The 57,671-nt window shown below is 36.7% G+C and carries 43 protein-coding genes, 1 tRNA gene, 1 pseudogene and 1 riboswitch (1 of these 46 running past the window's edge); of the genes and pseudogenes, 19 read left to right on the top strand and 26 right to left on the bottom strand.

Annotation, left to right across the window (positions count from 1 at the left end; genetic code table 11):
- From H344_RS0105885 to H344_RS0105875, 3 genes are all read right to left on the bottom strand, one after another.
- On the bottom strand, positions 1-737 hold the 5' portion of the coding sequence (locus H344_RS0105885) for a TIGR01777 family oxidoreductase (protein ID WP_026809465.1). 223 nt of this gene lie to the left of the window's left edge; 737 of the gene's 960 nt are visible here — the first part of the coding sequence; the start codon lies at positions 735-737; its stop codon lies off the left edge, out of view.
- A 120-nt stretch (positions 738-857) separates the two neighbouring features.
- On the bottom strand, positions 858-1,523 hold the full coding sequence (gene mnmD / locus H344_RS0105880; protein WP_026809464.1) for a tRNA (5-methylaminomethyl-2-thiouridine)(34)-methyltransferase MnmD: 666 nt from the start codon (positions 1,521-1,523) through the stop codon (positions 858-860).
- Between the two features lies 1 nt (position 1,524).
- On the bottom strand, positions 1,525-2,028 hold the full coding sequence (locus tag H344_RS0105875) for a DUF4920 domain-containing protein (protein WP_026809463.1): 504 nt from the start codon (positions 2,026-2,028) through the stop codon (positions 1,525-1,527).
- A 107-nt stretch (positions 2,029-2,135) separates the two neighbouring features.
- Here H344_RS0105875 and H344_RS0105870 point away from each other — a divergent pair, with 107 nt between their 5' ends.
- Complete coding sequence (locus H344_RS0105870; RefSeq protein WP_026809462.1) at positions 2,136-3,206, top strand: branched-chain amino acid aminotransferase; 1,071 nt, start codon at positions 2,136-2,138, stop codon at positions 3,204-3,206.
- Positions 3,207-3,327: 121 nt separating this feature from the next.
- Here the strand turns inward: H344_RS0105870 and H344_RS0105865 are convergent, their stop codons facing one another.
- Entirely contained in the window at positions 3,328-3,729 is a 402-nt protein-coding gene (locus H344_RS0105865) for a pyrophosphohydrolase domain-containing protein (protein WP_026809461.1), read from the bottom strand.
- A 700-nt stretch (positions 3,730-4,429) separates the two neighbouring features.
- On the opposite strand from H344_RS0105865, the gene crcB reads away from it, so the two are divergent.
- The 4 genes from crcB (at position 4,430) to H344_RS0105840 (ending at position 8,123) form a co-directional block, all read left to right on the top strand.
- Positions 4,430-4,801 (top strand): fluoride efflux transporter CrcB, encoded by a 372-nt coding sequence (gene crcB, locus H344_RS0105855; RefSeq protein WP_026809459.1) that lies wholly within the window; start codon positions 4,430-4,432, stop codon positions 4,799-4,801.
- 523 nt (positions 4,802-5,324) lie between these two features.
- Positions 5,325-5,663: a P-II family nitrogen regulator gene (locus H344_RS0105850; protein WP_026809458.1), complete on the top strand. Its 339-nt coding sequence runs from the start codon at positions 5,325-5,327 to the stop codon at positions 5,661-5,663.
- 32 nt (positions 5,664-5,695) lie between these two features.
- Entirely contained in the window at positions 5,696-6,946 is a 1,251-nt protein-coding gene (locus tag H344_RS0105845; RefSeq protein WP_026809457.1) for an ammonium transporter, read from the top strand.
- Positions 6,947-7,055: 109 nt separating this feature from the next.
- The gene (locus H344_RS0105840) at positions 7,056-8,123 is read left to right on the top strand and encodes an outer membrane beta-barrel protein (protein WP_026809456.1); all 1,068 of its coding nucleotides are present in this window, start codon (positions 7,056-7,058) and stop codon (positions 8,121-8,123) included.
- Positions 8,124-8,192: 69 nt separating this feature from the next.
- Here the strand turns inward: H344_RS0105840 and H344_RS0105835 are convergent, their stop codons facing one another.
- From H344_RS0105835 to H344_RS0105825, 3 genes are all read right to left on the bottom strand, one after another.
- Complete coding sequence (locus tag H344_RS0105835) at positions 8,193-8,840, bottom strand: DUF1684 domain-containing protein (RefSeq protein ID WP_034256211.1); 648 nt, start codon at positions 8,838-8,840, stop codon at positions 8,193-8,195.
- Positions 8,841-8,984: 144 nt separating this feature from the next.
- Positions 8,985-10,397, bottom strand: a complete 1,413-nt coding sequence (locus H344_RS0105830) for an alpha/beta hydrolase (protein ID WP_026809454.1) — start codon at positions 10,395-10,397, stop codon at positions 8,985-8,987.
- A gap of 323 nt (positions 10,398-10,720) precedes the next feature.
- Positions 10,721-11,173, bottom strand: coding sequence for an Lrp/AsnC family transcriptional regulator (locus H344_RS0105825; protein ID WP_034256210.1), 453 nt, complete (start codon positions 11,171-11,173; stop codon positions 10,721-10,723).
- 179 nt (positions 11,174-11,352) lie between these two features.
- On the opposite strand from H344_RS0105825, the gene H344_RS0105820 reads away from it, so the two are divergent.
- Positions 11,353-11,685: a hypothetical protein gene (locus tag H344_RS0105820; protein WP_240484951.1), complete on the top strand. Its 333-nt coding sequence runs from the start codon at positions 11,353-11,355 to the stop codon at positions 11,683-11,685.
- Positions 11,686-12,114: 429 nt separating this feature from the next.
- Here H344_RS0105820 and H344_RS0105815 read toward each other — a convergent pair whose 3' ends face one another.
- Positions 12,115-15,573, bottom strand: coding sequence for a methylmalonyl-CoA mutase family protein (locus tag H344_RS0105815; protein ID WP_026809451.1), 3,459 nt, complete (start codon positions 15,571-15,573; stop codon positions 12,115-12,117).
- 246 nt (positions 15,574-15,819) lie between these two features.
- Between H344_RS0105815 and purU the strand changes: the two genes are divergently transcribed.
- From purU to H344_RS0105780, 7 genes are all read left to right on the top strand, one after another.
- On the top strand, positions 15,820-16,671 hold the full coding sequence (gene purU / locus H344_RS0105810; protein ID WP_026809450.1) for a formyltetrahydrofolate deformylase: 852 nt from the start codon (positions 15,820-15,822) through the stop codon (positions 16,669-16,671).
- Positions 16,672-16,801: 130 nt separating this feature from the next.
- Positions 16,802-17,515, top strand: a complete 714-nt coding sequence (locus tag H344_RS0105805; RefSeq protein ID WP_026809449.1) for a DUF4197 domain-containing protein — start codon at positions 16,802-16,804, stop codon at positions 17,513-17,515.
- A 399-nt stretch (positions 17,516-17,914) separates the two neighbouring features.
- Entirely contained in the window at positions 17,915-19,468 is a 1,554-nt protein-coding gene (locus H344_RS20960) for a helix-turn-helix domain-containing protein (protein ID WP_084148741.1), read from the top strand.
- A gap of 671 nt (positions 19,469-20,139) precedes the next feature.
- Complete coding sequence (locus tag H344_RS0105795; RefSeq protein ID WP_026809447.1) at positions 20,140-23,253, top strand: SusC/RagA family TonB-linked outer membrane protein; 3,114 nt, start codon at positions 20,140-20,142, stop codon at positions 23,251-23,253.
- A gap of 11 nt (positions 23,254-23,264) precedes the next feature.
- Positions 23,265-24,737, top strand: coding sequence for a hypothetical protein (locus tag H344_RS0105790; RefSeq protein ID WP_026809446.1), 1,473 nt, complete (start codon positions 23,265-23,267; stop codon positions 24,735-24,737).
- 846 nt (positions 24,738-25,583) lie between these two features.
- Entirely contained in the window at positions 25,584-28,793 is a 3,210-nt protein-coding gene (locus H344_RS0105785) for a SusC/RagA family TonB-linked outer membrane protein (RefSeq protein WP_026809445.1), read from the top strand.
- Between the two features lie 21 nt (positions 28,794-28,814).
- Positions 28,815-30,293 (top strand): RagB/SusD family nutrient uptake outer membrane protein, encoded by a 1,479-nt coding sequence (locus H344_RS0105780; protein ID WP_026809444.1) that lies wholly within the window; start codon positions 28,815-28,817, stop codon positions 30,291-30,293.
- A gap of 224 nt (positions 30,294-30,517) precedes the next feature.
- Here the strand turns inward: H344_RS0105780 and H344_RS0105775 are convergent, their stop codons facing one another.
- Positions 30,518-31,297 carry an alpha/beta fold hydrolase gene (locus H344_RS0105775; RefSeq protein WP_026809443.1) on the bottom strand — a complete coding sequence of 260 codons (780 nt, stop codon included), beginning with the start codon at positions 31,295-31,297 and terminating at the stop codon, positions 30,518-30,520.
- Positions 31,298-31,503: 206 nt separating this feature from the next.
- Here H344_RS0105775 and H344_RS0105770 point away from each other — a divergent pair, with 206 nt between their 5' ends.
- Positions 31,504-31,701, top strand: coding sequence for a hypothetical protein (locus tag H344_RS0105770; protein ID WP_026809442.1), 198 nt, complete (start codon positions 31,504-31,506; stop codon positions 31,699-31,701).
- A gap of 5 nt (positions 31,702-31,706) precedes the next feature.
- Here H344_RS0105770 and pyrF read toward each other — a convergent pair whose 3' ends face one another.
- The 5 genes from pyrF to H344_RS0105745 all read right to left on the bottom strand — a co-directional run bounded on the left by pyrF (position 31,707) and on the right by H344_RS0105745 (position 38,852).
- Positions 31,707-32,525 (bottom strand): orotidine-5'-phosphate decarboxylase, encoded by an 819-nt coding sequence (gene pyrF / locus H344_RS0105765; protein ID WP_026809441.1) that lies wholly within the window; start codon positions 32,523-32,525, stop codon positions 31,707-31,709.
- Between the two features lie 5 nt (positions 32,526-32,530).
- Positions 32,531-33,607, bottom strand: a complete 1,077-nt coding sequence (prfA, locus tag H344_RS0105760; protein WP_026809440.1) for a peptide chain release factor 1 — start codon at positions 33,605-33,607, stop codon at positions 32,531-32,533.
- A 424-nt stretch (positions 33,608-34,031) separates the two neighbouring features.
- Positions 34,032-35,018, bottom strand: a complete 987-nt coding sequence (locus tag H344_RS0105755) for an FAD:protein FMN transferase (RefSeq protein ID WP_026809439.1) — start codon at positions 35,016-35,018, stop codon at positions 34,032-34,034.
- A gap of 379 nt (positions 35,019-35,397) precedes the next feature.
- Positions 35,398-36,576 (bottom strand): AIR synthase related protein, encoded by a 1,179-nt coding sequence (locus H344_RS0105750; RefSeq protein WP_026809438.1) that lies wholly within the window; start codon positions 36,574-36,576, stop codon positions 35,398-35,400.
- An 89-nt stretch (positions 36,577-36,665) separates the two neighbouring features.
- Entirely contained in the window at positions 36,666-38,852 is a 2,187-nt protein-coding gene (locus H344_RS0105745) for a glutamine synthetase III family protein (protein WP_026809437.1), read from the bottom strand.
- 193 nt (positions 38,853-39,045) lie between these two features.
- Between H344_RS0105745 and H344_RS0105740 the strand changes: the two genes are divergently transcribed.
- Positions 39,046-40,074, top strand: coding sequence for a glutamine synthetase beta-grasp domain-containing protein (locus tag H344_RS0105740; RefSeq protein WP_026809436.1), 1,029 nt, complete (start codon positions 39,046-39,048; stop codon positions 40,072-40,074).
- A gap of 98 nt (positions 40,075-40,172) precedes the next feature.
- Here the strand turns inward: H344_RS0105740 and H344_RS0105735 are convergent, their stop codons facing one another.
- Complete coding sequence (locus H344_RS0105735; RefSeq protein ID WP_026809435.1) at positions 40,173-41,111, bottom strand: calcium/sodium antiporter; 939 nt, start codon at positions 41,109-41,111, stop codon at positions 40,173-40,175.
- Positions 41,112-41,408: 297 nt separating this feature from the next.
- On the opposite strand from H344_RS0105735, the gene H344_RS21345 reads away from it, so the two are divergent.
- Positions 41,409-41,561, top strand: a complete 153-nt coding sequence (locus H344_RS21345; RefSeq protein WP_084148740.1) for an SsrA-binding protein — start codon at positions 41,409-41,411, stop codon at positions 41,559-41,561.
- 18 nt (positions 41,562-41,579) lie between these two features.
- Here the strand turns inward: H344_RS21345 and H344_RS0105730 are convergent, their stop codons facing one another.
- Complete coding sequence (locus H344_RS0105730; protein ID WP_026809434.1) at positions 41,580-42,092, bottom strand: adenine phosphoribosyltransferase; 513 nt, start codon at positions 42,090-42,092, stop codon at positions 41,580-41,582.
- Between the two features lie 84 nt (positions 42,093-42,176).
- Here H344_RS0105730 and H344_RS0105725 point away from each other — a divergent pair.
- Positions 42,177-42,250 (top strand) — tRNA-Arg (locus H344_RS0105725).
- Positions 42,251-42,849: 599 nt separating this feature from the next.
- Positions 42,850-43,629 carry a hypothetical protein gene (locus tag H344_RS0105720; RefSeq protein ID WP_026809433.1) on the top strand — a complete coding sequence of 260 codons (780 nt, stop codon included), beginning with the start codon at positions 42,850-42,852 and terminating at the stop codon, positions 43,627-43,629.
- A gap of 241 nt (positions 43,630-43,870) precedes the next feature.
- Here the strand turns inward: H344_RS0105720 and H344_RS0105715 are convergent, their stop codons facing one another.
- From H344_RS0105715 to H344_RS0105705, 3 genes are all read right to left on the bottom strand, one after another.
- Positions 43,871-44,734 (bottom strand): sugar phosphate isomerase/epimerase family protein, encoded by an 864-nt coding sequence (locus H344_RS0105715; protein ID WP_026809432.1) that lies wholly within the window; start codon positions 44,732-44,734, stop codon positions 43,871-43,873.
- 191 nt (positions 44,735-44,925) lie between these two features.
- Positions 44,926-46,713 carry a ribonucleoside-diphosphate reductase subunit alpha gene (locus tag H344_RS0105710; RefSeq protein WP_026809431.1) on the bottom strand — a complete coding sequence of 596 codons (1,788 nt, stop codon included), beginning with the start codon at positions 46,711-46,713 and terminating at the stop codon, positions 44,926-44,928.
- A 1-nt stretch (position 46,714) separates the two neighbouring features.
- On the bottom strand, positions 46,715-47,989 hold the full coding sequence (locus H344_RS0105705; protein ID WP_026809430.1) for a ribonucleotide-diphosphate reductase subunit beta: 1,275 nt from the start codon (positions 47,987-47,989) through the stop codon (positions 46,715-46,717).
- Positions 47,990-48,537: 548 nt separating this feature from the next.
- Positions 48,538-48,722, bottom strand: a riboswitch (cobalamin riboswitch).
- Positions 48,723-48,989: 267 nt separating this feature from the next.
- On the opposite strand from H344_RS0105705, the gene H344_RS0105700 reads away from it, so the two are divergent.
- Entirely contained in the window at positions 48,990-49,433 is a 444-nt protein-coding gene (locus H344_RS0105700; RefSeq protein ID WP_026809429.1) for a hypothetical protein, read from the top strand.
- A gap of 72 nt (positions 49,434-49,505) precedes the next feature.
- Here H344_RS0105700 and H344_RS0105695 read toward each other — a convergent pair whose 3' ends face one another.
- The 7 genes and pseudogenes from H344_RS0105695 to H344_RS22055 all read right to left on the bottom strand — a co-directional run bounded on the left by H344_RS0105695 (position 49,506) and on the right by H344_RS22055 (position 56,941).
- Complete coding sequence (locus H344_RS0105695) at positions 49,506-50,378, bottom strand: SdiA-regulated domain-containing protein (RefSeq protein ID WP_026809428.1); 873 nt, start codon at positions 50,376-50,378, stop codon at positions 49,506-49,508.
- A gap of 230 nt (positions 50,379-50,608) precedes the next feature.
- Positions 50,609-52,198, bottom strand: a complete 1,590-nt coding sequence (locus H344_RS0105690) for an FMN-binding glutamate synthase family protein (protein WP_026809427.1) — start codon at positions 52,196-52,198, stop codon at positions 50,609-50,611.
- A gap of 409 nt (positions 52,199-52,607) precedes the next feature.
- Positions 52,608-53,486, bottom strand: a complete 879-nt coding sequence (locus tag H344_RS0105685) for an SMP-30/gluconolactonase/LRE family protein (RefSeq protein ID WP_026809426.1) — start codon at positions 53,484-53,486, stop codon at positions 52,608-52,610.
- 20 nt (positions 53,487-53,506) lie between these two features.
- The gene (locus H344_RS0105680) at positions 53,507-54,268 is read right to left on the bottom strand and encodes an SDR family NAD(P)-dependent oxidoreductase (RefSeq protein WP_026809425.1); all 762 of its coding nucleotides are present in this window, start codon (positions 54,266-54,268) and stop codon (positions 53,507-53,509) included.
- A gap of 133 nt (positions 54,269-54,401) precedes the next feature.
- The gene (locus tag H344_RS0105675) at positions 54,402-56,246 is read right to left on the bottom strand and encodes an IlvD/Edd family dehydratase (RefSeq protein WP_240484950.1); all 1,845 of its coding nucleotides are present in this window, start codon (positions 56,244-56,246) and stop codon (positions 54,402-54,404) included.
- A gap of 263 nt (positions 56,247-56,509) precedes the next feature.
- Positions 56,510-56,737 (bottom strand): annotated as a pseudogene (locus tag H344_RS22060) (phytanoyl-CoA dioxygenase family protein); the annotation flags it as partial.
- A 12-nt stretch (positions 56,738-56,749) separates the two neighbouring features.
- Complete coding sequence (locus tag H344_RS22055) at positions 56,750-56,941, bottom strand: hypothetical protein (RefSeq protein WP_240484948.1); 192 nt, start codon at positions 56,939-56,941, stop codon at positions 56,750-56,752.
- Positions 56,942-57,671 lie beyond the last annotated feature (730 nt).

The following is a 57,671-nucleotide window of genomic DNA, read 5'->3' as shown; positions in this document are numbered from 1 at the left end:
TTTAAGACTTTAGCCACCTCCCTAGTGAGCTTAGCATTACTTACGGGATTGGGTCCAACCCCATTATAAGTACCAGTAAGGCCAGATTCTAGTAGGTGTAAAAATATGGAGGCAAGGTCCTGAACATGAATCCAAGATTGCCATTGTTTTCCAGAACCCAGTGGAGCTCCTAAATAATATTGTATTGGTTTTGCTATTTTTGGCAAAGCACCTCCATTAGCAGACAGAACCAACCCTGTCCTTACTTTAGCTACTCCAATATTTAATTTTTTAAATTTATCAGCTTCCTGCTCCCATTGGCTTACTACTTCCCCAAGGAAGCTATCATCTACTTTTGTCTCTTCTTCTGTATAGTAATTAGATGGGGAGTCTGGGTATATCCCCATAGCCGATGCTGATACAATTAGATTAATCGCATGATCATCCATAGTCTCCAAAGCAGTTGCCAGTGTTCTTAAGGAGTCTATCCTACTAGATAGGATTATTTCTTTATTACTTTTGGTCCACCGTTGAGCTATGCTTGCTCCCGCAAGATTTATAATAGCGCTCACTCCGGTAAAGCAATCAGAATCTATCTCGTTCTTAGACGGATTCCAATAAAACCCTTTATACCCGTCTTCAGAAACAATTTTCTGTTTGCTCGTGGTAAGATAGTTAACAGCAATACCCTGCTTCTTGCACAGTTTTGTGATCTCTGTTCCTACTAAACCAGTTGCACCCGTAATTAGAATTCTCATAGCCTATTTCTAAACTTTCGATAAAGGTATAGGTTTTTGTTCTTGAAAATGCCCTATTTAGTGTAGGTTTAACAGTCTACACCCCGTATTTGTTAAGGTTTCCCTAATGCAAAACCAAAATTATTCTTCTTTTTTAGCGCGTAACATCTCTCGTTTCCCTGGTGGACCTGGTAATCTTTCTACGGTAAATCCTACAGTTTGCATGGCACGCCTAACAGAACCTTTTGCGGCATAGGTAACTAATACTCCATTTATCTTTAATGTATTATACATAGCACGGAAAATGTCCTCCGTCCAAAGTTCTGGTTGCACTCTTGAGCCAAAAGCATCAAAATAAATTAGATTGTACTTCTCCGATTCTGCGATATCTCTAAAGTCCATTTTCTGCTTTAAAAGGCAAAAATTATCAGTTATATCGTGTGGTGCCTCCCAAGGAATCTGGTGCATTTTTAAAAATTGTTGTTCAAATTGATCGGCTTTTAAGGCCTTACTATAATCTAACTGCGTAAGCTCTTTCTTTTGCACAGGAAAAGCCTCTACTCCATTATAGTAAATTTTAAGACCGTATTTATCTGCCTCTAAAAAGGTGATAAAAGAATTTAGCCCGGTTCCAAATCCAATTTCTAAAATTGATAAATCTTGATTTTTAAAAAGGGAAAGTCCATTTTTTATAAATACGTGATAAGCCTCCTGAATGGCCCCATGGGTGGAATGATACTGTTCGTTCCAATCCTCTATCTGAATGGTTTTTGATCCATCCGCTGTGGTTATTATTCTTCTTTTCACCTTATTTTCTTAATAATACTCCGTCTGCAACAAAGGAATAGGTTTTCTTGGGATGGATAATTTTGGCAATTTCTTCTTTGGTCTTTCCTCCATCCTCAGCAAAATGCCTTTGATCTGCAACACTCATCTCCTCTACAAAAGCTAAACCATTAACAACAACTTCTTCCCCCTCAATATCCTTAGGCATAAAAAAGCCATAATCTTTAAACTTTACCATCACTTCTTTTTCCTGTCCCAATTGCAATTTCATCCAGCAACCTTTGGACTTGCAAACATCGGTAACTATGGCCATAAACTTAGTAGAAACAGTATCAGAAGGCTGCATTTTTTCATATTCCCCCAACATTAATTCGGCGTCTTTAACCTCTATGGGATCAATTTCAGCTCCAAATTGCACAAATTTCTGCTCCGCTAAGGTTTCCGCTTGTGGTTTTAAAGTTTTCTCTCCTTGCTTACAACTCACAAAGACCACAAAAAACACTATTAAAATGTTAAAATATTTCATTATTATCAGTTTTTAAAACCACTTTACAAAATTGGTTATTTTTAATTAAAAAACGAAGCTCCAATGCTGTTTATTGTTTAATTTTATTCCTTTAAATATAAAGTGCTATGCAAACTATTTCAGACTCTATAAAAGTTGAGAAGGTGAAGACTTCCAACATAGATAAAGTAGATTTTAACAATTTAGCGTTCGGGAAAGTTCTCGCAGACCATATGATGGTATGTGATTACAAGAATGGGGCATGGGAGATACCTAAAATTATCCCCTACCAACCTATTACCCTAGACCCATCTGCCAAAATATTTCATTATGGGCAATCTGTTTTCGAAGGAATGAAAGCTTATAAGGATGCAGATAACAAGGTATGGTTATTCCGTCCATTAGAAAACCAAAAGCGTATCAACATCTCCTCTAAACGACTTGCTATCCCAGAAATTCCAGAGGAGTATTTCATGGAAGGATTAAAAGCTCTTTTAAGAGTAGATCATAAATGGATTCCTACCACGGAAGGGAGCTCATTATATATTAGACCATTTGTTTTTGCGTCGGGCAATGGATTTCATGCTTCCCCTGCCGATGAATATAAATTTATCATCGCCTGCGCTCCTTCCGGTTCTTATTTTGCTGGAAAAGTAAAGGTATTAATCGAAGAAAAGTATTCTAGATCTGCTAACGGAGGAGTTGGCTTCGCTAAAGCTGGTGGTAATTACGCTGGTCAATTCTACCCTACACAATTAGCAGTAGAAAAAGGGTATAACCAAGTAATTTGGACTGATGACAATACTCACGAATATATAGAAGAAGCGGGTGCTATGAATATCTTTATTAGGATTAACGACACTTTGCTTACTAGTCCTACTAGTGATCGTATTTTGGATGGGATTACTAGAAAAAGCTTAATTGAAATAGCAAAAGACGAAAATATCAAGGTAGAAGTTAGACCTATTACCGTAAAAGAAGTTATAGAAGCCTCCAGAAATGGAAACTTAAAGGAAATGTTTGGTGCTGGGACAGCTGCTGTTATCTCTCCGATCGCTACATTTGGATATAAAGATCAGGATTACGATTTACCTGAATTAGAACATAGCTATGCTTCTATATTGAAAAAAAGAATTACAGACATTCAGTATAACAAGGCCGAAGATAAATTTGGTTGGAGATATGAAGTTAGCATATAAGCTTCTTGCATTTTCATCTAAAGTCAAGTTGCTTTATCATAACAAATACTGTTAGAAATAAATTTAAAAAGCCATCCTTAACTGTTAAGGGTGGCTTTTTAAAAATAGAAGCGCCATCTAATTAGTAGGCGTCTCCGTTACTATTTAGAATGCTGGATATTTTTGGCTCAACAAAATTAGGACCCTTCAAGACTTTCCCATCTTCCCTATAAAGTGGCTTACCATCTTCCCCCAACTTACTCATATTACTCTTTTGAATCTCCTCAAAAACCGCTTCAATCTTATGTTGCATTCCGTGTTCTAGTATGGTTCCACATAAAATATAAAGCATATCTCCGAGTGCATCTGCCACTTCAACCATATCATTATTATTGGCAGCCTCCAAATATTCCCTATTTTCCTCCGCCATTAAGTTAAAGCGAAGTTTATTCTTTTCAGAACCAAGGTCTGCCTTCATTTCTTTGGATACACCTAATCCAAAAGATTTATGAAACAATTCTACAGCATTTAGTTTACGTTGCATTGGTATGAGTTTTTTAGATTAGCTTTGCATAAAAATATAAATATGTTCAGTACGGGACAACTCATTTTTGCAGCCCTTTTCTTCATATCGTTTGTCATTATCATTGTATATTCTTATCAAAAGGACAAAATGCTTCACCTTAAGTATTACAAGGGAGTTAAATGGGTTGGACTTTTTTTCTTACTATTCGTTTTAGTGCTATTTATCATTAAGTTTTATAATAAGAATTAGTACTCCCCATAGTTTTCTTTAAAAATAAATTAAAATACCACACGCTAAACTTTTCTACTCCTACATATAATAATTAGGGTAAGTTTGCGTTAATTATGTAAATATCAGTTCAATGGTCGCTTTTATTAGTATATTTTCTATTCTGGTTGTCATAAACGTCTTATTATTTCTAGCGAGCTTTAACCGGAACTCCAAGAAAACTAAAAATACTACAGTAGATATTTCTCAGTCTAGGACTATAGTTTCCCCCTTAAATTTAATAGAAGTAAAATACAATAGAGCGGTATAATTTCTTTTACACCTTAACACTTATCACCTCCCACCTTCTTTATAGATAAATACCCTATTCTTAAGACCTAACAATATTAGAAGTACAATTATAAACTTTAAGCGCCTTTTTCATCCTTTGGACGACTATGGTACGCCATTTTTTTAGTTACTTTGACAGGTAACTGAAATAATAAACCGAATGAAACAACTTATACTTGTATTCTTAGGGGGTGGCACGGGAAGTATATTAAGATATCTCACGAGTAAAGCGTTAAATGGTACTTTCCAAAATTTTTATCTAGGAACCTTTCTTGTAAACATCATTGGTTGTTTATTAATTGGATTTATCCTTGGCCTTTCTGCAAAAAACAATTTACTAACAGAAAACCAGGCATTACTACTTACTACTGGTTTTTGCGGCGGCTTCACTACTTTTTCCACTTTTGCTTTAGAACAACAGACCTTCTTAAAAAACGGAGATGTCTTAAATTTTACCATTTATACAGTTGCAAGTATTTTATTAGGAATTTTAGCCGTAATGTCGGGCTTATGGTTGTCTAAGGCATTTTAAATTATCTTAACTTAAAAAATAATCTTCACCTCCTTACAACATAAGAAAGCGAGAAGCCCCTTTTCTCTTCACCACATCCTATCCCGTTAAGTCCTTACCACAAAATTTGGTTTAAGCCATTCTAACACAAGGTTGATAATAACAAAAGATAATTGTGCCCCTTATAAACATCGAAGAACTAGCTATAAGCAACTACTCCTCTATTAGATAAACAAAACATAGCCAAGCACATTGCACAATTCCTATTAACCTGCCGCTTTCAGGAGATTATCCCATTAAAACATCACCTACACAGTGTTTTATATTGCAAAAGACACACTTCATCAATATTCTTGCAAAAAACGCTATCAATACACCCCCAACTTTAAAGCCACATGGCAAAATTAAGTTTATTTTTATACACACACCCTAATTTAATAGGGGTCATATTCCTAATGTCATATAAATAATCAGTTACACCCCATTTTTTAATGGGGTTATTTAGTTTTAATATACTTTTAAGGCAGCAATCAATAAATCTATCATGAAGAAAATCGAAGCAATTATTCGGAAATCAAAATTTGATGATGTCAAAAAAGCATTGCATCAAATTGAAGTCAATTTTTTTAGCTACTGGGATGTTACAGGAGTTGGAAACGAAAAACAAGGTCATGTCTATAGGGGAATTTCTTATAGCACCTCAGACATTCAGCGCAGATATCTATCCATTGTAGTGTCGGACGAATTTATGGAAAGGACCGTCAATACAATCTTAGAAACCGCCTATTCAGGAAACGTGGGAGATGGGAAGGTATTCGTTTCAGAGATTCAGGAAGCTTATCGAATTAGAACAAAGGAGCGCGGATCTGCGGGAATCAACTAAACATAATCACAAACCAATAAAACAAGCACAATATGGACACAGGATTATTTACAGCAAACAATGTATGGATGATGATCTGCACAGCACTTGTATTTTTTATGCATTTAGGATTTTCATTATTAGAAATTGGTTTAACAAGACAAAAAAATACTATCAATATTCTATTTAAAAACATATTTATAATATGTACTGGACTAATACTTTTTTACTTTATAGGATTCAACCTAATGTACCCAGGCAGTTTTAATGGGTTTCTTGGCTTTGCAGGTTTTGGACTAGATGCTCCCTTATTAGCAAATGGAAGCTTAGATTTAAGTTACAACGAGGGATATACTTATTGGACAGACTTCCTCTTTCAAGGAATGTTTGCTGCCACAGCTGCTACCATTGTTTCTGGAGCCGTTGCCGAAAGGATCAAGCTAGGGCAATTTATGCTATTCACCGTAATATATATTGCTTTTATTTACCCAATTGTTGGATCGTGGCAGTGGGGAGGTGGATTCCTATCTACCCTTGGTGGTGAAAATGCTGGTTTTCATGACTTTGCAGGATCTACTTTGGTGCATTCTGTGGGAGGATGGGCTGCTTTGATGGCTATTTACATATTAGGTCCTAGAATAGGTAAGTTCAAAGAAGATGGAACACCTAATGCTATTCCTGGCCACAATATCCCCTTAGCTACTGCTGGCGTACTCATTTTATGGTTAGGCTGGTTTGGATTTAATGGAGGTTCCGTTTTATCAGCAGATCCTGCCACTACCTCCATTGTACTAGTCACAACATGTCTTGCCGGTGCCGCAGGCGGAATAGGGTCGTTTATATTTTACTATCTACGGTACAAGAATTTTGATCTGACTATGATGCTAAATGGAATTTTAGGCGGATTAGTAGGCATTACCGCAGGAGCAGATTTAATGTCTCCTTCAGAAGCAATTCTTATTGGAATAATAGCAGGATTTGTAATTATATTGGGCGTTGCTCTAATAGACCGTCTAAGACTAGACGATCCCGTAGGAGCTGTAGCAGTCCATCTAATATGCGGGATTTGGGGAACCCTTGCCGTAGGTATTTTTGGAGCCAAGGCCGGAATTACACAGTTCCTATATCAACTTTCAGGTGTTGCTATAATTGGCCTTTTCTGTTCTCTTATGGCTTATATAATCCTTACCACCATTAAAAAAACTTCTGGCATAAGAGTTTCTACTAAAGAAGAAGAGGAAGGTTTAGACATACACGAACATGGAATGGACGCTTATGCAGATTTCAGAATGAATCAACATTAACTAAAGAAAATGATAACGGAGCGTTTTGCAGAACGCTCCGTTACTAACCATTCTCTTTTAACCAATCAACTTAATTAAACATCCATACCAGGATATAAACAATTGAATTATGAAAATGATTGTAGACACAAATTACGTAAAATATTTACTAGCTTTATTATTTACCCTGCTATATACAGCAATATTTTCACAAGAAAAAAATCCGGAATCCAATAAAATATCCCTAACCGGGAGTATAGACGCTTACTACCGAGTTAACCTCAATGGCGATAATAATTTTAATGACGCTTCCGGACTCCCTAATTCAGCCCCAGGCAGCTCTTTTGCCAATTTACCTGGTTTTGCTTTAGGGATGGCCAATGCTATAATAAGTTATGAGGGAGAAAAAACAGGCTTTGTAGGCGATCTGGTATTTGGACCCCGTGGCACCGACGCCATTTTTTCTTCTCCCATTTATTCTGAAACAGGCAATATAGTGAACCAACTATATGTGTATTGGAAAGTACATAAGTCTATAAAATTGACCTTTGGGAATTTCAATACTTTCTTAGGTTATGAGGTAATTTCACCAACCGAAAATTTTAATTACAGTACTTCTTACTTATTTTCATATGGCCCATTTTCTCATACTGGATTTAAGATTGATTTTGACTTATCGGACAAATTTAGTCTTATGTTGGCCGCAATGAATCCCACCGATCAAACAGAATTAAATCCCACTGGTAAATATGCCTTTGGCGCTCAACTAGGTTATAATGGGCAATATTTAAATCTATTAACCGATGACGGAGCCTATGAAATAGATTTTACTGGGGGCTTTAATTTATCTAACCAAATATATCTAGGTATAAACGCTGCTCTATATGATAATGACGAAATAGGCTTTGCCGGAGTGGCAATCTACCCACAATACACCACTTCAGACACTATTTCTTTTGGAATAAGAGCGGAATACTTCTCGGAAATAGGCAACTATGGAGCCATAGGCAGCAGCACAGAAGACACTGATGTTTTTGCAGTAACACTAACGGGAAATATAAAAATAGGAGACTTAACAATTAAACCAGAATTGAGGCTAGATAGCGCCTCTGATAAGTCTTTTAATTTCTTAAATAAGGAATTACAACCCCAAAATAGCTTATCCTCCTTTGTTCTTGCTGCCGTTTATGCTTTTTAGAGCGAGGATAGACTAATTACCAATATAAAAAAGGTCCGATCAGCTCGCTGATCGGACCTTAAAATATTTTTAATTATCAAAGGCCTTTACTCCCGCCCTAATATGAGTATCCAATCTATTTTGCTTAGGCACCACTGGACAAGAATATTTAGGGTTATAGGCACAATATGGATTATAAGACATATTAAAATCCAACAATATGGTATCTCCTTTCGGAATAGCCAAGTCTAAATACCGACCACCTTCATAAGTTTCTTCCCCGTTTGTAAGGTCGGAAAAAGGCAAGAAAAGATAATCCTTAAAATTAGCTTGTTGCATTAATTCTGTATTCTGATACACTTCCAACTCATGCTCTTTCCCATTAAGCGTAAAGCTAAGTTTTGCATAAACCACCTCTTCGGTTCTACCACCTGTAGTTGTAGGCATTAAAAATGGTAAAGCTTCTGGAGTTCTAGTAACTTTCGCCATGACTTGATAGCTACTATCTGGCGCAAAGAAATCCAAACTACTAAAGTTTTTCCTATATCGATCTGGTAATGGCGAAGTTTCTGGGTTTTTAAACTCCGCATTCAACTTTGCCTGAAATTGATACACATCAGATAGTTCCCCAGCATTAGCAATTAGTTCAGCTGTAGGTTCTTCGTCATGATATCTTTTCGTTTCCTTACAACTTAATACCGATAGCAATACCAATAGAACTACACTAAATCTCCACATAATTCGTTTTTTATGCAAAAATACACTTCTTTCTCGCTTTATTAAATTCCTAGTTCATTATCCCATCTCAACTCTAATCCACCGTTCCACTAGGACAACCTTCTATAGGATACATTACAATCTATTTTCCAAAGTAATTATAAATTACTTTTCAATGATTTCATAACGAGCCGACTTTAGGTATTTTTCCACAATTTGGTTGAATTCTGGCATAATTCTCAAGAGCGCTGTATTTTCCAGCTGATACAGTTTTTCTTTATTGGTATAACCATTTTTCAATAATTCCTCTAAGTAAAATAAGGAGGTGCCAAAGTCCTCAATTTTTGAACTATTCGAAATGATTTTTAGATAATAACCATACTCCTTGGGTTGTGTAACCGTTTTTAGCATCCACAAAAGACTTAAAGCATCATAATCAATTTCTGGATCAGCTTGCAAAATATCAATATTGTCTTCTATAAGGGCGTTTATATAACCTAGGAGTCGCTTTCCCATTTGTTGCTCCGCAGGGTTTTTAGAATTTTCATATTTCTCAAGCTCCTCCATTTGGTAAATCCACCAACCAATATTCTTATAATTGTAGGTTTCAATATCCTCTTCCAAGTAGTATATATAATCGTCCTTTATAAAGGATTCTTTTAGCATGGCATTGCTTTCATTGCGCTTCATGCTCTTAAAGCCTTTATTTTTTTTCAGTCGCTTTTTTATTGTTTTCAGCGTATCCGTTTCCACATGTGGTTCAAACACTGTCTCCATCCCCTCTAAGAATTCAAAGGCTTCCAATAATTTATACGAATTAATTAAACTATTAAGCTCGGAAAGGTTCTTATTATAGGTATTATGAATGTACAAACTATCCTTATCCGTATGTCCTTTTGCCATAGCAGACAGCGTCCACCTTTCCATTGCATTTATAAAGTATTTTTTTTCTGGCCATTCATGCCCACCATCAAAGGCCATTAAATGATTAGGGATTTTCAATTTATCAAACCGTGCTTTAGTAGCTAGCATATTTTCATATGCAAAATCTTCCCTACCAACTATCCCAATAAAATAAAACGAATGATTACCGTCTAACACTTCCAAATTAGGGAAGACTGCACCACTAGAAACTACACCTGTTATCCCTTTAATAAAAAGAGGCATCATACTAGCAAATTGTCCACCATCTGAAAACCCACCAACATAAGTTCTATATTTATGAATTGGCAATAGCTTTATAACCGCATTGAACATTCTACCGGCAACCATAAGATTTTGAGACGCAGATAAGGTATCACTTAAATAATTAGGAGAAGCTAAAATATAGCCTTGGTCCTCGGCTGCCTCCCTAAACATACTTAATGCTTGTTTCCCCCTACCTTTCATATCAAACACAAAGAGCACGGGCCAATTCTTATCCATACTAAAAGAGGTAGGAACAAACAGGGAAAAACTCTCGGAAATGGTATCATTAATCGCAATAGAATCCATAACCACCCCCTTCTTTAAAGAGAATTTTTGCGCATTAGCACTAAAAGCAACCCCTAAGAATATTAATATCGTAAATTTCCTCATAGATGAAATGGCATCAAATACCTAGCCAAATTATTAATTATTACTAAATAAGACCAACACAGTAACACTACTTATCCTCTACTCCACCTTACAAAAGAATTTACCCGCACTGTCTCCTACATTAAAGAAAACAATAAATACCGCAGTATCAAAACCTAACAAGAGAATAGTTTGTTATCTATTGAAATTTACAACTACTACAATTTATTTAGGCGAGTATTGAAGCTAAAGACTCTTCTAAATAACCACTCCCTCCTATTAGCAATACAAAAGATAAGCCTTTTATACGGCTGTATAATTAAGATGCTTAACAAATTTATCTTCTAACTATCACTTCTTCTAATGGGGGCATTAGAAACCACATCAGACAACACAATATGGGTTCTTGTCTCCCCGTACTGAATAAGCTTATCAATAAATTTCTCTAAATGAAATTGATCTTTTAGCACCACCATCATTATAATATTTTCATTTCCAGTAATTCGGTAACAGTTCACCACCTCTTCAAACGAATTGACTGCTTCTAGAAATGGCTTTAATTTACCCATAAAGGCACGCAAGGTGATAATCGCTTTTAGTTGGTATCCCGTATGGGAATGAGACACTACCGCTTTATATCCAGAGATAACTCCAAGGTCTTCCATCTTCTTTACACGTTCCCCTACCGCTGGAGCAGTTAAGCCCACTTTCCTACCAATATTAGCGAAAGATTCACGCGCATTTTCTTGAAGTGATTTCAAAATTTTCCAATTAAGGGCATCTATTTTTGCTTTCAAAATAAAAGTGATTAATAATTTTTGTTTTCAATAGCTAAAGTACACTTTTACCATGTAAACCAAAGCTATTATCTATAAATTCAGTGTAACTTTATATTATAAAAGCTATTGTAATAAAAATGCCATACAAAAATCTTAGTTCGATTCCGATTTATCGTAAATCCCTGGAACTCTTACATATGAGTAGGGAAATTGCGTCTTATGTTTCGCACAATAAGGATTTAATGAAATTATATCAATCCAATAGTTTACGAGACAATATTGCCGACTCCCTACTTACCGATTCTATTCTTATACCTCAACAGATTGCTGCAGCAGAACAATCAGAATCTTATGCAGTGAGAATGAGAAGCGCCACCTTTATTAATATCATTATAAAGAATATTAATTCTTATTGCATTGGCTTGGAAAAAGACGGAGTTAAAGAAAAAGAGTATCTAAACCTTCTTAGAAAGGAAGTCAAGAGCTTTAGAAGGATGTACAAAGTTTGGCGCCGCGCTATGAGAAAGTAATCTTCTTACTTTTAGATTTTTACATATTCACATATATAGAAGGAAGTTAATTATATAAGGACTAGTCCTTTAATTACAGAAGATTAAAACACCTAATAAATTTACACCCGCCTGAAAAATTCGGGCAGGCCCGCCTATACAGTTCTGGCATGCTCGTCTGAACGGAACTGACAGAACAGCGGTGGGTTATATTGGTCATATTTTAATAGCAAACCACTTAAGTTTAGCAACATACATCACCCATAGACATATATTTTATAATTTACCAATGACAGGAGCACAAATACCATTTAAGCTAAACCCATAGCTAAACACTACCACCTCTCTATACCTAGACCCAACTACTCCCCTCACAACCTAGTGCTAACCATAAGGGATCCATAAAATTTAAAAGTTGACCCATTCCGCGAATTGAACAATACATTGCCCCTACATATTACGTCTGTATTGCCCACCTACCTCAAACAAGGCTTGAGTTATTTGTCCCAAAGAGCAATATTTAGTAACCTCCATTAAGCTTTCAAAAATATTTTCGTTTTTTACAGCCACTTGCTGCAAGGATTCTAATTTAGTTTGAACAAACTCCTGATTCACTTCGTGCAAATTATTTAGCGTTTGGATTTGATTTTGTTTCTCCTTTTCCGTAGCCCTAATCACTTCTGCAGGAAGCACCGTTGGAGAACCTTTAGAACTTAGATAGGTATTTACTCCTATGATAGGATATTCGCCATTATGCTTTAAAGTTTCATAATACAAGCTCTCTTCCTGAATTTTAGAACGCTGGTACATTGTTTCCATTGCACCGAGAACGCCACCACGCTCAGTAATTCGGTCAAACTCCATCAACACTGCCGCCTCCACTAAGTCTGTTAACTCCTCTATAATGAAAGACCCTTGCAGAGGATTTTCATTTTTAGCAAGGCCCAATTCTTTATTAATGATCAACTGTATTGCCATAGCTCTTCTAACAGATTCCTCTGTAGGTGTTGTTATTGCTTCATCATAGGCGTTAGTATGTAGAGAATTACAATTATCGTAAATCGCGTACAAGGCTTGTAAGGTGGTCCTTATATCATTAAAATCTATTTCTTGGGCATGCAGGCTCCTACCAGAAGTCTGGATATGATATTTTAACATCTGTGCCCTAGGGTCTGCTCCATATTTTATCTTCAGGGCCTTAGACCAAATCTTCCTAGCCACCCTCCCGATAACGGCATATTCAGGATCTATACCATTAGAAAAGAAAAAGGAAAGATTAGGACCAAACTTATTAATATCCATTCTCCTACTTAAATAATATTCCACATAGGTAAACCCGTTAGCTAGGGTAAATGCTAGCTGGGTGATAGGATTAGCACCTGCTTCAGCAATATGATATCCAGATATGGAAACCGAATAAAAATTACGTACTTTATTTTTTATAAAATATTCTTGAACATCCCCCATTAATCTCAGTGCAAACTCCGTAGAAAAGATACAGGTATTCTGCGCCTGATCTTCTTTTAAAATATCGGCTTGCACCGTTCCCCTCACTTGCTGTATGGTCTTATTTTTTATTTCATTGTACACATTTTCAGGTAGCACCTGATCCCCTGTAACCCCCAACAACATTAATCCTAGACCATTATTTCCCTCAGGTAAAGCTCCATGATATTTAGGCCTCAATTTTTCCTTTCCGCTATATAAAACTTCTATTTTCTTTTCAACCTCATCCTGCAGTCCATTTTCTTTAATATATTTCTCACAGTTTTGGTCAATAGCCGCATTTAAAAAATACCCCAATAACATGGGAGCCGGACCATTAATCGTCATGCTTACTGAAGTCATAGCATCACTTAAGTCGAATCCCGAATACAGCTTTTTCGCATCATCTAAACAGCATACAGAAACACCAGCATTCCCAATTTTACCATAGATATCTGGTCTACTATCGGGATCACTACCGTAGAGGGTAACAGAATCGAAAGCGGTAGACAATCTTTTTGCAGGCAAGCCAAAGCTAACATAATGGAAACGCCTATTGGTACGCTCGGGACTGCCTTCCCCAGCAAACATTCTTGTAGGATCTTCCCCAGCGCGTTTAAAAGGATACAATCCGGCTGTATAGGGAAATTGCCCAGGTACATTTTCCTGTAGCATCCATAGTAAAAGATCTCCCCAGGCTTTATATTTAGGAAGTGCAATTTTTGGTATTTGGGATCGCGAAAGCGAGGTGGTATGCGTGGCCATTTTAATCTCTTTTCCTCTCACCTTAAAACTGTATTCCGGATTCTTATACTGTGATACCGTATATTCCCAATCCAGAATCATTTTCCAATTATGCGAATCAAAATTCATTTTCAGGGATTCAAATTGGGCACATAACAAACTAATCAATTGCTTTTCATTCTCATCTTTGGTCAATTGAAGCACTTTTTCCAACGCTATTCCCGAACCAGAAAGAATCTCTTTTATATCTTCAGGCGCATCCGAATCTAAAACAGCGATTATAGTAGTGAAAATACCATATAATTGTTGCGCTAATTTAGATTGTTCCTTGGCACTGTTATCATACTGTCTATTGCTTTCTGCTATTTCCGACAAATACCTAGTCCTAGCCGGCGGGATTACAAAACGTTTCTCCTCATCCCCTTCTGTTAATACGAAAGAAGATTTTAAAGGTGTTTCAGTCCTTCCCTTAAGGATAGTCATTATGGATTGATACAACCTATTCATTCCAGGGTCATTAAATTGCGAAGCGATAGTACCAAAAACTGGGAGATCCTCGTGTTTCGCCTCCCATAGACCATGGTTGCGAACAAATTGTTTCCTCACATCTCTTATAGCATCCAAAGCTCCTCTCTTATCGAACTTATTTATAGCCACCAAATCGGCAAAATCTAACATATCTATTTTCTCCAGTTGAGTTGCCGCTCCAAATTCAGGAGTCATTACATAAAGGGAAACATCACTGTACGATGTAATTGCTGTATCGGACTGCCCAATACCCGATGTTTCTAAAATAATAAGGTCGAATCCCGCACCCTTTAGCACCCTTACAGCTTCATCTATGTGCTTAGATAGGGATAAGTTAGATTCTCTTGTAGCCAAAGAACGCATATACACCCTAGGATCATTAATAGCATTCATCCGGATTCGATCTCCTAATAGCGCACCTCCCGTCTTCCGTTTTGATGGATCCACTGATATTATCCCAATTGTCCCTTCTGAGAAATCCATTAAAAATCGTCTTACCAATTCATCTACCAAGCTAGATTTCCCAGCGCCACCTGTTCCGGTAACCCCCAAAACAGGAATCTGTTTATTACTCCCGTTCAAAATAGCCGCATGCTTTTTAAATTCGGCATTTCTATTTTCTGCTAGACTAATTAGCCTTGCTATAGTTGAAACATCTTTCTCTTTAATAAGCTGTTTTAATTCACCTGGGTCCTGGGTCTTTAAATCTGGAGTAGGAAAATCACTTTGTTCCACTAAATCATTTATCATCCCCTGAAGCCCCATATTTCTGCCATCGTCAGGAGCATAGATTCTCGTAATCCCATACGCCATTAAATCCTTTATCTCTTCAGGCAGAATAACACCTCCTCCTCCACCAAAAATTTTAATATGGCCTGCGCCACGCTCCACCAATAAATCGCGCATAAACTTAAAATACTCATTATGTCCACCTTGGTAGGAAGTAATTGCAATAGCGTTTACATCTTCTTGAATAGCGCAGTCCACAACTTCAGAAACACTCCTATCATGCCCTAAATGAATAACCTCTACCCCCGTGGATTGAATTATTCTACGCATCATATTTATTGCAGCATCATGCCCATCAAACAGGGAGGCAGCAGTAACAATACGAACTTTATTTACCGGTTTATAGGTAGCTTCTCTTTTCATTTTCAACTTTTTATATACTAAACTATAAGTACTTCTAATTATGTCGACTAAGACAACCATCTTACGAAGTAACCAAATAGGGTTAGCCTCACTATTAATTAATTCGCAATATGACAGCGTCTAATCTTTTGCAATTTAATGAAATCGCAAAAACTAAGGGGTCCATTTTCGAATATTATAAAAAACTCAATAATGCAAGTCTTTTCCTTTTCAAAATCCTAATTTTACTACTTAAAAACTACATTTTTGAAGACAACCATCCTTATTCACTGCCCCGATCAGTCGGGTATCATTAGTAACGTCACCGGTTTTATCCATAAAAATGGAGGAAATATTATTTACATCGATCAGCATGTAGATAAGGAAGCCGGAGTGTTTTTCATGAGATTAGAAAGCGATTTTGAAAAAAACATACCCGTAGTCAAGAGTTTAAAACAGCAATTTGAGCAAAATATAGCCATTCCCTACCAAATGGAATGGAGCCTACATCTTGGGTCTACAAAACCTAAAATGGCCCTGTACGTTTCAAAGTACAATCATTGCCTCTACGATCTTTTAAGTAGATTTCATTCAGGAGAATTAGCAGTAGAGATTCCTTTTATACTTAGCAACCATCCGGATCTATCCTATATTGCAGATCAGTTTAATATTCCATTTCATCACATCCCAATCTCAAAAGAAAACAAACTAGCTGCAGAAGAAAAGCATATTTCACTTTTGGAAGAATACAAAGTAGACTTTATTGTCTTAGCTAGGTATATGCAAATAATAACCCCAAAGATAATAGATCGGTTTCCTAATAAAATAATCAATATTCACCATTCCTTTCTTCCTGCCTTTGCCGGTGCCAAACCTTACCATGCTGCGTTTCAAAGAGGTGTTAAGATCATAGGTGCTACTAGTCATTATGTTACAGAGGAATTAGATGCCGGACCAATAATAGAACAAGATGTAACCCGCGTGACCCATGCCCATAGTATAAAAGACTTTATCTCTAAAGGTCGAGACTTAGAAAAAATTGTACTTTCGCGTGCAGTAAAGCTACATATTGCTAGAAAAACAATGGTTTATAATAATAAAACGGTAATTTTCTCCTAGGCAGGGCATAGCTAGAATAGTATTTATATCATATTTTGAAATTCAACCTAAAGCCCCACCTCACTTAGAAAATAGTAGCCACACATAGAAAACCAAGGAGTAGATAAGAAATTTTAATTAAAACATAGAAATGAAAAGAGCATTATTACTATTAGTAGTATTTCAATTTTTAGGATGCGCAGAATTACAACAAGTAGTAAATCAGTTACCACAAGCAGGCGGCACTATTGGAAATAATGAGATTGCCCTTGGATTGAGAGAAGCCTTGGATATGGGAATCCAAAAACAGGTAAGCAAGCTCACCCAAACAGATGGTTTTTACAAAAATGAATTGGTGAAGATTATGCTTCCCCAAGAGTTGCAAAAAGTAGATAAAACACTAAGAGATATTGGACTTTCTAATTTAGCAGATGAAGGTCTAAAAATATTGAATAGGGCAGCTGAAGATGCCGTTAAAGAGGCGACCCCAATATTTGTAGATGCGGTAAAAGGAATTACCTTCAATGATGCCAGAAACATCTTATTAGGCTCAGATGATGCAGCCACACTATATCTTACACAGGCCACCCAAAGCCAACTTTACGATAAGTTTAATCCAGTAATAAAACAATCTTTTGAAAAAGTAGGTGCAGACCAAATTTGGAGCAATCTAATTAATAGGTATAATGCCATCCCTTTTACCAGTTCTGTTAACCCAGACTTAACGGATTACGTTACCCAAGAAGCCCTAAAAGGTGTATATTCCATGATTGCTTTGGAAGAAAAAGAGATTAGAACCAAAACCGCCTCCAGAACTACTGCTATTCTAAAGCGTGTTTTTGCTTTACAAGACCACAGAAATTAGATTTAGCTAGTGGATTTGTATTTGAATAACTAACCGTTAACCCTATTCTTACAGATTAAGAACAATTCCTTATATAAAAAAATCAAATTAAAAACAGGAATTTTTATTACTAAGATAAAAGCAGCCTCTAGAGAAGACCTATATATAAGGGAGCAATAACACAAAGTACATTTCAAAATCAGCAACTTACATCCCGTAAAGCATCCCTTACTAACTCTACTAGGATTTTGATAATTCTTAAAAAAGGAGCAGACACCACTCCACACCATTTAAAAATACTAATTCACTTGGTAAGTTACCTTTTTCCTTGACCTCTCTATTTTAACGTTCCTTTAAAGGCACTACAAGTTTAATTCTATACTATATATGTAATTTTATGTGTTTCTTTGCACTCAATTTATGGCATTGAAGAACTTTATAAGATATTTTATCATATGGATGCACCTATTATTAGCTCCATCCACATGGGCAACTATGCCCAGTACAGAAACTTCATCTGATTGCGTCCCCCTATCCCAAGAACAAATTACATTAGAATTTATAGAGCAACTAACGGCAGAGGAATGTTTTGAATTAGGAAAATGCGAATACTTACATAAAAATTTTAGTTCCGCATATACCTTCTTCCTTTCCGCCAATTTGAAGGGCCATAAGAACACCCCTAGCTTTAACGAGTATTTTGAAGCGAGTAAATCTTCTCTCGATTCGCTGCAAACCAGTGAATCAATAGACACCGAGTATTTACTGTCACAAAGTATAATTAACGAACGAAAGCTGACAAACAATTTAGAACCAGAAGGACAAGACGTCAACAACTACGCCCTGTTACTACACCAATTAGTCAATTACTTATTCCTATTTATTGCTATCGCTGGTTTCCTCATAGCTACAAAAATATTATTCAAATACAGAAAGCAAGGAACACACACTATATATTTAGCCATATATTTATTTGGAGTCTCCACGATGGTACTGGAGCATGCCGTTTACTGGATACAAGATTTCCACTATAATCCTAGAGTATATTTTTTTAAGATTCATTATTTCCTTTGGCCCCCATCTCTCTATTTATATATCCGCAAAAAACTTAATCTTGAACCAAAGACTGGAATAAATGAAATTTTAAAACATTACGGCATATTTTTTATTTTTTGCATCTTACTACTAATTGCTGTAAATACAGAAACGGATATTAACACCACCAACTTCAGACCGATAATTAATAAACTTTTAGAAAGTCAGTTTATAAAATCGATTCATTGTACAATTTACCTAATCTTATTAGTTCGACTTTATTACCAATATAAAAACCTTTTTAGCTCTTTCAACAAAAAATGGCTGATACTTGCTATCACTTTTTTAGGAGTATTAATGATAATTATATTTTCTAGAGCGCTATATAGCAATTCAGATGACTTTAATTACATCTCCATATATTTCGCCACAATAACACTTTCCTTCTTTATTTGCCTTTATAGTTTTATGCTTTACCTACAGCCAGACATTATAAGGAAGGCCGAGGTCTTAACGGAAGCCGAAACTGAGGAGGGAACCGACATTAAATACAAAAATTCTGGTCTAACCGATGCAATGACAAATACATTAAAAGCTCAGTTAACCAACCTAATAGAAACCAAAAAAGTTTATCTAGACAATGGAATCACTTTAGAGAAATTGGCTAACGAGTTAAATACTGACCGATACAGTCTCTCACAAGTAATTAACCAAGAATTTGAAAAAAACTTCTACGAATTTATAAACGATTACAGAGTACAGGAAGCAGTCAACATCATTGAAAATAATAATGGTAAAATAAAACTAGTAACCGACCTTATTTATGAATCTGGATTTAACAACAAAGTGTCATTTTACAAAGCTTTTAAAAAACGTAAAAAAATGACCCCTACCCAATACATCAAAACGAAGTACAAGGACGAACAATCCGCTTCATAGTTAAGGCAACAATACCCTACACCTATTTAAGTACAACCGCTAGGCTATAAGAACAATATTCCTAATCTTTATCAATCTTAATCTCTTTTATCTTAGACAAGACCTGAATTTTATTTATTCGATTTAAGCTAATGAATTAAACCTATTCTGTGTCTAGGCCACCCCACCAGAATCACTCCATAATTCAACAACAAAAAACCACTAAAAACACACCACTTAGGATCATTTTGTTACAGGTAACACACTCAGACAATACTAACATAGGATAAACCAAATTCATTAACGCATCTAATTTATCCCCTATTTAAAACACAAATTAGGACTCCATTTAAAGGATAAAAAGAACTAAAAATCGATAAAAATTAAAAAAGTTAATGTTTTCCTAAAAAGCATCGGACATCGATTATAATTTATATTACACTTATTTACAATACATTACAATGTATGTTAATGTGTATTTGCATCGGAATGAAATAACTTTAGGTCGGGATTAATTAATATTCATATTCACTATAGTTAATTTGGGCATTGGCAATAAAAGTCAGAACTGAAACAATATCAATAGTATAAGAAAATTGTTTCATTTTTTTATGGGTTAACTTTTCATAAAATCACTCAGATCTTAAAAACCAATGCAGAATTCAAATTTTAACTAACTCAAATTAATTTCTATGAAAATTAAGTATGTTTTATTCTTAAAACTTTTCTTAGTGTCATTAGCAATGATGGCGCAGGAGAAATCAATTACCGGAACGGTAACTGATAAGGATGATTTACCACTTCCTGGAGTATCTATTGTTATTTCAGGCACCACTAGTGGTACACAAACCGACTTTGATGGTAATTTTGTCATCAATGCCAAACAAGGTGATGTATTAAAGTTCAGTTACATTGGACAAAAAACAGTTAATGTTACGGTTGGCACCTCTAACACTATCAACGTAAAAATGGAGGAAGACGCACAAGCGTTGGAAGAGGTAGTAGTAACAGGTGTTGCAGGAGCAACCGACAAGAGAAAACTTTCCGTAACCGTTGCTTCCGTATCAGCAGAAGACCTTGAAAAAGTACCCGCTAGCTCTGCTGCAAGTGCATTACAAGGGAAAGTTGCCGGTGTATCGGTTAGTAACCTTGGTCGCCCAGGTGAAGGTGCTACCATAATTATGAGAGGTGCCGCCAACCTATATGGTTCACAAGCCCCTTTAGTTATCATGGACGGTGTTTTTATTGAAGGCGGACTTGCGGACATCAACGTGGACGACATCGCCTCCTTCGAATTGGTAAAGGGAGCCTCCGCTTCTTCTTTATACGGATCGCGTGCAGGTAACGGGGTAATCGTAATCACCTCAAAAAGAGGTAAAATTGGAAAGACCTCTGTAACTGTAAGAGCAGAAACAGGAATTTCTAAAGTAACAAATTTCGTAAAGACCAACCAATCGCATAACTTTAAAATGGCATCAGATTGGGAAGATTATAAAGGCCAATACACTAAGTATGAAGGCGTAACTTATCCTGCTGGATACCAGAGCGTATTCGCAAATTCCGGTCCAACAGCTGTTCAAGGAACAAGGATATTAGAAGATAATGGATATTCGGACAACCCTTTTGGAGTGTATTACGATTTTCAAGACATATTCTTTAAAACAGGTGTAAATAGAACATTATACTCTTCTATTTCTTCTGGTGGAGAAAATGTAAGAACCTTCTTCTCTGCTGAGAATACCGATATAGAAGGAGTACTTGCAGAAACAAAAGGTTACGAAAGAAGCAGTATCCGAGCTAATATAGATTACGACATCTTTGATTGGTTAACTTTTAAGGCTAGTAATAACTTTGTAAGAGTTGTAGACAATAGCCCAGGAGGAGGATTTGGTATTTACCGATCTATGACAAGGTTAAATCCAGATTCCAACGTACAAGCGAATAACCCAGACGGTCAGCCTTACTATTACCTGCCAGACCCTTGGGAATCAGAAATCACCAACCCTATGTACGAACTGTACAATAGAGACGCAAGATCACAGCAGCAGCGGTTTTTGGGAGGATATTTGTTAAACGCCAAATTCACTAATTGGCTGAATATGGATGTTGAATATTCTTTTGAGAATAATGCTTACCGCTTCTCTAGCAATAACAAATACGAAACTTACACTACTACTGGAGACGCAACTGGATTCGGCTATAGCAAAGGTTCTTTAAACAAAAGTAATTACCTTGAAGTTTCACAAAAGGTACAAGCAACCCTTAACTTTAAGAAAGAGTTTGGAGAGTTAGATTTTATGGCTAAACTTAGCTACTTGGCCGAGGATAGATCCTACGATTACAATTCCTTAACTGGAAATGACTATAAATTTAAAGATCTTCCATCTATAGACAATTTTGATACTAAGGATGTTTACGGTACTTCTGACTATGAAAGCGAAAGAGCCCAGAATATGTTTGCAATTGGTGGTCTTGTTTATAAAGACAGGTATATTTTAGATGGACTAGTAAGAAGAGATGGATCTTCCTTATTTGGTTCCGAAAATAGATGGAACAACTACTATAGACTTTCCGCAGCCTATAGGATTTCTGAAGACATTAATATCCCTGGAGTACAAGAATTAAAAATTAATGCAGCCACAGGTACTTCCGGACAACGTCCAGGATTCAACTGGCAGTATGAGCAGACCAATATTAGCACTGGATCTCTTTCCTCAGTTAGAAGAAAAGGAAACCCTTTCTTAAAGCCTTCCTTAACTAAAGAAACGGAGTTTGGATTAAACGCTAGATTCTTAGACATATTCGATTTACAGTTTGCTTACTCTAATCAAGTAGTATCAGATCAGTTTATGATCGTTAACTTATTTTCTCCTGCAAATGCAGGAAAAGCTACTCAATGGCAGAATGTAGGTGATTTAGAATCTGACACTTACGAACTTTCCTTAAATTCTAGAATCATTAATAATTCTGATTTAAAATGGAGAGTTGGAGCAAATTTCTCTACAACAGAAACCATGATCACCAAATTAAATGCACCAGAACAGCTTGTTGGACCAACAGATGGAGCTAACGATGAAGGAATTATGTTCTTAATTCGTGAAGGTGTGGAATTCGGAAGTATGTTCGGAAGAAGTTTTGTAACTGACCTTGCTACAATGGAACAGCAATTGCCTGCAGGCGCTTCAATATCAGACTATGAAGTAAATGCTGACGGAGTTGTTGTTGAAAGTGCTACCGTAGGTACCACTACCGAAAAAGCAATCATCAAAGTAGATGAAGATGGAATTCCTGTATTTGATAAAATTGGTAATCAAAACGAGAACTTTAGAGTAGGTATAACTTCAAATTTAACTTATAAGAATTTTGATTTTTACATGCTTTGGGATTGGAAAAGCGGTGGCGATATCTACAACAAAAATGCGCAATGGAATACTATTGCAAAAAGAAATGTGATGGTTGACCAAGCAGGAAAGCCAGCAGATCAAAAGAAGGCAGTAACGTACTACGAATCTCTGTATGACGTTAACCAAAACAATAAGTTTTGGGTAGAAGACGGTTCATTTGTTAAACTTAGAGAAGTATCTTTAGCTTACACCATCCCTGAGAAGCATATGAGCAGAATAGGATTCTTTGAAGAAATAAAATTAAGTTTAATCGGTAGAAATATATTAACCATCTCCGATTACTTAGGATGGGATCCAGAAGTTTCTAGATATGACAGTAACACGCAACAGTATTTTTCTCTAGATTATGGTGTATATCCAAATCAATCTTCTTACTCCATGTCTATCCAGTTTAAATTTTAATAAATAAACACATGAAACATATTAATAAAATTCTATACATAATGTTGCCAATCTTATTATTGGCAAGCTCATGTCAAGATTTCGAAACCGACTTGGAAGTCTTAAACCAAGAGAATCCAAATGATGAGATTTTAGCATCAGATCCAGTAGCATTGGAATCGACTGCTGGCAACCTTTTAAATAGCTGGTATATGACAACCCACAGCACCGAAGGGCCTGGCGCTGCATTATCCACTATGGCAGATGCCTCTACGGTATCTTGGGGTAACTTTGGGATGAGAGATCTATCTAGCGAACCTAGAGTTGCTTTCAATAACACCTCCGGTTACAGCAATGACATTACAGTAACCTATTTTAACTCCCTATATTCTATGCTAACCGATGCCAATACCATAGTGGCTGCGGTAGAATCTGGTACTGAGTTTGACGACCCAGCCATGGTTGAAATGATGGGGAAATTAGGTCAAGCGCTATCTGTAGGATACCTATCATTGGTTTTTGATAGAGTATGGCTTTACAATGCTGAAGGACCTATTGGCGAACACGAGACAGGTGAAACTGACTATAACACCGCCATGACATACGCATTGGAAAAATTGGATGAAGCTATCGCTATTGCAAATGCCAACACCTTTACCTTACCGGAAGGCTGGTTACCTGGAGTAAATGCTTCTAGTGAAAACATGTCTAAAATTATGAACAGTATGGGAGCTCGTATGCTGGTAGGAAACATCAGGAATAGCGCTCAAAAGAGTTCAGTAGATTGGAACAAAGTACTACAATATGCTGATAACGGCATAACTAGCGACTTTGATATTCTTATGGATGACATTAACTGGTATGCGCTTATACCACAAACCTACCTTGTATACCCTGGTTGGGGAAGAGTAGACATGAGAGTTATTAATATGATGGACCCTAACACTCCTGCATATTGGACAGATGATATTAACACGCTACCAGAGTCTACTTCTGCTGACAAAAGATTGGAAACCGACTATGAATATCTTGCTTCTAATAGCTTCAGCCCTGATAGAGGTAAATATCACTTCAGTACCTATAGATACGCTAGGCTTAACCCATACATTGATCAGTGGACCATTCCGTTGACGGAGATATCTAAATCAGAAAACGATTTATATAAAGCTGAAGCTCTATTAAATATCGGAGGCGGAGACCCAGCAGCTGCAGCGGCTATTGTGAATGAAGGAACAAGAACCACTAGAGGTGAACTTCCTCCAGTATCTGCAGACGCCCAAGAAGTTTATGATGCAATTCACTATGAAAGAATGGTAGAATTTGCCTATACAGGTATGGGCTTACCTTTCTTTGAAATGAGAAAAGAAGACCTATTACAAAAAGGAACTTTATTACACTTCCCTGTTCCTGGAAAAGCATTAGACGCTATTCCTGAAGCTTATTACACCTTTGGTGGAACTAGCGGGGTTGCAGGAGAAGATTATTCTAATGGAGGTTGGAGATAGATCCAAGCATTCCACATTAAACCAAAGGCCGTCCAAAATTATTTTGGACGGCCTTTTTTTGTTAGTTAATAAAATCAAATCACTACAGTTTACCTATAACGAGTAAAACCATCAATAAAGTTATTGGATCGCAAAAAATTCTAGTTTAGAAATTAAGCCTAATCAACAAAACACCCTTCAGCATGATTGAGCTACCTAAAATTTACACAATAGGCAGATATATTCTAAAAACCACTCCATACAACTACATCTTAAAAATAGTTTTCAGAGTAAGAAATACCCTACCAACAAAACAAATTACCGGAACCGAAGAATAAAATTCCAGTGCATTTTAATAACAATAAATTAACCTATTTAAGACCGATTTTCAACAAGGTATTTAGTCATAATATTTGCATAAAAATAACAATTACCCATGCAGCTATTTAACAAATTCTTAATAAAAACGAAGAGGCATAAAGCCCTTACATTATATCTCCAACCAAGCAATATCACTATATTTTTTACCACTTAGGTCCTGAATTGCGTTTATTTAACTATTAATCTCCCCCTTCAGAACTAATCATACACTTATTCACTTTACACTGTTTTACAACATCTTACCAAGTTGGTTAACGTTAATTATAATCGGACTGACTTTACTTTAGGTCGGGATTGATGATTATTATATTCTACTATGGTTAATTTGCCAATTGGCTTTATTGCTTAGGCGCAGGAAAATCACAAATTTGTTAAAATTTGAAATGTTTTTTAGAACGATTAGCAGCCGTTAAAACCCAGCCTCTAAGCCTGAATAAACCCAATTACAACTCAAATTTAATCTTTAACTAACTCAAATTAATTTCTATGAAAATTAAGTATGTTTTATTCTTAAAACTTTTCTTAGTGTCATTGGCAATGATGGCGCAAGAAAAAACAATTACCGGTACGGTAACTGACAAGGATGAATTACCTCTCCCTGGAGTATCTATCGTTGTATCGGGAACAACTAACGGTACACAAACCGATTTTGACGGGAACTACACCATCAACGCTAAGCAAGGTGATGTATTAAGGTTCAGCTATATCGGACAAAAGACTCAAGTAATAACTATAGGCGCATCAAACACCATTAATGTACAAATGGAAGAAGATACACAAGCCTTAGAAGAAGTAATCGTTGTTGGATACGGTACTACCACTAAGCAATCTTTTACTGGTTCGGTAAAACAAATTGACTCCGAATTATTAGAGCGTAAGAGTGTTTCTAACGTATCACAAGCCCTTACTGGTGAGTCTGCAGGGGTAAGAGTTATTAATACATCTGGACAGCCTGGTGAAGCAGCTACTATCCGTATTAGAGGTTTTGGATCGGTTAACGGTAACAGAGATCCATTATATGTAGTAGACGGTGTTCCTTATAACGGTAACATTAACGCCTTAAACCCAAGTGATATTGAATCTACAACTATCTTAAAAGATGCTTCTGCAACTGCAATTTTTGGTGCACGTGGTGCTAACGGTGTTGTAGTTATAAACACAAAGAAAGGTAGAAACGGGAACAACTATATAGAAGTAGAGACCAAAACTGGACAAAACTTTAGTTTACTACCAAGATACAACACTATTAAGTCCCCAGAACAATACATAGGATTAAGCTGGGAAGGTCTTAAGAATTTTATAGGCTCATATGGTAGGGATGAAGCTACATCTATAGCTTGGGCAAATGCTAATCTATTTAATTCTAGTTATGGTATTCACTCTAAATACAATATGTGGAATGTAGCCGATGGTGGAGAGTTGATAGACCCGGCAACGGGATTAGTAAGAAAAGGCGTTACTCGTAAATACACTCCAGAAAACTGGGAAGATTATGCTTTTCAACCTTCTAGCAGGATAGAAGCTAACGTTAAAATAAGTGGTGGTAACGAGAGAACGAATTACTTTAGCTCTATTGGATACTTAAATGACACAGGATACTCAATTAACTCTGACTTTGAGCGTTATTCTGCTCGTTTAAATGTAAACCACAAAGTAAAAGATTGGTTAGACGGATCTATGAATTTAGGCTATACCGTTTCAGAAACTAACAATGGTGGTCAATCTGAGGATTCTGGTAGTGTTTTCTGGTTTGTAGATAATATTCCTTCTATTTACCCACTTTACCTAAGAGATGGAGATGGCAATACTATGCCAGACCCTTACTACGGTGGTAATATATATGACTATGGAAGTGGAAGAGGTTTTGGTGCATTAACCAATGCAATCTCCGATGCGCACAACAGTGTTGAGAATAGATTTACCCATGAAATAAACTTCAACACTTCATTAAACGTTAAATTCACAGATAACCTTACTTTAGAGAATAGATTTGGTACTCAGTACTACAATAGCTCTTTTGACGGACAAAATGGCCCTTTCTACGGACCAAGCGCTTCTAGTGGAGGTTCTATTTACAAAACCAAAACAGAAGTATTCTCTTACAACATGTTAAACTTATTACGTTTCAAAAAGAGATTTGATCGTCATAACTTTGAAGCTCTTGTTGCTCATGAGAACAACTCTTGGGAAAGAAAGTATCTTTCTGCATACAAAACCAACCTAGTTGATCCATTTGGTACTGAATTGAACAATGCGGTAGTTTCTTCTCCTGCTAGTTCTTACACTAGAGATTATACCCTAGAAAGTTATTTTGGTCAAGTAAACTATGACTACGACAATAAGTACTTCCTTTCTGGAACAGTGAGAAGAGATGGTTCTTCTAGATTTTTGAAAAACAAATGGGGAACTTTTGGTTCTTTAGGACTTGCATGGGCAGTGATTAACGAAGACTTTATGCAAAACCAAGACTTTTTAAGCAACTTAAAGCTAAAAGCAAGTTACGGTTTAATTGGAGAGCAAGGTGGCGTTGGGTACTACCCTGGTTACGACCTTTATGATATTCAAAACTTAAACGATGAGGTTTCATTAATTTTTGACACTAAAGGAAATCCAGATTTAACTTGGGAAACTTCTAAAATGTTCCAAACTGGTATTGAATTTGGAATTGGCAATGTATTAGATGTTGCAGTTGATTACTATGTGAAAAATACAGAAGATCTAATTTTTGACAGAAGAAATGGCCCTTCACTTGGATATGCCCTTATCAAAGTAAATGATGGTGCTTTACGTAATAAAGGTTTAGAGTTTGATGTTACTGCTCACTTGGTAAAAACAGAAGATTTCTATTTAGACCTTACGGTAAACGGAGAATTATTAGACAATGAATTAACCACAATGCCGATTGAACCAGCAACTGGAGAGGAGAAAATTATTGATATTGATGGATTATTTGGTAGATCTAATGGTCATTCTTTATACGACTTCTATACCCGAGAGTATGCAGGGGTAGATACTGAAACTGGAGTAAGTACTTGGAATGTTTACTATTTTGATGAAAACAATGATGGTGAATACCAAGCTAGTGAAAGAGTTGCCTCTATGGCAGATTATGTTGCTAAGTTCCCAGAAAATGCCAACAACCTATCCATGACTACTACTGAATCTTACGCTCAGGCTACCCAAAAATATATTGGAAAGTCTGCAATTCCTACCGTTAGAGGTGCATTTAACCTTAGTACAGGTTATAAAGGATGGGACCTTAGTGCACAGTTCCTATATAGTGTAGGAGGATATGCTTATGATGGAGCTTATGCTAGATTAATGGGGAATGATCAAGTAGGTGGAAACAACTGGCATACAGACATCTTAGATAGATGGCAAAAGCCTGGTGATGTTACTTCTGTACCACGTATTTCAAATGATTATGATAGCAACGTTTCATCTTCCTCAACTAGATTCATCACTAAGTCAGATTTCTTAAACCTAAACAACATTAGGCTAGGGTACACTATCCCAAAAATGTATGTTGAGAAAATGGGAATGTCTAACTTAAACTTCTGGGTTTCTGGAGACAATTTATGGCTGTTATCTAAAAGAGATGGATTTAACCCATCTACACATGAGGCTGGTACTTCTGATATGTACCGTTATTCTCCATTATCAACCTTTACCTTTGGAGTAAGAGCTAAATTTTAATTTTAAAAATTGAAACAACTTATGAAATCTAAATTATATTTTACAATACTTGCTACCGGCCTTTTAACATTGGGCTGCAGTAAAGATTACCTAGAAACCAAGCCTACGGAGTTTATTTCTAAGGAACAAATAGACGACGCTGCTGATCTTAATCCAGACGTATTAAAAGCAAGTCTTAGAGGAATTTATGCCACAATGTACCAAATGGAATCAGGAGGAACTACTAGTCACGATGATTTTGGGCATAAAGGATATGACATTTATAGCGATCTATTATCTTCAGACATGGTTTTGGCCGGAACAACCTACGGATGGTACAGTGCCATGGCAAGGATGACTTCTACTGTAGATTACACAGATACTAACAATTATAAGGTTTGGAGGTTCTACTATAGAATTATCCTTTCAGCGAATAGTGTTATCGATGGAATAGGAGGAAACGATGCAGAGCTAGAAACTACAGCTCTAAAACAAACAATGGGACAAGCGAAAGCAGCTAGAGCTTTTGCTTACTATTACTTAGCCAACTATTTCTCTGAAGGATACGATCCTTCAGAACCAATATTGCCAATCTATATCGATACAGAAGCACCCAACCAACCGTTGAGTACTACTGAGGATGTTTATAACCTCATTATTGATGACCTAACGGAAGCAGTAAGTTTATTGGAAGGGTTCTCTAGAACTGCTATACATGAAATTAATCAAGATGTAGCCAGAGGTCTTCTAGCCTATGCGTATGCCGCTATGGGAAAAGACGAAGAAGCAGCAACAGTTGCTAATAAGGTGATCACTGATGGGAAGTATACTCTCATGAACAAAGAAGAGGTTACAGGCGGATTTAACGACGTTAACACCAAAGGATGGATGTGGGGCGTTGACATTACCTTAGACAACAACTTAGACCTAGTATCTTGGTGGGGTCAAATGGACCTTTTTACTTATAGCTACACTTGGGCAGGAGATCCTAAAGTAATTGACGTTGATCTTTATAACGCCATTCCTGATAATGACGTGAGAAAAGCTCAGTTTGAGGATCAAGATGGAACTGAAGATAACAATGTATTGTATCCAACCGGTAAATTCTATGCTCCAGAGCGTATAATTGGCGGTCAAAGAAGCGTTACCACTGACTATGTTTATATGAGAGTAGCAGAAATGTATTTATTACATGCAGAAACTGCTGCTAAATCTGGAGATGAGCCTGCTGCTAGAGCATCTTTACAGGCATTATTGGAAGAAAGATTAGATTCTGCTTCCGATGCTGCTTATGTAGCTCAGTTGGCCGGACAGGATTTATTGGATGAGATTTACCTACAAACCAGAATTGAACTTTGGGGTGAAGGAAAAAGCTACTTAGCTATGAAGAGAAATAAGGCTACCATTACACGTGGCGCTAACCACCTATTCAATGCTGGGGAGTCTATTAATTACGATGATTCTCGTTTAACTTTTGAGATTCCTCAGAATGAAATCCAAAATAACCCTAACATCAACTAAGTAATTAAAGGTTGAGTTAGTATTACAAACGCCTGTCAAAATTAATTTTGACAGGCGTTTTTTTATTTTAATAATTAGATTAAATAACCTCTTTAAATTTTTAGTTACCCATTAGAATACCCTAAGTAGAACCCTTATTCTAGATAGAAGAATAGAGATAATCTACAGCAATCCGAATCTTTAAAAAAAGTCCATTAATATTTTATAATCTAAAACACCAACCTTTATCTAGCTAATAGATATTTAATAACGGTTTCGTTAAAGAACAAGGGCTGCTCTACATTTACCACATGACCACAATTCTCAACAACTACCAAAGAAGATACACGGTGTTTCTCTGCCATTTTCTTTACAGCAGGCAAAAACAAATAGTCTTCCTCTCCCATTAAATAAAGGGTAGGAATATTGATATCTACGCTCCTAAAAAATCGTAATAACGGATTTATCTCCGAAGTAAGTCTAAACCATCGGATAAACTCTTTTTGGTATAACTTCTTAGCTTCCCGAACAAATAAGGAACGCGACTCTCTATGATTTTTATTAGGCATAATTACAAATGCGAAGAATTTGTAAAGCCACAGGTAGGGAACTATAGATTTAAAGATGACCCCTAAACGAATAAGAACCTGAGACCTGAAGTTGAGTTTCATGATAGCTCCCCCCATAATCATACTCTCTACCCGAGAAGGGTGTTTTTCTGCCAAATTCCTAATAAGGATCGTCCCCAAGGATATACCTACAAAATGGGACTTTTTAATCTTCTCGTGATCTATTACCTCAAGAATATCATTCGTTATGGCATCAAAAGTATATTTATCTAAAAAGGCATCTTTTAAATGTAATTTAGAGTTTCCATGTCCTCTAAGATCTAATAGAAGCACGTTAAAGTACTTTCTAAATTCCCGCAACTGTTTGTACCATATTGTGGAACTTCCTCCTGCTCCATGCACAAAAGTGACCCATTTGGTGGACACCTTATGAAGGTGAGTAGTATAACTAATCAATGCTTATAGTAGTATTAAAAGAGAATTAATGAGACACCTATGCCCTCAAAACACAGCAAAGATAACTAAACCCTCATCACTAGTTTAAATAAAGGTTACCAAAAGGTCAAATTATCTGATATTTAGCCATATACAACTAATTCACACTTTACAAACCCTAAATAAGAAGTATATTTGAGAAGATAATATTAATCTGTAACGTAGATATGAAAAATCAAAATTGTAAAGTAGGATCAGTCACCCAAATGGCTACCAACATCAACACAAGACCTCTTTTAGAGGAACAATACCTTAGTTTTATGGAAAAGGCAGATAGGATAAAATACAGCGACTCTAACCTCGCTGATTTTTTTGAGAGAAAAGCGATTAAAATAAATAAAATACTGAAAGACTTGTCCCAGTAGGCAGGCTATTTTTTCTGCAACTCTAAGCTCATCTGCACTTGCAATTCTTTTGCCTTTTGCGCGGCGGCCTCAGCAAAATCCTCACCTTGGGAGGCATATATAATCCCCCTAGAGGAATTAACAAGTAGGCCTACCTCTTTAGTCATACCATATTTACATACCTCTTCTAAACTTCCTCCCTGCGCTCCTACCCCAGGCACTAACAAGAAACTATCGGGTACTATGGAACGAATATCTTTTAAGTATTCGGCTTTAGTAGCTCCCACAACATACATGAGGTTTTCAGAATTCTGATAGGTCTTAGAAGTTTCTAACACCTGCTTATACAGTTCTTTTCCTTCTACTGTTTTAGTTTGAAAATCAAAGGCTCCCTTATTAGAGGTCAATGCCAATAATATAGTATGTTTATCTTCAAACGCAAGAAATGGCTCTACAGAGTCTTTACCCATATAAGGAGCTATAGTAACAGAATCGAATCCGAGGTCCTCAAAAAAGGCCTTGGCATATCTTGTAGAGGTATTCCCAATATCCCCGCGCTTTGCATCTGCAATAGTAAATTGCTCAGGGTAATTGGTATTAAGATAGTCTATTGTCTTTTCTAAGGCGCGCCACCCCTTAATTCCATACGCCTCATAAAAGGCCATATTTGGCTTATATGCAACGCACAAGTGGTGCGTTGCATCAATTATTGCCTTATTGAATTCGAAAATAGGATCTTCCTCTTTTAAAAGGTGTTCTGGAACTTTATCTAGGTCCGTATCCAATCCTATACAAAGGAAGGATTCCTTTTTACGTATCTGCTCAACTAAAAATTGGGTAGTCATTTATCTTAGAATGTCTCGGAAGCTTCTTTTAATTTTTCTGTATTTTCCACCATACTCAACTCATCTATAATACGCTGTATATCACCGCCTATTATATTTTGTAGATCGTATAAGGTTAAACCAATTCTATGGTCGGTAACCCTTCCTTGAGAGTAGTTATAAGTTCTAATCTTCGCAGAACGGTCCCCACTACTCACCTGTGAGTTTCTTTTAGCAGCATCTTCTTCCTGCTTCTTTGCCAACTCCAAATCGTATAAACGCGAACGTAATACTTTAAAAGCTTTCTCTTTGTTCTTGTGTTGGGATTTTTGATCTTGACATTGCGCTACTAATCCAGTAGGCACGTGTGTTAATCGAACCGCAGAATAGGTAGTGTTCACCGATTGCCCACCAGGACCTGAAGAACAGAAATAATCGATACGCACATCCTTAGGCTCTATCTGAACATCAAAATCCTCAGCTTCTGGAAGCACCATTACGGTAGCGGCACTAGTGTGCACCCTTCCCTGAGTTTCTGTTTGCGGAACACGTTGTACACGGTGAACCCCTGCCTCAAATTTCAAGGTACCATAAACATCCTCCCCAGTTACCTCAAACTGAATTTCTTTATAGCCGCCATTGGTGCCCTCACTAAGGTCTATAACGTTTGTTTTCCACCCCTTTGATTCACAGAATTTAGTATACATTCTAAACAAATCTCCCGCGAATATACTTGCTTCATCTCCTCCGGTACCAGCACGAATTTCAACCACTACGTTCTTAGCATCTTCGGGATCTTTGGGTATTAATAGAAATTTAATTTCTTCTTCCAACCCGGGAAGTTTTTCCTTGGCTTCTTCTAACTGCATTTTAGCCATCTCGGCCATTTCTGGATCACTACCATCTGCCAAAATCTCTTCGGCTTCAGCAATATTATTGGTGATTTCTAGATAAAGCGTTCTTTTATCTACCAGTTTCTTAAGGTCTTTATATTCCTTATTCAACTCCACATAACGCTTCTGATCAGAAATAATATCAGGCTGAATGATAAGGTCCGAAACCTCATCAAAACGCTGTTTAACTATATTTAATTTATCAATCATACACTAACTTCTATCGTTACGCGAATTTACGATAATTTTGTACATTTCCGTATATCCAGTTTAATAAGATAATATCATCTCCCAAGATTTCTCTCTTGGTTTTCTATAATCTTACCCCTTAGCATTTTTTTGATACTTATTTTCGACCAATACAGGCGCTCCTTTGTTTAAACAACATAAAGCCGTTAAAACGGGCAATAAACCTTACTTAAATATCCGATAGTAAAAAAGAAAATTGTTGTTACACCTCTCCTCAATCTGAGAAAGTAAACTACCTCGGGGCAATCCCGCCTGAAAAATTCGGGCAGACCCACAAGGCATTAAAAAAAAAAAAAAAAAAAAAAACGTATTGATTTATAGGCGAGCCTCGGAGCATTTAAATCTCGATTATCGAGTAAAAAACAAGCTGTATTTATGATAGCCACTAATTAAATAGGATACCTCCGGTTTTATGCATCACATTATTGTTATCCACAATAACCGCCTCTGCACCATCCAATTGATTAATTAAGACCAAACCACGCTCTACCCCGAGAACAAACACAGCGGTAGATAAAGCATCACAAAGCTCTGCACTTTTAGAAAAAACCGAGACACTAATAACACCTACAGCAGGATATCCTGTTCTAGGATCCAATATCGATGAAAATCGTTCATTTTCTAGAGAAACAAAATCTTTACAACTCTCAGTAGTAGAAACCGAAGACTCTAAAATGGGAAGCCAAGAAAACATTTTTTCAAAACCCACGGGGTTTGCTATCCCAATCATCCATTTTTCTCCGTTTGCTTTTACACCCCAAGTTGTAAAATCGCCACCTCCATTAATTGCACCACCAATTACTTGTTTTCTTACTAGAAGCTCTTTAGCCATATCCACAGCATATCCCTTTGCAATAGCACCGAAACCAATTTTAATCCCTTTATTCTTCAAAAAAACAGTGAGATCCTTTCCATTAAGTATAATGTTCTGGTACCCTACCTTTGTTAAATTCAATGTTAAGTCGTCCGCTACAGGCTCATCATCCATATCCCTATTAAAATCCCAAACCACGTTCATTCCCTCCTGACTTATATCAAAAGCACCATTGGTAACCTTTGAAATCTGTATTGCCCTCTCTATAAGCCTAAACATTTCATAGCTAACCTTCACTGGTTCTACACCTGCATTAGCATTTATTAAAAAGGTTTCGGAATTTTTGTCGCCTTCATAAAGCATTTTATCAATACGCTCTATTTCGGAAATCGCTTCTTCTATATTAACATACCCTATCTCCTCATTCTCTGCAACAACAGTAATATCAAATTTACTACCCATTAAATTTACGGTACGATGTACAGAAACAAGCTTTTTCTCCTCTAAGGGATTCGAAAAAACAAAAAAGCAAAAAAGAATACTTAATAATACTTTCACAAAATAAGCAATTAGGCTCGATTACTAAATTAATGGATTTAACATTATACTGACGACAAAAGTTTACAAAAGCATCAATTTAATCTATTAAATAATAAAATCGACCTTAAAGAATAGCGAATATCATGAATAAGACGCTAATATACCGAATAAATAATTCAGAAATTTGAAATTTACTTTTAAGTAGAAGGAAGCACCAAAAGATGCAATTATCATTACAAGGCTGCAAATCAATCATATTCATTTGGAATCATATATATAAATAACAAAACGCTAGAACAAAAGAAGCTTTCCTTTATCCTAGCGTTTGTAGAAAAGATCGTTTTTTTCCTTTCCCTTCTTAACACAAAAAAGCCCGAGAATAAGAAAAACAAATTCCTTAATATTCAAAGACACCAAACTCGCTTTTAATGGTAAGCTTTTTATTAGTACTAGCCTCTACCCTACCCACAATTTTCGCGTCTACTCCAAAACTTTCAGAGATAGCAACAATTTCTTGTGCAACTTCTGGGTTAACGTAGAGCTCCAAACGATGTCCACAGTTAAAGACCTGATACATCTCTTTCCAATCTGTACCAGATTGTTCTTGGATTAATTTAAAAAGTGGAGGAATTGGGAACAAATTGTCCTTTACAACATGTAAATTATCTATAAAATGAAGAATTTTAGTTTGTGCCCCTCCACTACAGTGAATCATACCATGAATATCCTGAGCATTATACTTACTTAATATCTTCTTTACTATTGGCGCATAGGTACGAGTGGGCGACAATACCAATTTCCCTGCATCTAAAGGTGCATTAGGCACAGCATCTGTTAGCTTCACCTTTCCAGAATAGACAAGCTCTTCTGGAACAGAAGCATCATAACTTTCTGGGTATTTTTCTGCTAGGTATTTAGAGAACACATCATGTCTTGCTGAAGTGAGTCCATTACTCCCCATCCCGCCATTATACTCATCTTCGTAAGTGGCTTGTCCAAAAGAAGCCAACCCTACTATTACATCTCCTTCTCTTATATTAGCGTTGTCTATTACCTCACTTCTTTTCATTCTAGCGGTAACCGTTGAATCTACGATGATGGTCCGCACCAAATCGCCCACATCAGCAGTCTCTCCTCCTGTAGAATGAATGGTAATCCCGTGGTTTGCTAAATCTGAAATTAATTCTTCTGTACCGTTGATGATTGCTGAAAGCACCTCCCCAGGGATAAGGTTCTTATTTCTTCCTATGGTAGAAGACAACATAATATTGTCTGTAGCCCCAACACAGATTAAGTCATCTATATTCATGATTAAGGCATCTTGGGCAATACCCTTCCAAACAGAAATATCTCCAGTCTCCTTCCAATACATATATGCTAGGGACGACTTGGTACCAGCGCCATCTGCATGCATCACCAAGCAATGGTCCTCATCATTGGTTAGATAATCGGGAACTATTTTACAGAAAGCCTGTGGAAACAGCCCTTTATCAATATTTTTTATCGCGTTGTGCACGTCTTCTTTAGAGGCAGAAACCCCTCTTTGACTGTATCTTTTACTATTAGATGAACCCATGATCAAAAGTTTGGAGCAAAAATAGCAGATTCCACAAAAAAAAGCCCATTATTCATGGGCTTTTAATACAACTCTTTTAGAAAGGAGTGTTATTTAATAAAAAGAAGCTCTCTATATTTAGCCAATGGCCAATATTCATCTCCAACCAATCGCTCTAATTTATCACAGTGATAACGGATTTCATCAAAATGAACCCTTACCTTATCACAATAAGCATAGGCTTTTTTATTTACATCTACCATCTTATTAGCTTTCTTACGCTCCTCTACCATAGCATCTGTCTTTACTTTAATGACCTTTAGATGATCGGATATACGGGAAACAATATCTAATTGACTCTCCGCCATTTTCTTATAGCTATCCCCATAGATGGATTTTAGACCATTTATGTTTTGTATCAAGTTGTTTTGATATTTTATTGCAGCTGGAATGATATAACTGTATATCAACTCATTAAAGACCCTACCTTCTATTTGGATATGCATAATATACTCTTCCAACTCCACCTCTTTACGCATCTTTACCTCAACCTCACTAAGGACGTTCATAGATTTAAAGAGCGAAATACTTTCTTTTGAGGTAAGCACCTGAAGAGCACTTGGTGTAGTCTTATTATTGCTTAAGCCTCTAGATTCAGCTTCCTTCTCCCAAGCTTCGCTATATCCGTCACCCTCAAACCTAATTCGCTTAGAAGTTTTTATATATTCTCGTAATATATTAAAAATAGCCTCATCTTTTTTAAGACCTTTTTTAGCTATTAGGCCGTCTACCTCTTTTTTAAAGATTTGCAATTGCTTAGCCACTATGGTATTTAAGACCATCATAGGTTTAGCACAATTCGCTTTGGAGCCAACTCCTCTCATCTCAAACTTATTACCAGTAAAGGCAAAAGGAGAGGTACGGTTCCGATCTGTATTATCTAGTAATATTTCTGGAATCTTACCTACTACATTAAGTTTAAGGTCTGTTTTCTCCTCTGGCGATAACTTTCCATTTGTAACCCCTTCCAATTCATTGAGCACCTCATTCAATTGATCTCCAATAAAAATTGAAAGAATAGCAGGGGGCGCCTCGCTAGACCCTAATCTATGGTCGTTACTTGCGGAAGCAATAGAAGATCTCAACAATTCTTCATAGGTATCTACCGCTTTAATAGTATTCACAAAAAAGGTTAAAAATTGTAAATTCTTCATTGGAGTAGACCCAGGGCTTAAGAGATTCACTCCAGTATTGGTAGCCAAGGACCAGTTATTGTGTTTCCCAGAACCGTTTATTCCTGCAAATGGTTTTTCATGAAAAAGCACTTTAAAGTTATGCTTATCGGATACCTTTTCCATGATATCCATTAAAAGAAGGTTGTGATCTACCGCTAAATTGGTCTCTTCAAAAATAGGGGCAAGTTCAAACTGATTTGGCGCAACCTCATTATGACGGGCTTTTACTGGTATTCCTAATTTGGTACACTCCTTCTCCAACTCTTTCATAAAATTGAGTACCCTTAGAGGAATCACCCCAAAATAATGGTCGTCTAACTGCTGTCCCTTGGCCGCGGACTGCCCCATTATTGTTCTTCCAGAAAGACTAATATCTGGCCGAGAATACGCCAAGGCTTTGTCCACCAAGAAGTATTCTTGTTCCCATCCTAAGGTGGCATTTACCTTAGTTACATTTTTATCAAAATATTTAGCTACTGCTGTTGCCGCCTCATCCATAGCGTTCAATGCCCTTAATAACGGCGCCTTATTATCTAAGGCCTCTCCGGTATATGACACAAAAACGGTTGGTATACATAATGTAGCACCATAAAGGAATGCAGGTGAAGTAGGATCCCATGCCGTATATCCCCTAGCCTCAAAAGTATTCCTGATACCACCATTGGGAAAACTAGATGCATCGGACTCTTGCTGAACCAATTGTCCACCGCCAAATTTCTCCATAGCTTTTCCATCTAATGTTAGATCAAAAAAGGCATCATGTTTTTCTGCCGTAGCATTGGTTAAGGGTTGGAACCAGTGTGTATAATGCGTAGCTCCCATGGAAATTGCCCAGGCTTTCATGCCCTCAGCAACCTGATCGGCAATTTTACGATCTATCTTAGTGCCTGATATTACCGCTGCTTTAATTCGGTCAAAAGCTTCTTGAGTTAAGAACTGTCTCATCTTCTCCTCATTAAAAACGTTCATTCCAAAATACTCAGAACGTCTTCCCTTCTCCTTAATCTCTATCTTATTCCGCTTATTACTACGGGAAATGGCACTAAACCTTTGTTTTGACATGTATAATATTTTTTACAAAAATAGCAAATCCATAAAATATACCACCTAAAAAATAAAATATAATATTACACCCCTAATTTTATAGGGGTGTAAATAAAAATAAGTTGTTTTTTAAAATTAACCCCCTAAAAATTAAGGGTGCTTTTATAAAAACCGTAAATTTGACAATCTAATTAAAACCAAAAAATACATTATGGGCAAGTCTAAATTAGAATACATTTGGCTGGATGGGTACGAACCCACCCAAAACATGAGAAGCAAAACGAAGGTGGTAGAAAATTTTAACGGCACGTTAGAAGACTGCCCTGTTTGGTCATTCGACGGCAGTTCTACCAGGCAAGCGGATGGAAATTTATCTGATTGCGTATTACAACCGGTAGCCATCTACCCCGATCCAGAACGTACCGACGGCTGGTTGGTAATGACAGAAGTTATGAATCCCGATGGCACACCACATGTATCCAATGCGAGATCTAAAATTGACGATGACAATGACGATTTTTGGTTTGGGTTTGAACAAGAGTACTTTATTATGGATGTAAAGACAGAACTTCCTTTAGGTTTTCCAAGAGGGGGATATCCAAAACCACAAGGCATGTATTACTGTTCTGTAGGTGGATTAAACACACATGGCAGAAAACTTGTAGAAGAACATGCTGACGCCTGCATAAAAGCAGGTCTAAATTTTGAAGGCATCAATCAAGAAGTAGCATGTGGACAATGGGAGTTCCAATTATTTGCTAAAGGCGCCAAGAAAGCTGGAGACGAGATTTGGATAGCTCGCTATTTATTGGATCGCTTAACAGAAAAGTACGATTACTATATTGAATACCATCCTAAGCCTCTAGGTGATACTGATTGGAACGGTTCTGGTATGCATGCCAATTTCTCCAACACCACCTTAAGAACCTGTGGATCAAAAGAGGTGTACGAAAAAATATGTGAAGCTTTTAGACCCGTAGTAAAAGAACATATTGCCGTTTATGGCGCATTTAACGACCAGCGATTAACTGGTAAACACGAAACTGCTTCCATTCACGATTTCTCTTATGGCATATCTGACAGAGGTGCCTCTTTACGAATTCCTCTCTATACAGTGAACAATGGATGGAAAGGGTATTTGGAAGATCGCAGACCCGCTTCCAATGGAGATCCATATAAAATTGCGGGAAGAATTATCCAGACAGTAAAGTCTGCTGTTCTAGAACCTCAATTAACTTAAACTATAACTATTAAACGGAGCCGCTATTTTAACAAATAGCGGTTTTTTTTATGCTTGTCTGTATAACTTAAGACCACTAAGCAAACAGCAACAATGGGTTAAACAAGGGTGATATAAAGAAAGACGACATAACTCCCTAGTAAAATCACTCCTTCTTTCCACCCCAATCGCATTCTTTGCGGAAAGAATACCAATGGTAACAATAGGAACGATATTCCTAACATCCAGAAAATATCACTAGTCAATAATCCCTGATCCATAACCTTAATAGGTTGTATCATCGCTGTAATTCCAAGCACAGCCAAAATATTGAAAATATTAGAGCCAATTAAATTCCCCAAAGAGATTGCTTTTTCCTTTTTTATTACGGCAATTACCGACGCAGCCAACTCCGGAATACTTGTTCCTACAGATACGATAGTTATTGCAATTATTCGTTCACTAACTCCGTAATAAGTAGCCAAACCTACTGCCCCATTAATCAACAATTCAGAACCTCCCCATAAGGCAGCACCTCCGATTACCAAAAATAAAAGCATCTTATAAAGTGGTAATGGCAAATCGTCTTCTGGCATTTCATCTACCACTGCAGTTTTTTGAAATCGCAAGAGATACAATAAAAACGCAAACAACACCACTACCATTGCTAGCCCCTCATAACGTTGTATTTCCCCATCAAAATAAATAAAACCAAAAAACATGGCTGAAGCTACCATCATAACAGGCCAATCGGTAACATAAAAGCTCTTATTAACGTCAATTTTGGATAAGATTATGGTAATTCCCAGTACTAGCCCTAGGTTAGCGATATTAGAACCGACTACATTTCCCAATGCCAAATCGGGAAATCCTTCTAAAGCTGCGTTTATACTAACAATTAATTCTGGAGCAGAAGTAGCAAAAGATACCACTGTCATCCCAATTACAATCTTAGGAATATTCAACCGTAATGACATGGCCACCGCTGCTTTTAAAAGCCAGTTTCCACCGAGAATTAATAATACTAAACCACCTATAATAAAGAGAATATCCTGCATCAAAAATTTTTGATGCAAATATAATCATCTCGCAATGCTTTGACCATTTTTTTTAACTCAACCAATAATAAAACTACGTCTATCCATTCTTTACACTTTTAATAATAGCACTCATCCTCACACTATTACAACTAAAGACCAACCTTAAGTAAAACAAAGCCCAACCCTTAAGATCTAAAAAACAGAGAATCCTGAAACAGTCAATTTAGTTTCATCTATGTCACTATATTTGCAGATATAGCGCATATTCAATATTGCTAATGGAGTAAGAAGATAACCACAACCAAATAAGAAAGGATGAAAAAGAAATTATTTAAGTTTTTAGCTAAAATCAATAAGATGGTATTGCCATCTTTCACTAAAAAAAGACTAGACCTCGCTAAGGCTAGTAAATGGCAGTTAGCAATAATAGGGTGGCGGTATTATGTCACTACAAACGCATTGGATTAAGACATGGCATTTACGCTCTTAGAATTTCATTAGCGAGGCAATAGGGTATCCTTCTAATTTTTCGCGACCTTTTAAGAATTCTAATTCCAATAAAAAATTACATTGCACAACCTCTCCTCCTAACCGTTCTACTAGTTTACAAACTGCACTAGCTGTTCCTCCTGTTGCCAAAACATCGTCATGAATAAGCACCTTATCCCCTTTCGATATTGCATCTGAATGAATTTCAAGCATATCCTTTCCATATTCCAAGGAATAAGTTTCACTAATTGTAGAAAAAGGCAGTTTCCCTGGTTTCCTTACAGGCACAAATCCCGCATTTAAATCTACAGCAAGCATAGGCGCAAAGAAAAACCCTCTACTTTCCATTCCCACCACTTTATTTACTTTTTTATCACCCAACATTTGCAATAATGCCTCTTTTGCCTCAGCCAACGCCCTAGAATCTTGCAATAATGGCGTTATATCCTTAAAAACAATACCTTTTTCGGGAAAATCGGATACGTTTCTTATGTATTTTTTAAAATTCATATATTTTGTGTCGGTTATTTTGCTGTAAAGTTAAAAAGAAATATATTTGCAGCCCGAAACAACGTATTTTGTTTTGTTTCAATCGGCCTCGTGGCGCAACTGAATAGCGCATCTGATTACGGCTCAGAAGGTTACAGGTTTGAATCCTGTCGAGGTCACGAATAAAAAGTTCGATAAGAAAAAACGCCAAGCTTGCTTGAGCGTTTTTTTGTTTGAACTATTTTCAAAGCGGAGCTTTGCAGGAAAAGCGAAGCTAATCCTGTCGAGATCACATCACTCAAGAAACCACCCTCCCAGAGCGTGGTTTTGTGTTTTTAAGTACTTCTAAAGCGAAAATGCCCAGGAAAATGAAGAAAAAGGATCATGACCAATTGTTGTGTTTATGCAAAAATCCTGTCGAGGTCACATCACTCAAGAAACCACGCTCCCAGAGCGTGGTTTTGTGTTTTTAAGAACTTCTAAAGCAAAATGCTTGGGAAAGTGAAGAAAAGCACAAAACCTTGGGCGCCAGTCAAGGAGTTCCTTATTTACACAAGAGAATTTTATAGAGCATCACCAAATATTGGGGAACGCAACCTATATTTTTAAATCTTCTTCATTGCTTAGTAAACCACACACTAGCCAATAAATTAATAAAATACGTACTTTTAATATTCAGGATAGCGGATATCATTTTTAGTATAAATCATAATTACCTGAACTTGGCTTAAGAAATCCACCTTTTACTCCTTATTCTCCAAAACCTAAACAGAACCACATGAAAAAAACATTACAGATATCGAATGCATTAGCTTTATTAATTACAATAGTGGTGAATTACCTTTCCAATACCGGAATTATCAATGGAAACACAATGAAAACGGTATCGGACTTGTATTATAATTATTTTACCCCAGCGGGATATGCATTTTCTATCTGGGGCATAATTTATTTAGGGCTGTTAGGCTTTGTCGTCTATACAGGACGCAGTCTTTTTAAAGGGAATGCCGAGGAGGAGATAGTTAAGAAGATTGGATGGTGGTTTGTTATTTCGTGTATTGGAAATTCACTTTGGGTTATAGCTTGGCTAAATTTGCATATAGGCACTTCTGTATTACTAATGAGCATTGTTCTCTTCGCATTATTAAAAATTATTGCAAATACAAGAATGGAATTGGACACTCATCCTCTAAAAAAATATTTGCTAATTTTTTGGCCCTTTGCAATATATACTGGTTGGATTTCTGTTGCTTTTATCGCTAACATTGCAGCCTACCTTACCAAAATAAACTGGAACGGCTGGGGTATTACAGAAATTAATTGGACCATTATTATGATCGTTGTTGCCGGCCTGATAAATATTCTTATGGTTTTAAAAAGAAATCTCCGGGAATATGCCCTGGTTGGAATTTGGGCTTTAATTGCCATTGCGGTTTCCAATAAAGAAAATGGCAACTTACCTATAGTCTTTGCTAGTTATATTGTAGCTGCCATTATTTTTGTGTTTATTAGTATTAGCGCCTATAATAATAGAACTTCATCTCCTTCAGGGATGTAGCTAACACACATAACTCCTGAAACAATACTTCTATAAACGTTTGAACAGTTTAAAATGACAATTTTAATCTTGTTAGGAAATTTATTGCTAAGAAAACTTTAAACATACTATACTACTTTAGATTATTAGCAATGACTAGCTTATTCAAACTTAAGACAGGTACTAAAATAAAAATTCGGAACCTGAGATTTAAAAATCAGACCCCGAATTAGTAGAATTATAATATTGGAATAATACTAAATTAATTGAATCCTAATTCCTTTATAGCTTTATGACTTATTTTAATTGCCTCTAATGGCTCTAACCCATCAAAGGTTTGATCTTGCTCTACCATATAATATTTCATGCCAGAAAGCTCCTTTTTAGCCAAAATACGAGTAAAATCAATTGTTCCTTCACCTACAGGAGCAAATCTCCCTTGGGTATCCATATCTTTCACATGCCAGCTTATAAAGCGGCCCGGGTATTTCTCAAAATAAGCAACAGGATCTTTCCCAGCCTTGGTCACCCAATATAAGTCCATTTGAAAATTAACATGCTCAGGGTCAGTATGCTCCAACAAGTAATCGATCGTTACTATTCCATCTTTATCTTTTAAAAACTCAAAATCGTGATTATGATAAAGTAACTTGAGTCCGGCCGCACTCGCCTTTTTACCCAAGGCATTAATAATATCCGCCAAATTAGCAGCTCCCCCTGTCATCCCAAGGGATTTGGTTTCTGCATCATATTTAAAGAGTCCCATGGGAGGCACAGGCACTACAAAATATTCAAATCCTGCTGCTTTTACATCCGCCATCATAGCATCGGCATTTTCAAGGGTAACACTACCTTGATGCGCACTAAGAGGATTTAAACCCACCTCCTCCAAATATTCCTTAAAATCTGTTGGAGACATATTATAGAATTTTCCATCTGCATACCCTGCAGCCTCAATGTTTTTGTATCCAGCATCTGCTACAGCTTTAAGAGTGGCCTTAACATCTTTATTCATGTCGTTTCGCACTGTATAAAGCGCCAGCCCTCCAAATTTCTCCTGAGCATTACCCATAAAAATCCCAAGTAATAGCAGGGATAACAAAAAGTTACTTAGTCTTGTTTTCATCATAATTAAAGTAGTTAGAAAAATGGTTAATTCTTTAATATTTATATTTCAAATTTAACAAATTAAGGACCATATAAATATACAAAACCATATTATGCGATAGCAAATTAAAATTATTAATAGCCCTTTAAAACAAAACCCCAAGAGTACAATCCCGGGGTTCTATTTTTCATCGAAGTATGCAACGCAATTTATGCCTCACAACTAGCACAGTCTTTCTTCTGTCTAAATTTTTGTGCTGCATTCATACTATGCTGATAATACAGTGATTTTAGACCTAATTTCCACGCTGTAACATGAATTTTATTAATTTCCTTAACTGGCATATCTGGATGCACTATTATGTTCACCGACTGACCTTGATCTATATGGTTCTGACGATTTGCCGCTTGATAGATAATATCCATCTGATCTATTTCAGAATAGGTTTTAAATACATCTTTCTCCAATTCTGATAAGAAATCTAAATGCTGAACAGAACCATCAAAATCCCGAATACTACGCCAAACCTCTTGGGTGTTTTTACCTTTCTCTTCCAACAAGGCTTCTAAATACGAGTTCTTAATGGTTGTTTTAATCTTAGCAATATCCTTAACATATATATTAGACCAGATAGGCTCTATCCCTTGAGAAACCTGACCAAGAATAAATGCTGACGAGGTAGTTGGCGCAATAGCATTTAAAGTGGCATTACGTCTTCCATACCCTTTAAGAACTTTTGGCTCCCCAAACATAACAGCTAACTCACGAGAAGCGGCATAGGATTTCTCCTTAACAACTTTAAAAATCTCACTATTCAGATTATAAGCATCCTGACTATTAAATGGCAACATTTTAGATTGTAAAAAAGAGTGCCATCCTAATACTCCTAACCCTAAGGATCTGTTTTCCTTTGCAAAATTATAAGCACGTTCCATAAAGAGGAATGTTTGCCTATCTTCTCTATCTTCAGAATCCCTATAAGCTTCTAACTTTTCTATAAATTCAGTAATCACCGCATCAAGGAAATACACCATTGTCTCCACAGCATCGGTATCTTTCCACTTATCATAATGCAATAAATTTACAGAGGACAACACACAAACAAACGACCACTCATCGTTTGATGGCAACATAATTTCTGTACATAGGTTACTTGCATAGATAGTATGCTTTTCCTGGCGATAAACATCTGCAGCTCCATTATTAGCATGGTCTTTAAAGAAAATATAAGGGTAACCCATTTCCCCTCTCCTTTGTAAAACCTTAGCCCAAATTGTTCTCTTTTCCTTATCCCCATCAATCATCTCTTGCATCCACTTGTCGGTTACGGTAACTCCATGGGTAAGCTCCTGTATAGGATTACCTTCCGTACCAATCTCCAAGAATTCCATAATATCTGGGTGCTCAACTGGTAAATAGGGTGAAAAACGACCTCTTCTTACAGACCCTTGACTCACCACATCCACCATAGACTCAAAAAGCTGCATAATATGTACAGCTCCTGAAGCCTGACCATTATTTTTCACTTCTGCACCACGATGGCGAATCTTACCAAAATACCCAGAGGTACCCCCTCCAAGCTTAGACATCATTCCTACTTCTGATTGGGTGTATAATATATTCCCCATATCGTCATCTATATGAGACCCAAAACAACTGATTGGCAGTCCTCTTTTCTTTCCAAAATTAGACCACACTGGAGAAGCCAAAGAATAGTATCCTTCAGACATATATCCATAGAACTTATCTGAAAACCCTGGTATTTTAAGTATCTGTTCTGCCCTATCTGCAATTTCTCTAATTCGCTCTTCAGCGCTCATCCCATTAGACAAATAGCCGAGTGACAAGAAGTTTCTACTGTGGTCTGTTAACCATTTAAAACCTTCGTCGGCTTTTTGCTTATTCTTTTCAAGAGCTTCCTTTCTTGATTCTACGAGCAAATCTTTCTCGTTACTATTCTGGACTTCTGGATCTAAGGTTAATTTGTTGTCGTTCATTTTAAAAAAGGTCTTCGCTAGTTATACTTTGGGTTCTTTTACTATAGTTAATAGATCTCTTCACGAAAAAATCTCCGTGTTTAGTGCCTATAATTTCATCATCAAACCATTCTGTTTCTGCCAAAAGAGTTTGATCTACTTCAAATATTTTTTCTATTCCGATACTTTCTAGAGATCTATTAAAGCGGTCTTTTATAAATTCGTTCACCACCTTTTTAGGTAAAAATTCCAGCTCTCCTTCTTCAAAAATCCAATCTACAATTCTACTTTCAGCTTCATAAGAATCCTTACACATATGCTGAATCATAAGTTCGAAATCCTCTCCAAACCATTCTGGATTTTCACTCTTTATAATTTTAATAAGATCTATTCCGAAATCACCATGAATCTGCTCTTCTTTAGATGTAGCCTCTACCACATTAGATATCCCTTTCAACATATTCTTATGCTTATTAAAAGCCATAATAATTAGAAACTGAGAGAAAAGGGAAACATGTTCTATAAATAGCGAGAAAAGCAAAAGAGACTCTGCATACTCCTTATTATCTTCACTCTTCGCGTTTTTAAGTGCAGATTCTAGGTACTGCACACGCTTCATAATTGCAGGTTTCTTTTTTAGGTTATTAAATTCTTCATTAAGACCTAAAATCTCTAGCAGATGTGAGTATGCATCATGATGCCTTACTTCACTTTCAGCAAATGTAGCTCCCACAGATCCAATTTCGGGCTTAGGCATTCTATGGTAAATATCTCCCCAAAAACTTTTTACAGCTACCTCAATTTGAGAAATTGCCAACATGGTATTTTTAATTGCACTACGCTCTGTATCGGAAAGCAAGGCTTTAAAATCCTGAATATCACTAGTGAAATTAAATTCGCTGTGTATCCAATAGGAATGTCTAATTGCTGGCACATATTCATAAAGATCTGGATATTCGTAAGGTTTTAAGTTGATGCGCTTTTCAAAAATATTACTCTTACGCTTTTTAGCTTGTTCATTTCGATATTGAATATAGGCTTTAGCCACATTAAAAAAGCCACTTTCCATCAATGTGGTTTCAACAAGATCTTGCACCTCCTCAACCGTGGGCACATAATCCTTAACCTGCTCTTTTCGCTCTAAAAGAGAGGTATGCACTTTACTGGTTATGCGTTCAGCATCTACGGAATCTCCGTGTTCTACAGCAGTCATAGCTTTTAATACAGCATTGCTAATCTTCTTTAAATCAAAGTCTTCTGTTGCAAAGCCTCTTTTTACTATTGAGGTAATTTCCATGTTTATTAAATATTTAAAAATCTAAAATCATGTTAGACTATAAAGATCTCTCTTTATTGCTTACGTTTAAATGTTCTGTAATTTGATTGTTCACATGGTTATCAACATTTTAAATGTAGGGTCTAAATAACACATTTTTACAACAACTAATATGATAGTCATTACACCTCATACCCCGTTATTTATAATGCTTCTACTGCTAATGAAAAACAATTAGACACTTACTTAAAATCACCTTTTCAATCAGGCAAAAACATCAAGCACCTTTCCATTTTCAATAGACAACAACCATCAACTTGTTTATTCTTTTATTAATCTTAAGCAATCAATTCGCAGATAGCAAAGATTTTAATACTATAATTTTTTATAACTTTTTAAACAAATTAATAATTAGTTAAAAGCTCATTTTGCAGAACCTCCTAATACTTAAGAACGAAACGTTTTTGATTAAATAAAGAACGTAGTTAAACACTTAGCCCCTATCTTTTTCCCAAGATAGTAGCCTTGTTTAACACGTCTCATTCGACTTAAACTTCAATCGCGAAAGTATTGTCAATTCGGAATAGGCAGGTCTCCTGACTTATAACTACTTTCATTATCCTTCCCGCAAACGCAGTGGATTCTCTTTAATGAAAGCTTTGTATGTGTTACTTACAGTTGCGCGACAGTTCGTGAATCTCACACGATTCCCTAATTACTACAATGAAGTAAAACCTTTTCCGGTTGATGAAGAATGCTAAGAACTTACAGGGCCCAAATGTATGCATAAATTTTACAAAAACTACCCTACTATTTTCAGTCCCCTTATTCTTTTTAGAAAAGATAGATGAAAAATAAAACGCACTTTGTTATAACATGTTTAGTGTTAAGCGTATATTGTATAATACATTTCTATTTAATAAAACATAGAAATACTTTGCAAACTATTATTGCATCTCCTTCATGCCTTATAGTGAGATTACCACATTCCGTTTCTTCATTACTACTTAACAATAAAACTATGGCACAAATAAATTCCGTTGAAATAAAAAATGTCCCAGAATACATAGAAGTTGGTAATAATGACACTCCCATTAGCGTAGAGGTGAAAATCACATTTCATAAAATCGATATTAAGCTAGAAATGGCCTATATTTTAGACGTAATCATTTATGATATACATGGCCCTCTAGATGTTCTCGTTGTTTTGGCAAATTGGAAAGACACAAAAGTAATCCCCATAAGTCAGGGTAGAAAAGATAAATATTTAGGCTTTGCCAAAGTAGAATTAGAAGCCAATAAGGAAGTTGAAACTCTAGATATACCTATAAGCTTAAAATTAGGAAAGTTAGCTGAAAATGACTCCCATATTCTGCGCCGCTTAGATGTCTTTGCTACCCTAACCCCAGCAGTAGGAAGGTGCTCCAAATGGTCCGCCCAATTTGAGTCATTTTTACTGCATTAATAACTATCTCTACGGCCTTTCTGTATCAGAAGAGTATAACGCATAAAAGCCCCAATAGAATTTTACATGTCTTTATTTTAAGTTCGCTTCATATATCATCCCATAAGAATTCTTTTTTCCTTCAGTTGATATATAAAGTACTCCTTCTTCACTAAAAGTAATTCCTTCGGGTTGAGGGAATTGACGTCGGCTTAAAGGAAAAACTCCTTTAATATCACCGTTACTCTTCATAATAAGTAATTTTGGCCTTGTGCCTTCTAGAATATACAAGTCTTTAGTCTTTGGATGAATTGCCATACCGGAAGGCCTAAACGTTTTGTAATCCTGTTTATGCTCAAAGGGCTTCAACATCTCATCGTTAAAATATATTTTTAAAATAGGCTCTTCAGACAATTCTTTGGTATCTAAGGAAAACGCATAGATTCCTTTGTAGTCATCAGCTTCCATAGTCCGGTCTTTAGGGGCTAGAAGAAGGCTGTTGCGACTCTCATCAAAAACCAAGGTTTCCATATTATTCTTAGTAGAAAAAGGAGTGTTATAAACCATGACCTTAGGTTTCTTGCTTTTAAAATTTTTCACTTCAAATATAGTTCCATCACTACGAAGCACATAAGCATCTTTACCATGAACCGTTAATCCCTCGTAATCTCCAGGACCAGCAAATTTAACCTCATCAGTTATTTTATTGCTTTTTAGGTCAAAAATAAAAATGGTTCCCTCTTCATCCTGTACGGCGGCAATTTTATCATCACCCAACCATGTAATTGCCGATATTTCTCTCAGTATAGGAGGAAGCTCCCATTTCTGAACAATCTCAAAAGGGGTGTTTTTACTTGCAACATCTGCCCCCTTATCATTAAACCCTAGAAATATTACAACAAATCCCAAAAGCAATCCAACCACTGTCAATATTTTAATAGTTCCTATATTTAACTTCTTATCCATAATACACTAATGGTAACAATAATTTTCTTATAAAACCTCCCTATCGCCTTAAAATTAAGGATTAATACAGAGATATATAGACTGTTATTAAAATAATGAAGCAAATGTAATTCCCTTAAAAAAGTAAGCTTCCGTCTTTAGTTATGAAAAACTATAGACGGAAGCTTAAAGTAACGCAATAACGGAAACTGTTTTATTTTGGATACGCTTTTAAGATATCCTAAACATCATTATTTCATTATCCGAGTTAATTTATAGTAACGTTTATAATGCTCTGGAATGGTATCAATACTCAATAACGAACCTTCCTCCATATAGGGATATATCTCATCATAAGTTCGCACGTTGTACATCCCAATTCTTTTACTGATATGCTCACGACTTAATTCATAAGGTCCATCTAAACCAGCTGCTGCCACCAATTCCAAGAAACTATGAATTGTAGCTTCATGATAATTTTTCACTCTTGGTGCTTTGTCTGCTACAACCAATCCCTTTTCCAAGGATTTGTTTTGGGTAGCCACTCCAACTGGACAAGTATTAGTATTACATTTTAAAGCTTGTATACAACCAATAGACAACATCATGGCTCGGGCACTATTACAAGCATCAGCTCCTAGAGCAATAGCACGCGCCATACTAAAGCCTGTGATAATCTTCCCAGCAACTATTACTTTTATCTCCTTTCTTAAGCCAAATCCCACCAGGGTATCATGAACAAAAACAAGTCCTTCCCTGAGTGGCATCCCCATACTATTGGAGAATTCTACTGGAGCTGCTCCAGTACCTCCCTCACCACCATCTACGGTAATAAAATCTGGAGTAATCCCAGTATAAATCATGGCTTCACAGAAATCCATAAACTCCTGTTTTCTACCAATACATAACTTAAATCCTATAGGCTTCCCATCGGAAAGATCGCGGAGTTTTTTAATAAAATGCATAAACTGAATAGGATCTGCAAATGCACTATGGGCTGGTGGGGAATGAACAGCAATATGGGGTTTAATATGCCTAATTCTAGCAATTTCCTCAGTGTTTTTTGCGGCTGGCAAGATACCTCCATGTCCTGGTTTAGCCCCCTGTGAAAGTTTTATCTCGATCATTTTAACCTGAGGACGCAAGGCATTCTCCCTAAAAGTTGTCTCATTAAAGGTACCATCATCATTTCTGCACCCAAAATATCCAGTACCTATCTGCCAAATAAGGTCACCTCCAGGCTGCAAATGGTAATCGCTTATTCCACCTTCACCTGTATTATGAGCAAAATTCCCCATTTTAGCACCTTGGTTCAGCGCTAGGATAGCATTTCTACTCAACGATCCAAAACTCATAGCAGAAATATTCAACAAACTTGAAGAATAAGGCTGCAAGCAATCTTTACCTCCAATAATCACTCTTGGGAACTCTCCAATTTCCTTAGGGTTATGCTTGGCATACATGGAATGTTCCATCCATTCGTATCCCGAATGGTAGAGATCCATTTGCGTACCAAAAGGTTCGGTATCATTTTGCTTTTTAGCCCTTCTATAAATCAAAGATCGCAATATTCTATTTAGGGGTCTTCCTTCTGTATCTGTCTCCACAAAATACTGCATAATCTCTGGTCTTACAGATTCTAACATATAGCGGAATCTACCAATAAGAGGGAAGTTTCTTCTAATAGTATGCTTTTTCTGAATAATATCGTAGACTCCCATTAAAATTAATGGCCCAAATAATAACAGCGACCATAAAACAGGAGGCCAGAAAAAAGATATGCCAGCGATTATAGCAATTACGCAAGCGGCGATAACCATAAACAGTTCACGAACTTTCATAAATAATATTTAAGAGTTATTCATTTTATATTTAAATACCGAACTCACATTTTTTCGATATCTGGTTCAATTTTATCAGCCCGTATTTTACGGTAAAATAAATAGTGATTAATCCATCCCTAATTTATTTTTTTAACCTATTACGAACTGTCTTTTTTTATTCCCAATATGGCAGTCTAAAACCAACTAAATTATCAATCTCTTAATTTTTGCATTCTATAATTCTTCGAGATTATTACATCCTTGATTTGCCACCAAAATTCTTACAAATATCACATCTTTTTTGATTTCATAAGAATTTTTAACGCACTTTTATTGAATATAATATAAATCCTTAGAGCCCACCCTTTTTTAATAGTTGAAAGCATCCTAATTACACCCTAAAAAATTTAAAAGAAACGATTTTAATTTAACCTTTATATTTATTTGCTACCAATCCGGTATACCCGCAATTAGGAATCACAAAAAGAGATCCAGCTAACGGCTGCTGTTTCAATTCCTCATCACTTAGTCCTTTCTTTGCTGAAGTAATATAAAGGTCATTTAAAAAGTTACCCCCAAAAGCACAGGAAGTAACATTGGAAACAGGAAGTTTAAATGAAGTTAACATCTCACCTGTATTAGGATTCCACCTAGTTACTTGCCATCCTCCCCAATGCGCAATCCAAAGCATCCCCTCTCTATCAATAGTCATCCCATCGGGGAAGCCTGCTGCTTTTGGGACGTGGATAATTGTTCTTTTGTTGGTAATAGTTCCAGTAGACATATCATAATCGTACCGCACTACTTTTAAAGTAGGGGTATCTATATAATAGAATGCCTTCTCTTTTACATCCCAAGCCAAGCCATTAGAAATAGTAATATTGTCTTCCTTTTTATCTATAGACCTATCTTTGTTTAACACATAAAGGCTTCCTGAAGCTTTATCTTCGGAAAGCGGCATTGTTCCTGCCCAAAATCGTCCTGCTGGATCACATTTCCCATCGTTAAACCTATTCTCGGATAAGTGGTCTTCGGGATCTGCAATTATCTGAAGTGCTCCATTCTTCCTATTAACAAATGCAAATCCGTGTTGTAATGCAGCCAAATACTGTTCATCATCAGTTATTGTCACGGCACCAATCATTTGATCTACCTTTATAGTATTCAGAACTTTATTTTCTATTGACCATTCATGAATATGTCCATTCAAGATATCTATCCAACATATTACTCCCTTAGACTCATCCCAAACAGGACCTTCTCCCAATTCACTTTTGTGATCACAAACAACATCTACTGATTTCATTATTATTTATTTACGGTGAATTATTTTTGGTAGGGCGATGGACTTAAAGAACTCCACCCTCCATCCACGATAAGAGTTTGACCCGTTATATGTTTAGCATTATCCGATACCAAAAATAAAACGGCCTGCGCTATATCGTTTACATTTGCTGCTCTCCCCATTGGAGTTAATCCCTGCCAAATTTCAGAATAGTTCTCTTCTTGTAAAGTCCTTTCTGTTAAGGTAGCTCCTGGCGCTACGGCATTAACATTTATTTTATAGGGTGACAATTCTATCACTAGATTTTTCGCCAACATCTCTAGAGCTGCTTTGCTCATCCCGTATGCGGCTAAATCCTTATGTGCTTGATGTCCCGTTACCGAGGACATGAATAGGATGGAACCTCCCCTCTCCTGGTCCTTCATTTGCTTTGCCGCTGCCTGAGCTAAAAAGAAGCTCCCTCCCAAATTAACTTCCATTACCTTAAAGAATGACTCCTGCGAATAAGTAAAAAAATCTCCAAAATGGGTGATTCCCGCATTCGCAACTACAACATCCAGTTTTCCATAGGTGTTTACCGCCTTATCTACCATTTCTTGAATAATCCCCATATTACTAGAATCTCCAATCACCGCTGCGCAGTTTCCCTTAGCATCCAAGGAGAGAACAGCTTTCTCTGCCAATTCCCCACTAATATCGTTTATGATTACCTTAGCGCCATGCACTAGCAATTGCTTGCATATCTCCAATCCTATTCCCTGCCCCGCCCCTGTAACAATGGCTACCTTGTCCTTAAAATTCATATCCTAATATTTTACACGCAAAGTGAGATTTGAATCCTCCAACGCTTTTCTGCTCATTCCTTAAAAGGTAACGATATTTATTGACCGTATTTTCCGCACATGCCCCACGGACTTGCCCTGAGGTTTTTTGACTTTAGTGAGAGTCCCTAAGCACCTCTGCTCCCGACTTACCTTTTAGAAAATCCATATCTGCACCTAAATGCGCCTGTTCTACATGGTTTATATACAAGTTAACATATCCTCTTTCCATTAATGGCGGATCTATTGTCTTCTTACTCTTTCGCAATGCCAGTTCCTCCTCTGAAACTACTAGCTGAAGACTACGTTCATATACATTAAGGGAAATGACATCACCATTCTGAATAACCGAAAAATTACCTCCTATAGCAGCTTCCGGAGAGACATGGAGTACTACGGTACCAAATCCAGTTCCGCTCATACGCCCATCTGAAATACGCACCATATCCCTAATTCCCTTTTCCAGAAGTTTTTTAGGCAATCCCATATTACCTACTTCCGGCATTCCTGGGTATCCTTTGGGGCCAACATTTTTAAGCACCAAAATACTATCTTCATCCACCTCCAGATTATCGGCATCTATTCTGGCCTTATAATCTTCAATATTTTCAAAGACGACGGCTTTTCCGGTATGCACCATTAAATGAGTACTGGCAGCAGATGGTTTTATAACCGCACCATTTTCACAAAGGTTTCCGTGTAAAATTGCTAATCCTGTAGCATTATTAAAAGGTTTGTCTATACTTCCAATAACCTCCCTATTGTAATTTTCGGAACTTTTATAATTTTCTTCTACTGTCTTTCCGTTAACAGTAATACTGTCATTGTTTAAAATATTTTTAAGCTCTTTTAATACCGCGGGCAGACCACCTGCATAAAAAAGGTCTTCCATAAAATGTTTCCCGGACGGCTGTAGATTCGCAAGAAGGGGAATATTTTCTGAGAGATTATTAAAATCGTCCAATTTAAGGGGCACCCCTACTCGTCCTGCAATTGCTAGAAGGTGGATAACAAAATTAGTAGAGCCACCAATAGCTGCATTAACCTTAATAGCATTTTCAAAAGCTTTAATAGTTAAAATATCTGAGGGTTTTAAATCTTCACTTACCATTTCTACTATCCTTCGTCCAGAGAGCTGTGCCAATACCTTTCTACGAGCATCTGCGGCAGGGATAGCAGCATTTTCTGGCAAACTAAGACCAAGAGCCTCTACCATACATGCCATAGAAGATGCGGTACCCATTACTGCGCAATGTCCATCACTTCTACACATAGCCGCTTCTATATTGCGCAATTCAGAAGTGTCTAGCTTACCCTCTCTAACATCATCATGATATCTCCAAACATCGCTAGTCCCAATATTTTTCCCTCGGTATTTCCCTGTTAACATTGGTCCACCAGACACCACAATAGTTGGAATATCTACACTACATGCCCCCATAACTAAAGAAGGTGTAGTTTTATCACATCCGCACAACAGAACAACGCCATCCAAAGGGTTTGCCCTTATACTCTCCTCCACATCCATACTAGCCAAGTTTCTATATAACATGGCGGTGGGCTTCATTAGGGTTTCCCCCAATGACATTACAGGAAATTCAACAGGAAAACCTCCTGCTTCCCACACTCCCTTTTTAACGGATTCTGCCAATTCCCTAAAATGACCATTACAGGGCGTCAACTCAGACCAGGTATTACATATTCCTATAACCGGTTTCCCATTAAATTCAGAATCTGGGATTCCTTGGTTTTTCATCCAAGCGCGATATATAAATCCATCCTTACCACTGCGGCCAAACCAATCACTACTTCGGAGTCTTATCTTTCTATTATCTTCCATACCGTTATAATTACAGCCTCCATAGCTCATGGACTTCCTTCTGAACTGAGAGTTAGCTAACATCTCTCCAAGATAACAAACTTTTTTGTTTGGTAAAGGGCCTTGTTTTCTAGGTCCCATATGGTAGGATATATTTAGGTAAAACTTGTTAGTAACGGAAAGAATTTCCCCTGCATTTTCTATCCCTTAGGAATAACCGGAAGTCCTCGCAATAACTCATCATCAGTATTACTTGTAGTACCATCTGCAAAAACATTCAGTACAAATGCACGTCTGCCTTTTTTGGATTTGTTTGCATAGGAACCATGGACCATCAAAGGATGGTGGAAAGTGGCATATTCTTTTTTCAATTCTATAGGCGTAGGATTAAAGGCCTTTTTTTGTTAAGGTGAAAGAAATTGTTTTAAGTCATCCATATTTCCCGCCAAGGCCGGTTTCTGCAATTGTCCCCACTGATGGCTTTTACGGATGTAGTGGAGGCATCCGTTATCTACGTTAGCATCATCCAATGCCGTCCAACAAGTGAGGTGTTGCATAGCTACGGTTCTGGTCCAATAAGAATAATCTTGGTGCCATGCTACCACTCCACCGAGATGAGCAGGCTTACAGAATAGTTGATCATGCTAAAAACGCACTCCCTTATTCTCCAAAAGTTGATGAGTGGCAATTACAAAAGCAGGGTTACAAAGCACATCGTGGAATCCAATAGAAATTCGCCAATGTCCTAAAGAATGGAATAAAACGGAATTGGGATCATCGGACTCATTACTGCGAAACTCGTAAAACAAGTGATGGGTAGGATGTGTGGGATCCATTACCTGATTTAACTCCTCCCTAAGCACATCCACTTGCCAATCGTCTAATAGCTTAATTCCCGATACATATCCATTCTCTTTATAATGAGTTATCTGTTCGTCAGTAAGCTTATACTACTCCCATTCTTCGGCAGTGCTGGGCCATTTAAATAAGTCCGTAAGCAAATTATGATAATCTACAAGGTCTGTTACTACTGCTATGGTTTTTGGATATTATAGTTTTAAACTCCCAACGATTACTTTACTAAATTTGAAGGAATTATATAGAGCTTCTCGCTCTACCTAAACATTTCTATATCAGTATTAATTTAAACAAATTATAGAGATAAGCCAATTGTACAAATACAAAAAGGCTGCCCCGAATAGGACAGCCTTGTTTTAAAACCTGTTCAGTAAAACTTAACCCGCATTATTCACCAAGAGTTTTTTCTTCAAGGAATTTGAGGATAAATTTTGCATTCCCTGGATTAAGGTAATTTTCCGGGATAGTTTTCCAGCTGTTAGATGAACCTTCTGTAAATTTTAGTGCAGATATGACTATTTTTAGTCCTGATATTGTTGAAATTTCCCGATAAGGCATAGGTATCCCAAGACTGATAAACAGTGAGATGAGTAACTTTTAGCCAGAGAGCAATTCCTGGAATAGATGCTGGTACACAAAGGCTTTGGAGAGCCGGTAATAAATTCTTCTTTTGGTTATTTTAATGGTAGCACCTATTTTCAGCAGGTG

It is taken from the genome of Arenibacter latericius DSM 15913 (assembly GCF_000424985.1).
GTDB classification, from domain to species: Bacteria; Bacteroidota; Bacteroidia; order Flavobacteriales; family Flavobacteriaceae; genus Arenibacter; species Arenibacter latericius.
Note: the sequence above shows the minus strand (reverse complement) of the source record. Positions and strands in the feature narration are given on the sequence as shown.

What these genes read in the sequence shown, in the direction of transcription:
- H344_RS0105695 (WP_026809428.1), bottom strand. Translation starts at nt 50,378, where the DNA reads ATGGATAAGAAGTTAAATATAGGAACTATTAAAATATTGACAGTGGTT.
- pyrF (WP_026809441.1), bottom strand. Translation starts at nt 32,525, where the DNA reads ATGACTACCCAATTTTTAGTTGAGCAGATACGTAAAAAGGAATCCTTC.
- crcB (WP_026809459.1), top strand. Translation starts at nt 4,430, where the DNA reads ATGAAACAACTTATACTTGTATTCTTAGGGGGTGGCACGGGAAGTATA.
- H344_RS0105745 (WP_026809437.1), bottom strand. Translation starts at nt 38,852, where the DNA reads ATGTCAAAACAAAGGTTTAGTGCCATTTCCCGTAGTAATAAGCGGAAT.
- H344_RS0105700 (WP_026809429.1), top strand. Translation starts at nt 48,990, where the DNA reads ATGGCACAAATAAATTCCGTTGAAATAAAAAATGTCCCAGAATACATA.
- H344_RS0105780 (WP_026809444.1), top strand. Translation starts at nt 28,815, where the DNA reads ATGAAATCTAAATTATATTTTACAATACTTGCTACCGGCCTTTTAACA.
- H344_RS0105720 (WP_026809433.1), top strand. Translation starts at nt 42,850, where the DNA reads ATGAAAAAAACATTACAGATATCGAATGCATTAGCTTTATTAATTACA.
- H344_RS0105675 (WP_240484950.1), bottom strand. Translation starts at nt 56,246, where the DNA reads ATGGGACCTAGAAAACAAGGCCCTTTACCAAACAAAAAAGTTTGTTAT.
- H344_RS0105805 (WP_026809449.1), top strand. Translation starts at nt 16,802, where the DNA reads ATGAAAAGAGCATTATTACTATTAGTAGTATTTCAATTTTTAGGATGC.
- H344_RS0105865 (WP_026809461.1), bottom strand. Translation starts at nt 3,729, where the DNA reads ATGCAACGTAAACTAAATGCTGTAGAATTGTTTCATAAATCTTTTGGA.
- H344_RS0105795 (WP_026809447.1), top strand. Translation starts at nt 20,140, where the DNA reads ATGAAAATTAAGTATGTTTTATTCTTAAAACTTTTCTTAGTGTCATTA.
- H344_RS0105790 (WP_026809446.1), top strand. Translation starts at nt 23,265, where the DNA reads ATGAAACATATTAATAAAATTCTATACATAATGTTGCCAATCTTATTA.
- H344_RS0105850 (WP_026809458.1), top strand. Translation starts at nt 5,325, where the DNA reads ATGAAGAAAATCGAAGCAATTATTCGGAAATCAAAATTTGATGATGTC.
- H344_RS0105845 (WP_026809457.1), top strand. Translation starts at nt 5,696, where the DNA reads ATGGACACAGGATTATTTACAGCAAACAATGTATGGATGATGATCTGC.
- H344_RS0105875 (WP_026809463.1), bottom strand. Translation starts at nt 2,028, where the DNA reads ATGAAATATTTTAACATTTTAATAGTGTTTTTTGTGGTCTTTGTGAGT.
- H344_RS0105710 (WP_026809431.1), bottom strand. Translation starts at nt 46,713, where the DNA reads ATGAACGACAACAAATTAACCTTAGATCCAGAAGTCCAGAATAGTAAC.
- H344_RS22055 (WP_240484948.1), bottom strand. Translation starts at nt 56,941, where the DNA reads ATGGATCCCACACATCCTACCCATCACTTGTTTTACGAGTTTCGCAGT.
- H344_RS0105840 (WP_026809456.1), top strand. Translation starts at nt 7,056, where the DNA reads ATGAAAATGATTGTAGACACAAATTACGTAAAATATTTACTAGCTTTA.
- H344_RS0105870 (WP_026809462.1), top strand. Translation starts at nt 2,136, where the DNA reads ATGCAAACTATTTCAGACTCTATAAAAGTTGAGAAGGTGAAGACTTCC.
- prfA (WP_026809440.1), bottom strand. Translation starts at nt 33,607, where the DNA reads ATGATTGATAAATTAAATATAGTTAAACAGCGTTTTGATGAGGTTTCG.
- H344_RS20960 (WP_084148741.1), top strand. Translation starts at nt 17,915, where the DNA reads ATGGCATTGAAGAACTTTATAAGATATTTTATCATATGGATGCACCTA.
- H344_RS0105815 (WP_026809451.1), bottom strand. Translation starts at nt 15,573, where the DNA reads ATGAAAAGAGAAGCTACCTATAAACCGGTAAATAAAGTTCGTATTGTT.
- H344_RS0105785 (WP_026809445.1), top strand. Translation starts at nt 25,584, where the DNA reads ATGAAAATTAAGTATGTTTTATTCTTAAAACTTTTCTTAGTGTCATTG.
- H344_RS0105770 (WP_026809442.1), top strand. Translation starts at nt 31,504, where the DNA reads ATGAAAAATCAAAATTGTAAAGTAGGATCAGTCACCCAAATGGCTACC.
- H344_RS0105680 (WP_026809425.1), bottom strand. Translation starts at nt 54,268, where the DNA reads ATGAATTTTAAGGACAAGGTAGCCATTGTTACAGGGGCGGGGCAGGGA.
- H344_RS0105685 (WP_026809426.1), bottom strand. Translation starts at nt 53,486, where the DNA reads ATGAAATCAGTAGATGTTGTTTGTGATCACAAAAGTGAATTGGGAGAA.
- H344_RS0105835 (WP_034256211.1), bottom strand. Translation starts at nt 8,840, where the DNA reads ATGTGGAGATTTAGTGTAGTTCTATTGGTATTGCTATCGGTATTAAGT.
- H344_RS0105750 (WP_026809438.1), bottom strand. Translation starts at nt 36,576, where the DNA reads ATGGGTTCATCTAATAGTAAAAGATACAGTCAAAGAGGGGTTTCTGCC.
- H344_RS21345 (WP_084148740.1), top strand. Translation starts at nt 41,409, where the DNA reads ATGAAAAAGAAATTATTTAAGTTTTTAGCTAAAATCAATAAGATGGTA.
- H344_RS0105740 (WP_026809436.1), top strand. Translation starts at nt 39,046, where the DNA reads ATGGGCAAGTCTAAATTAGAATACATTTGGCTGGATGGGTACGAACCC.
- H344_RS0105730 (WP_026809434.1), bottom strand. Translation starts at nt 42,092, where the DNA reads ATGAATTTTAAAAAATACATAAGAAACGTATCCGATTTTCCCGAAAAA.
- H344_RS0105830 (WP_026809454.1), bottom strand. Translation starts at nt 10,397, where the DNA reads ATGAGGAAATTTACGATATTAATATTCTTAGGGGTTGCTTTTAGTGCT.
- H344_RS0105735 (WP_026809435.1), bottom strand. Translation starts at nt 41,111, where the DNA reads ATGCAGGATATTCTCTTTATTATAGGTGGTTTAGTATTATTAATTCTC.
- H344_RS0105690 (WP_026809427.1), bottom strand. Translation starts at nt 52,198, where the DNA reads ATGAAAGTTCGTGAACTGTTTATGGTTATCGCCGCTTGCGTAATTGCT.
- H344_RS0105820 (WP_240484951.1), top strand. Translation starts at nt 11,353, where the DNA reads ATGAGTAGGGAAATTGCGTCTTATGTTTCGCACAATAAGGATTTAATG.
- H344_RS0105705 (WP_026809430.1), bottom strand. Translation starts at nt 47,989, where the DNA reads ATGGAAATTACCTCAATAGTAAAAAGAGGCTTTGCAACAGAAGACTTT.
- H344_RS0105715 (WP_026809432.1), bottom strand. Translation starts at nt 44,734, where the DNA reads ATGAAAACAAGACTAAGTAACTTTTTGTTATCCCTGCTATTACTTGGG.